The organism is Enterococcus sp. BWT-B8 (assembly GCF_020567625.1).
Taxonomy (GTDB): domain Bacteria; phylum Bacillota; class Bacilli; order Lactobacillales; family Enterococcaceae; genus Enterococcus_L.
Genome location: NZ_JAJDJV010000004.1, coordinates 1 through 57671, shown reverse-complemented (window position 1 = coordinate 57671; position 57671 = coordinate 1). Strand labels below are relative to the sequence as shown.

The window sequence follows — 57671 nt, the reverse complement described above, 5'->3', positions numbered from 1 at the left end:
CTTGGTGAAAAATCTGTAGAAGAATTAATCGCTGCAATTGACAGTATTCCTGAAGATATCCGTACAGCTGTTAGAAACAACGGCGGCGGACATGCGAACCATTCATTCTTCTGGGAAATTATGAGTCCAAATGGCGGCGGTGAGCCGACTGGTGCGATTAAAGATGCAATTGATGAGGCTTTTGGAAGCTTTGATACGTTTAAAGAAGAATTCAAGGCAGCTGCTACAGGACGTTTTGGTTCTGGTTGGGCTTGGCTGGTTGTTAATAACGGCAAGCTTGAAATTATGTCTACACCAAATCAAGATTCTCCTTTAATGAAAGGCAAAACTCCTGTTTTAGGATTGGACGTTTGGGAACATGCATATTACTTGAAATATAAAAATGTACGCCCGGATTATATTGCGGCATTCTGGAATGTTATAAATTGGGACAAAATAAACAAATATTTTACAAAATAATTACAAATTTAAGACAAAAGTGTAATGATCATAAAAAAGAGAGAATCAGTAAAGAAATTACTGTTCTCCTCTTTTTTTTTATGGCATACTAGTAATTAGAGTGTAATTTTAAGAGGGAGGCTTCTTTAAATGGATGTTACTTTACAGAAAGTTCATGGTTCTGAAAATGATTTTTTTATCTTGGATGAAATAGATTTGCCGGAGCCATTTGTTCATACAGAAGTTGATCAGTTGAGGAAATCACTATGTGATCGGAATAACGGACTATTGGGCGGCGCAGATGGCATTCTGTTTGTTGGGAAAGTAAACAAAGGTACAAGTCTGGCGAAAATGCGGGTCATTAACAGTGATGGCAGTGAAGCGAGTATGTGCGGGAACGGTCTGAGAACGGTAGCAAGATATTTGACTGAAAAGTACAATCAGGAATATTTTACAGTTGAGACGATGTTTGCAGAATTAAAAGTCGGAAGAACAGATGACTTTTCAAAAGATGTTCCTGCTTATCAAGTGGAGATCTCTCCAGTCAGCTTTGAGAAAGAAGCTGTTCCCATGAATTATTCTCAGCAGACAGTAATTGATGAAATTATTCCGGAGCTGTCAAAAACAATCAAATTTTCTGTGGTATCAGTTCCAAATCCCCACATGATCGCATTTGTAGATCATGAGGAATTGGAAAACGGAGAGCTGGAAAGAATAGCTGCATATGTAAATGGAACAAATCCGATATTTCCCGATGGCATCAATGTCAGCTTCGTTGAAATTTTGAGAGAAAATGAATTGTTTGTGCGTACATTTGAACGAGGTGTCGGACTGACAAGTGCCTGCGGAACAGCGATGTGCGCCAGCAGTTTGATGTATACACTGCTTTATACGAAAATATTTTACCAGAGAATTACGGTGAGAAATGCAGGCGGGCTGGTTAAGACGGTTGTTCATGAAAACAGTGACGGCGGATACTGGATGGAATTAATAGGTAATGCAACGATTACGCATTATATTAAAGGTTCCATTGCTGATTTCATGTATGGGGATTTCGAGAAGCTTATGATTGAAGAAACCAGGGAGCAGGAAGCTTACAAAGAGTTTTTAGCGCAAAACTAATTTTTATTGGAACAACAAGGTATTTCGGCGAATAGTTTGTTGTTCATTTATTTATAAATATACTATTTTAATGTATCATCAGGAGGAAATAATGGAAGAGATAATAAGTTTACAAGATATCTTTAGAATTTTACAAAAACGACTGTTATTAATTATTTTTTGCATGGTTGTTGGTATCAGTGCCGCAGGTGTATTAACCTTTTTAGTGATTACGCCAAAATACAGTTCACAAGCACAGCTGATTGTACGGCTTCCACAAAGTGAAGCGACCAATGTCAATGATATTAATGCCAACCTGCAGATGATTAATACATATAAAGATCTGATTACCAGTGATACAGTCATAAATGTAGTTCAGCAAAAAATCAAAGAGGAATACAATCAGGATGTTTCGATTTCAGAATTGAAAAATAGTCTGTCGGTAAAACAATCTCAGAACTCTCAGATGTTTTCCATCAGTTCGACCACAGATAATCCTATTTTATCCGAACGTATTGCAAATCAGATCACTGCTGTTTTTCAGGAAACTGCGCACAATACACTAAGTGTTGACAAGATATCGGTGATTTCAAATGCATCGGCAAATACAACTCCTGTTTCTCCGAATAATAAGTTGAACTTGGTCATCGGTTTAGTTGGCGGTTTGATGCTGGGGATATTGTTCGCATTTATTATGGAATTCTTTGATAGAACATTGAAGGATGAAGCGTTTATCACAGAAGACCTGGGGCTGCCTCTTTTAGGTGCCGTACAAAATATGACGTCGAAAGAATTGAATGTAAGAATTGCAAGAGCCGCTGTTAATTCCGACTATCAGAATGCAGAATACAGGGAGTTCAGTGAAAATGTCCAACCATCTGATAATCAGCCTTTGCGCAGAAAACGGAAAAGAGTATAGGAGAGAAGACATGACAAGAAACTATAAAAATTCAGTCAGTGAACAAGGTGTAAGTTTGATTACTTTGGCAGATAAGGCTTCACCTGTATCAGAACAATATCGGACGATCCGTACAAATATTCAGTATTCCATGATGGATCAAGAGATGCGTACCCTCGTTATTACTTCGTCAGGTCCCGGGGAGGGGAAATCCACGACAGCAGCGAATTTGGCTGTGGTTTTTGCGAGCTCGGGGAAGCGGGTATTGCTGGCAGATGCAGATATGAGAAAACCAACAGTAGCGAAAACATTTAACCTTTCAAATTCAGATGGGCTGAGCAATATTCTTGGGAGACCACAGGTGAACCTGGATCAAATTATCCAAAATTCCGGCGTACCTAATCTGTCTGTTCTGCCAAGCGGTCCAAAGCCGCCAAATCCCTCAGAGCTTTTAGGCTCTGTCAGAATGGGCAAACTGCTGGAGCTTTTGGAAAGAAATTATGATTTAGTCATATTTGACATGCCTCCGATTGTTACAGTTACGGATGCGCAGGTTTTGGCTTCAAAAGTAGATGGCACAGTGCTTGTTGCAAGAGAGAATGTAACTAACAGAGACTTGTTGAAAAAGGCGAAGAATTTACTGAACTATGTGGATGCCAACCTTTTGGGCGTTGTTTATAATGGTTCAAGAAAATCGTCAGATCAGGGCTATTATTACGGCTAACATGTTTTAATTAACAGGAGGGGTTCAGATGATTGATTTACATTGTCATATCTTACCGGGAATCGACGATGGAGCTCAAACAGTGGAAGATGCTGTCGCAATGGCTGAGTCAGCCGCAGCACAGGGAATAGAGCATCTTCTATGTACTCCCCATCACAATAATGGAAAGTATGACAATCCTGCAGAAAATGTTATTTTACGGGTACATCAGTTGCAAAATCTGCTGGATATGAGACAGATTCCCATTACGCTGTATGAAGGTCAGGAAGTCCGTATCAGCGGCGATCTGCCAGAACAGATCAAAGCAGGAAAAATTTTATTTGTTGATTTAAATAACAAATATTTGTTAATAGAATTTCCTGCAAATGAAATTCCGGTGTATGCCGAACGTCTTTTCCTTGATTTGATTGCCATGGGACATCGTCCGATTATTGTCCATCCAGAGCGGAATCAGAGGTTTATTGAAGACCCGAACCGTTTGATCCCATTTATTGAACTGGGTGCATTGACACAAATGACTGCCCCCAGTTATATCGGTATCTTTGGAAGAGAAGTTGAGAATACGGCAAAACAAATGGTGGAGAATAATTTAGTTCATATGATGGCCTCAGATGCACATAATGTGCGAAGAAGGAACTTTTTTATGAAACGGGCATTTGAAGAGATAGCAAATGATTTTGGGAAAAGAAAAGTAACTGCGATGGAATTCTGTGCACGAGATGTGCTCAATGGTGATGAAGTAGATATTCTATCGTTTAAAGAAATCAGGCGGAAGAAATTCCGATTGTTTTAGAAAGAGTGGCTAAAAGGGATGAGTAGAAAACAAAAATTAGTTTTGTTGTTGTTGATAGATTCTCTGATCATTGTTGGGGCAAATATTTTTTCTTATTTTTATATGGCGCCCTATATTGAGATTACTGTCAACATCTTGATTTTAAGCGCAGTACTACAGTTAGCTTTTTACATAGCGCTAGGATTTATTTTTAATATATTCACACGGATAAATCGGTTTACTAATTTAAAAGAGATGATTGCGATTTTTTCTGCAACGACTATTGCCTGGTTGGCTGAAGTAATCATTCTCTTTTCAAAAAGTCGAAGAACATTATTCCTAGCGTATCTGATTACAACCTTTTTGATTATTTCCAGTCGGTTGGTATGGCGTCTAATTGTTGAATGGAAGAGGAATGGAAAGCATATCTCCGATTCGAAGGCAAGGAAGACTTTGATTATCGGTGCAGGAGAAGGCGGCCGAATTTTACTGACAAGTTTGAGCAATTCATCAACTAGTAAAGATATTAAAGTGGTGGGTTTCATTGATGATGCATCAGATAAATACCGTATGTATTTAGGCGGAATCAGAGTGTTGGGAAATACAGAATCTATTCCTACACTAGTAAAAGAATATGGGATAGAAATGCTGACAGTGGCGATTCCTTCCTTGAAGAGAGAAGAGCTGCAGCGGATTTTGGATATTGTTACTCCTTTGGGATTGCCGGTGAATGCCATGCCAGCGCTGGAAGAGCTTGCTTCGGGAAATATCACTATTTCCGGTTTGAAAAAGATCAATGTTGTTGATCTGCTTGGAAGGGAAGAAGTTCAACTGGATGTAGATCAGCTGGAAGGGCAGATAACAGATAAAGTGATTTTGGTTACTGGAGCAGGCGGGTCCATCGGTTCGGAAATTTGTCGACAGATAATGAAATTTAAACCTAAGCAATTACTGCTGCTGGGACATGGTGAAAATTCAATTTATCTGATTCACAGAGAATTATTTTGCAAGTATGAAAAGCAGCCAATAGAAATTATTCCGATTATTGCAGATATCCAGGACAAGCAAAGACTTGTGGATGTAATGCAGCAGTATCGTCCGGATATTGTGTATCATGCAGCTGCGCATAAGCATGTTCCTCTGATGGAAGAAAATCCTGTGGAAGCATTGAAGAATAATGTATTTGGTACGAAGAACATAGCTGAAGCAGCTAAAGAGCAGCAGGTTAAAACATTCGTTATGATTTCTACGGATAAGGCTGTTAATCCGCCAAACGTAATGGGTGCGACGAAACGAATCGCTGAAATGATTGTGACAGGAATGAACGAAGAAGGTAATACGAAATTTTGTGCTGTACGATTTGGCAATGTTCTTGGAAGCAGAGGAAGTGTTATCCCTGTGTTTGAAGAGCAGATTCAGCAAGGTGGACCGGTAACTGTTACAGATTTCCGAATGACTCGTTACTTTATGACCATTCCTGAAGCCAGCCGTCTGGTAATTCAAGCCGGAGCGTTAGCAAGAGGCGGGGAACTCTTTATTTTAGATATGGGTGAGCCGGTTAAAATCTATGATCTGGCAAAAAAAATGATTCAATTGTCAGGCTATCAACAAGATGAAATTAAAATTGTTGAGACAGGTATTCGTCCGGGAGAAAAGCTGTATGAAGAACTGCTGGTAAGCAAAGAAAAGAATGCTGAACAGGTCTATGATAAAATATTTATTGGCAGTGTAAACGGTTTTTCAATTGATACTGTGATGTCTTTTGTTGGCCAGTTGCCGGAAGACAAAGTAGAAATAAGCAGGAAATTAGTAGAGTTTGCAAATGAATCGAGTAGGTGAGGAATTTGAAAATGAAACAATTGGTCATTATCGGAGCTGGCGGACACGGTAAAGAGGTCGCTTTTTTAACCGAAAGACTCCCTGAATATGAATTGCTCGGTTTTTTAGATGATAATAAAGTCGGTGAAACAGTTTGCGGAATATCCGTACTTGGAAAAATTAAAGATATTCAAAATATGCCTGCTGAAACATGTATTGCATTTGGAATAGCGAATCCTAATTTCAAATTTGAGGTGTATAAAAAAATCATTGAGAAGTATTGTGGAAGCTATGAGTTTCCAAATTTGATTGATCCAACAGCTCTTATTGGAATAAATGTAGAGTTTGGTGAAGGAAATATCGTTATGCCGTACACAACATTTACAGCAGATATTGCTATTGGAGGTTTTAATATGATTAATATAGGCTGTACGATTGGCCACGATGTTAAAATGAAAGATTTTAATGCACTATATCCATCCGTAAATGTATCAGGGAACGTTCATATAAAAAGTAAATCTGAAATTGGTGTAGGTAGTCAGATTATACAGAACATTCATATTGGAGAAGCAACAATCATTGGGGCAGGCTCCGTTGTATTAAAAGATGTAAAAGATAGTGAAAAAGTTGTCGGGGTTCCCGGCAGAGTAATTAGTGGGAGGTGATGAAATTTGTCAGATAGAATATTATTGTCTTCTCCTCATATGAGTGATGAAGGATTTGAAAAAAAATTTGTACAGAAAGCTTTTGATACAAACTGGATCGCACCGCTTGGAGAAAATGTTGATAAATTTGAAACAGAATTAGCTGAAATGGTCGGTATAGATCATGCAGCGGCATTGTCATCAGGGACTGCTGCCATTCATTTAGCTTTGAAGGCAGCTGGAGTAGAAAAAGATGATATTGTGATATGCCAGTCATTGACTTTTTCCGCCACAGCAAATCCAATTATCTATCAAGGTGCAATTCCAGTATTTATTGATAGTGATGAAAAGACCTGGAATATGAGTCCAGTCTATTTAAGAAAAGCATTGGAGAAATATCCTCAAACAAAAGCTGTAATTGTTGTTCACCTATATGGTTTATCTGCGGATATTGATAAGATAAAAGCGATCTGTGATGAGTATGGCGTTACGCTGATTGAAGATGCAGCCGAGTCTTTAGGGACAACATACAAAGGACAAATGACAGGAACATTTGGGAAATATGGTGTGTATTCCTTCAATGGGAATAAGATTATCACAACATCAGGTGGTGGAATGCTTGTTTCTAAATCTAAAGAAAAGGTTGAGAAGGTTCGATTTTGGGCAACACAATCCAGAGATCAGGCAAAACACTATCAGCATAGTGAGCTAGGTTTTAATTACCGCATGAGTAATATTGTAGCAGGGATAGGTAGAGGGCAGTTAAAAGTACTTGATGAGCGAGTAAAGAAAAAGAATGAAATCTATAATTTTTATAAACAGCAGCTTAAGTCATTTGAGCAAGTCTCATTCATGCCCGAAAATGACTGGAATGAACCTAATTTTTGGTTGAGTTGTATTATGTTGAAGGGAATTTCACCAGAAGTTATTATGAATGCTTTAGATGAAGCGAATATTGAGGCTCGACCAATCTGGAAGCCTATGCATTTACAGCCATATTATGAAAAATATGATTACATTGGCGGAGATATAGGACAAAAATTATTCGAAAACGGGTTATGCTTACCTTCGGACACGAAGATGACTATGGAAGAACTTTACCGTGTAACAAATGTGATTAGGCAGGTATTGGAATGTGAATAAAAACGGATTCTATGAAAAGTGGTTGAAGCGCCCGGTGGATTTTATTTTATCTTTAATTGCATTGATTTTATTAAGTCCGATTTTTCTGATTGTCGCTATACTGGTAAGAGTAAAATTAGGTAGTCCGATTATTTTTAAACAAGAAAGACCGGGATTAAATGAAACTATTTTTTCCATGTATAAGTTTAGAACCATGGCAGATGAAAAAGATGAGGATGGACAGCTGCTTCCAGATGATATACGATTAACTAAATTTGGCAAACTTCTTCGTTCGACAAGTCTGGATGAATTGCCTGAGCTATGGAATATCCTCAAAGGAGATATGTCTATTGTAGGTCCGCGTCCTTTGTTAGTAGCGTATCTTAAACTTTATAATGAGGAACAGAAAAGAAGACACAATGTTCGACCAGGCTTAACTGGTTTGGCTCAGGTAAATGGAAGAAATACGATTAGCTGGGAAGATAAGTTTGAATATGATTTGATGTATGTAGACAATATTACTTTGAAAATGGATGCAGTTACTATTATCAAAACTATTCAAAAAGTTTTTATTAGAGACGGTATTAGTGATAATTTGACAGAAACTATGGAAAAGTTTCAAGGAAATAAAGAGTAGTATAAAAAGTTAGTTGACAAGGAGAATTGTGTGATTATTTTATTGTTTTTATTAGGGTGTTTAATTGTTTATACAATGGTTGGGTATCCGCTTTTATTATTGATTCTGGATAAGATCATTCCCCATAAAAGTATTAATTTTAACAATTCCTATTTTCCAAGTGTCAGTATTATTATTCCAGCGCACAACGAAGAAAAGGTCGTTGAAAAAAAAATTAGAAATTTGCTGTGTTTGGAATATCCAAAAGAAAAATTAGAAATTATTGTTGCTTCAGATAATAGTACGGATACTACGGAAAACATTGTTGAAAGTTTGATAAATGAATTTCCCGATAGAATCATATTGTATCGGGTAAAAGAAAGAAAAGGGAAAACAAATGCCCAAGATGAAGCAGTTAATATTGCTAAAGGAGAAGTATTAGTGATGACAGATGCTAACTCGATGTTAAAGAGAAATGCTGTTAAAGAACTTGTTCTTTATCTCTCTGATATTTCTGTAGGTTACGTTGCCGGTCAATTGATTTATGCTAACGATGAGACGTCTGCTACCAGCCAATCCGAGTCGGCATATTGGAACTTGGATATGAAGATGCGACAAGTAGAATCAGATATTGGTTCAATCACTGCTGGTAATGGGAGTATATATGCTATTAGAAAAAAAGAATATATTAGGATTAATCCAATTTATAGCCATGACAGTATTTTTCCACCAAAGTTTGTTCTAATGCATAAGCGGGCAGTGTATAATCCAGATGCTATTGCTTATGAAAAGGCCGGAGAAAACGATTCAGATGAATTCCAAAGAAAAGTAAGAATGTCTAGGAAAATTATTGCTATTAACTTTGTAGACTTTAATAAGTATAATATCTTTAAATATGGTTGGTTTTCATTTTTCTATTTTTCTCATCGAGCATGTAGAAATAATCTATATCTATTTCATATTTTATTCTATATTATTAGCTGGATGGCCTGTATACAAACTCAATCTACTTGGATTCTGTTATTAATAGTTGCTCAAACTGTATTTTATCTGTCGGCATATGTATTGAGAAAATCTAGAAAAAATTTTTTACGACTACCTTATTACTATTGCTTGACTATTGTAGCACAATTTCTTGGCGCATTTAAAGAACTTACAGGCAAGTCGAAACCATTTTGGGAAAAAGCGGAGAGTACGAGATAATGATTTTTTAGCTAGGAATACATTAATAATTAATCATATTTGTATTATACTTGAAGCTAAAAAATCTTAGATAGTATCTTTACTATGAAATAATTATAATGAAGTGAGGCTTGCTAATTATGGGAATTAAAAGAACAGGAAAGTATTTATATCATGAATTGCTTGGTTTGACATCAAACTTCTTGTCTGTGAAATTACTTTCTCAAATTATATATAGAATTAAAACAGGTAAAAAACTTAATTTAGATAATCCAACTACATTTAATGAAAAAATTCACTGGCTAAAATTAAATAGTGAAAATGAATTAGTATATATATCTACTGATAAATTTTTAGTTAGAGATTATATACAGAAAAAAGGATTAGAAGGTATACTGAATCCCTTATATGGGGTTTTTGAAAAGGGAGAAGAAATTGAATTTGAAAGATTTCCTCAAAAATTTGTGTTAAAAACAACTCATGGAGCATCTCAAAATATCATAATAAGAGATAAGGGCACTATCAATCAAAATGAGATTATTAAACAAATGAACAAATGGTTAAATTATGATTATGGAAAAAAATATCTAGAACCTCAATACTCAAAACATTCACCAAAAATAATTTGTGAATCCTTTATTGAAACAGTAGAAGGAACTTTACCAAATGATTATAAATTTTTCTGTTTTAATGGACGACCTAAATTAATAATGGTAACTTTTGAAAGAGATGATGATAATACCAAACATAGTAGAGTTTTTTATGATACACAGTGGAGAAAGAAAAAAATAACAAAGGAAGATATAACAGAAGAGATAGAAAAACCTGTTAAATTAGAAGAGATGTTGAAAATAGCTTCTGTTTTATCTAGTGATTTCCCTTTTGCAAGAATTGATCTCTTTAATATAGCGGGAAAAGTTTTATTTGGTGAAATTACTTTAACTCCTTATGGAGGAAATGCTTCTTATTTTACAGATGAGGCAGCATTAGAATTAGGTAGCTGGATTGAATTGCCAGTTAAAGAATGAAGGTGGTATTAATTTGAACTTAGAAACGTTGATTATAACAATGAATCAGACAGATATATCTAAATATCATGAAATGAATGTGGAAGGGAATGCTATTATTTCTAATCAATCTAAGAAGATAAATGGTTTATTCACTGAAAAATATGGAAATGCTTCTATAAAATTTCTTAGTTTAGATACATTAGGTGTTGGTCGTAATAGAAATCAAGCCTTGCTTCTTTCTTCAGCAGATATAATAATTTTTGCAGATGATGATTTAGTTTTTTCAAAAGGATATGCAAAAAAAATTATTGAAGATTTTAAAAATGAAAATATAGATATGATGATATACAGCATGATATTTACAAAGAAGGGGAGTGAAGTCAAGAGGAGAGTAAATAAAGATATAAGAATTAGGAAGTGGAATAGCCTGAAATTTGGGGCAACATCCATTGCTGTGCGACGTAATAGTTTACTTAAAAATAACATCTGGTTTTCTCTTCTGTTTGGTGGAGGAACAAGTTACGGGAGTGGTGAAGACTCTATATTTATCATCGATTGCTTAAGAAAAGGATTGAAAATATATAGTAGTAGCTATATACTTGGAAGCTGCTCACAAGATACATCGTCATGGTTTACTGGATATAATGAAAAGTTCTTTTTTGATAAAGGAGTTCTATTTAAACAGGTATTTCCAAAATTCTATTTAGCAGTTATTATTAGATTTGTAATTAAACATAGAAAGTTATATTGTAAAAATATTTCAAGTTATAAAGCTTTCCGAGTTATGTTAGATGGTGTGAGGGAGTTTAAAAATTAACTCTTTATTTTATTAAGTTCAAGTAAGACTGGGAATGGAGAAAAGGTATGTTACAAGTTTTATTCTTATTAATGAGTTTAGGAACTATGGTGCTAATTCCGTTAGGAGGTAGTTACTATCAAGTTAAATATTTAGAAATAGGCTTGCTGTGTTTTTTTATTTTAATCTTGTTAAAAGTATTGCTAATTAAGAAGAAACCTTTTCAATTGGGAAAAGCAAGTTTAGTATATTTATTTCTTTTTTTTGTTATGTCTTTTTACTCTTTAATAACTAATACTTGGTCAACTTATGGAAGAACGTCATTAGTTGGAGTGTCATTTTTTCTTTACGGTTTGATAGTAGCTGCTATGAGTTGTTTTTATCAATTTAAATTACATGATTATATCAGAGCTAATAGAATCTTATTATTGAGTTTGACTGTACAATTATGTATTAGTTTTTACGATAATGGTATATTTTCAAATAATTTAACAGGTTACTATAATGTAAAGTATGTATCTTCAACATTATTGGGAAATTCAAATTATATATCAATGTTTGTGGTTTTTATTATGATTTTCGAGATTATAGCTAGGGTTAAATTTTGGCCATTATTTACTATTATTTCTGGAGTTGCTCTAATTTTTTCTATGTCAAAAGGAGCAATTATTTCATTAGTTATTGTCTTAGCTATATATATTTTTCTGGAGACATTTGGAAATAAATATAAAATGAAATTTAAAAATATATTTGTTATACTTTTTTTGATTGGGATATTCTTAATTGTTCTGTACTCAACAACTTTGGGTATGAAAACTATTGAAATGATAAGGTATTCTTTGGAAACAGGCTCCTCTTCTGGCAGAGATGCTCTATACAGTTATGCATTTGAAATAATTAAGAACAATCCATGGGGAATAGGTTATACTGATATAGATAATCCTCATAATTTTATTGTAGAGAGTATGCGTAGTTATGGAATTCTATTTGGTTTGATAGCAACTTTTATTTTTATCTATCCATTAAGGATGTTAAGACAAATGTTGAATAGTAGTCAAGATCCGATTAAAGTAGCTTTTTACTTAGCGTATATAAGTTTATTGATTCATTCTTTAGTTGAGATATTCTTTTATACTACACTAGGTATGATCTGGACGATAATAACTATTTTTGTTATTGAGGAGGTTTTTAGAAATGAATATCATGATAATATTGAACTATAATGATTTTTTCAATACTGACAAGCTTGTAAGAGAAGTTCAATCATTCTCGAATCTAGATAAAATAATTATTGTAGATAATTACTCTACAGATAACTCATATGAGAAAATAGAAAATTTAGCAAACGATGATACTGTAGTTTTGCGTGCGAAGGAAAATAGAGGCTATGCTGCTGGAAATAATATTGGGATTCGATATGCTGCAGATCATTTCTCTGTAAAAAATATTGTGATTAGTAATCCAGATATAATAGTGAAAGAATCAACGTTAAATAAACTTTTCTATAAGTTGGAAGAATTTCCTAAAGTTTCAGCTGTCTCAGGAATAGTATGTGATATTAATGGAAATATCGTAGATAATTTTGCATGGAAATTGCCAACATACTTCATGATGCTACAAAATACCTCAGTAATAATAACAAAGTTATTGATGTCTTTAGGAATTAGCCGCTTCTATGAAAAAAAGAATCTACATTCAACAAAAATAGTTGATGTCTTGTCGGGTTGTTTTTTTATAATAAAAGCAGAAGTGTTTTCTGAAGTTGGTTATTTTGATGAAGACAGTTTTCTATATAATGAAGAAAATATACTTTTTTATAAATTAAAAAATTTGGGTTATTCTCAACTAATTCTTTGTGAAGAAACTATTATACATATTCAAGGTACTTCAATTAATAAAAATATAAGAAGTTTTTTTCAAAAGCGTAATACAATAAAACATTCAGAACAAGTTTATTTAGAAAAATATTTAGATATAAACAAAGCTCAAATGCTTGTTTATAATATATGTTTCTTTATTGGTAGTTTAGAAAAGTACTTGATTGCTAAGTTAAAAAATGTTCGAAGAAGGAAAAACTAAAAAATGAGAAATGTATCAATTAAGAAAAATGCTGTTTTAAATACATTGAAAACTTTGCTAAACGTTTTATTTCCATTGGTTACTTATCCTTATATTGCTAGAATTCTACATGTGGATAACATAGGAAAATTTGATTTTAGTAAATCTATTGTTTCCTATTTTTTGCTTATAGCTGGATTTGGAATTTCACAATATGGTGTTAGAGAGGGTAGTGGATTAAGAGATGATCAGCAGAAATTAAATAAATTTTGTTCAGAGATTTTTAGTTTAAATGTAATCATATCCATACTCTCATATGTATTGCTATTTGCTTTATTATTAATAGGAGAATTTTTCGATGATTATTTTTCGCTTATATTGATTTTTAGTATTAATATTATGGGTACAACTCTATCTATTGAGTGGCTATATTCTTTAGAAGAAGATTTTAAATACATAACATTAAGAAGTCTATTTGTGCAAATAGTCTCGCTAATTTGTATGTTTATTTTTGTGCGAAAGCCGGAAGACTATATTAATTATGCGTTAATAACTGTTTTGTCATTTAGTGGATCAAGTATATTCAATTTCTATCATTCAAAGAAATATGTGAAATTGAGATTTACGATGCATGTGAATTGGAGAAAGCATTTCCCGAAATTAACGGTTTTTTTCTTTAATTCTTTGGCAAGTATGATTTACTTAAGTTCAGATATTACACTTATTGGTATTTTAAAAGGGGATTATTTTGTAGGAATATATAGTACAGCTACAAAAATATATACGATTTTTAAGCAGTTAGCAAATTCAGTTTTATTAGTATCTGTCCCTAGACTGTCGTATTATCTTATCAATAAAAATAAAGAAGCATATTTAAAATTATCTAATAAAATATTTAATCTAGTCATTTTGATTGTAATTCCCATGTCAGTTGGGATAATTTTTTTAAGCAATGAAATTGTTCTTATAATTGCAGGAAATGGCTATGAGCGTAGTGTATATTCGCTATCTATTTTGAGTGTTGCGAGTACTTTCAGTTTATTGTCAGCATTTTTTGTATATGGAGTTTTATTACCGTATAAGCTTGAGAGAAAGGTTTTACTCGTTACATTAATAAGCGCAATTGTAAGTATAATTTTAAATTTTATTTTGATTCCATTTATAGCTGAACTTGGTGCTGCAATTTCAACTTTAATAGCTGAACTTTTAACAATGATATTTGCTTGGAAGTATTCTAATCAGCTAGTTTTGCAGTTTAAATTCAAGTCAAGTTTACTCATTTCTTTAGCTAGTGGATTTCTAATTGCAGTAGTTTGTACCTTTGTAAATATTGGGGTGAATCATCCTTTGATTAAAATGGTAGTTTCAGTTTCGTTGTCAATTATTTGCTACATAATTTTGTTGTTAATAACTAAAAATGATTATTTTCTATCATTCCTTCCGTCAAAATGGAATAAAAAATCTTAAGGAGAAGAATATGTTCGTAAAGTATGTACTATTGAAAATACAATTGGTGATTTTTAAAAAGAAATGGAGAAAATTAAATAGACATAATCGTACGATTGCTGGTAATATATTTAATCCCAACTTGGTTTCTGTAGGTAATTTTACTTATGGAACTTTATCAGTTGTTGATTTTAAAGAAGAAAATACTGGATTAAAAATTGGGAATTTTTGTTCAATTGCTAAGGGAGTAGAATTTTTGTTGGGTGGAGAACATGATTATAAAAATATTTCTACATATCCATTTAAAAGATTTTTAGTTGATGACTTTACTACTGTAGAATCATTCTCTAGGGGACCTATTATTATTGAGGATGATGTATGGCTTGGTAGAAATGTTCTTGTACTATCTGGAGTAACAATAGGACAAGGAGCAATTGTAGGAGCTGGTAGCATAGTCAGAAAGTCTATACCTCCTTACTCGATATATATTGGTGATAGGGTTGTAAAAAAGAGGTTTACTGAAAATACATGTAAAAAATTAGAAAAGCTAAATTGGAATAGAGTTGAAAAAGGAGAAATACTGTCTAATCTAGATAGTATTTATAATTTCAAAGAAGATCATATAGAAAGGAATTTTTTTACTAAATACATTGAAGAATAGTTCCTAAGCGACAAAAAATCAGAATAAGTTAATCTAAGAATTTGATTGTGAGTTTTAGTGAAGGAGTAAATCAAATGAACATCTCAATTTTCGGCTTAGGCTACGTAGGCCTGGCTAACGCATTGCTCTTGTCACAGAGTGAAAAAGTGATGGCTTACGATATCGTTGATGAAAAAATTGATCTGCTGAATCGTAAGCAGTCACCATTGGAAGATAAAGAAATATATGAGTTTATGAAGCGTAATGATTTAAATGTAGAGTTTACAAAGGATTTTGAAGCGGCAGTTATGTTTGGTGACTATTTGATTATAGCAACGCCAACAGATTATGATGAGAAGAAAAATTATTTCAACACATCGACTGTAGAAAGTGTCATCGAACAAGCACTTGCAATTAAACCAGAAGCGGTATTTATCATTAAATCAACTGTTCCAGTGGGCTATACTCAAACCCTAAAAGAGAAGTATCAAACTGAAAATATTATTTTTTCACCAGAATTTTTACGTGAAGGAAAAGCTCTATATGATAATCTTTATCCTTCTCGAATTGTTGTGGGCGAGTGTTCTGATAGAGCCCAAAAAATCGCAAGTATGCTTTTAAGAAATACTGTAGAAAAGAATGCTCAGATCCTTTTAACACATTCTACCGAAGCAGAGGCAATCAAGCTGTTTTCGAATACCTATTTGGCACTTCGGGTGGCTTATTTCAACGAACTTGACACGTATGCTGAATCAAGAGGGCTTGATGCGAAGCAAATTATTGAAGGGGTAGGTTTGGACCCTAGAATAGGATCACATTATAATAATCCATCATTTGGGTATGGGGGTTATTGTCTGCCGAAAGATACAAAACAGTTGAGAGCAAACTATGATCAGGTGCCGAATAATATTATCAGTGCTATTGTAGATTCCAATCGAACCAGAAAAGATTTTATTGCTGAACAAATACTGGTGAAAAATCCGTCTGTTGTAGGAATTTACCGCTTAACAATGAAAGCCAATTCTGATAATTTCCGTTATTCATCTATTCAGGGGGTCATGAAACGCTTGAAGGCAAAAGGGATTGAAGTAGTGGTTTATGAACCCACGTTGAATGAAGAAGAATTTTATCGCTCTAAAGTTATTCGTGATCTGGATGAGTTTAAAGAAATATCGGATGTTATTGTTTCCAATCGCTTTGAAAAAGAATTATCAGATGTAGAATCTAAAGTGTATACCAGAGACCTATTTAGAAGGGATTAACCACTGCCTCCTTTTTCATATATCCCCTATTTTACAATTGTGTTAAGAAATTATGCCAATTTTTCAAAAATATTGCTAGGTGGAGTAATTTGTGAGAAAATGATTTAGTGTAACGATTCTTGCGTAAATGAGGAAGTGTCTTATGAATTTATGGAAAAAACTAGTACTGTCGTTCTTGGGCTTGGTTTTTATAATGATCGCCGGAATCTGTGCCTATGGACTGAAAATCTATTCTGATGCCAGCGGTACGGTGACAGATGTATATGAATCAATCGAACGGGTGTCAACAAAAAGAGAGGTCGCCGTGAGTATTGATGCTCAGGAACCATTCTCTGTATTGCTGATGGGAATCGATAACGGGGACCTTGGCAGAACAGAAGAAGATGGCGGTCGATCAGATACAATGATGGTCGTAACAATTAATCCTAAAGAAAATAAGTCTACTATCCTTAGTTTAAGTCGGGATACTCTGACGGAACTGGTAGGAAATGATACGACAGACAAACTAAATCATGCGTATGCTTATGGCGGCGCAAAAATGACGATTGACACAGTTGAAAATCTTTTGGATATTCCAATCGATAACTATGTATCCATTAACATGAAAGGGTTAAAAGATTTGATTGATGCTGTTGGCGGAATCGATGTGGATAACCCTTATGATACAGAGCTTGATGGGATTAATTTACCTAAAGGTCCAATGACGTTAAATGGTGAAACTGGTTTGGCGTATGCCCGTTACCGTTACGATGATCCAGAAGGCGATATAGGCCGTCAAAAACGTCAGCGGGAAGTAGTTGAGAAAATCGTTAATAAAGTTCTGAGCTTTAGCGGTGTGACTCAATACAAGAGTATTTTAAATGCAGTTAAGGATAATGTGAAAACTGACTTGACTTGGGATGATATGATTGACATTCAAAAGAAATACATGAATTCATTTGGAACGATTGAATCTCTTCAGCTGGAAACACAAACAGAAGAAATTGATGGTGGTTCTTACCAAATTTTGAATGCTGACAATCTGTTTGATGTACAGACAAAATTACGTGCGCAGTTGGGCTTGGCTCCAAATGATGCGATGCTTGCCGAGTTGACTGAGAAGCTTTCTGTTTACGCCGTGAATTCAGGCACAGGCTATACTGGTGATGCTGATTATTATGATTCAGGTTATGCTGACCCGGGAACAACGGGCTATAGTCAGGACTATGGCTACACAGCTCAGGGAAATGTAGATCAGGGCTATGCGGAGTCAACACCGATTGAGGAACCGACAACGCCAAACTACGAAATCAATTCGGACTATGTACCGGAATCTGCAAGTTATTAACCTTTGGAGTAAGATACTGTCAGTTAAAGTGAAGTAATGAAGAAGCACTGATTCATCAGCTGCTTCTTTTTTATGTCATTGGATAGAGTGGAATGATTAATTCCTGATGTTTTAAAACTGCAAATGACGGCGAGGGGTGGCAACTGAGGTTGTGACAAAGTTTCTCCGTGCTCTCGCATAAACGGAACTGGCAACGCGGCATAGTTTAGGACCGACAAGTGCTAGTTCTACTTTGCCGCTTCTGCTTATATTAGTACTTTAGCAGAAGGGGATGTGTAGTTTCGATAAGGATTCCTTGAATAAAACCAGCTCACTTGATGTAGTAGAACTGTATGCACAGCGGAGAGTAGAAGAATTGCTGTCTCTACGAGTCTAACGATTCTCAAGACAAAATATTACACTGTATCCATTTTTCTACGCCTACAGTTCTCACTACATTACACTACACTTCGTTTCGATCTCATCAATTTCTAAATGACAGAGCCATTAAGAATTGAAGGACTTCGTTCCGATCCTCGAAGAATGGAGATACGCTTCTTCGAATATTCGTCGCATGTCTGGGGTTCATGTAAGAACTTGCTTCTACGCGTCTTCGAATACTCGAATCATACAAAGAAGGAACACTGTTTATTCAGTTTTAAGGGTCTGAGGTATACTAATGTCGCAGATCTGAATCACTGTTTTTATAGGATGTGACATTTTCTATAGTCTTCAAATAGCACCTTAAAAGCTCAGTGAATCTCTTCACTTTAATCATTTTTTTATTTTCTTCTAGTGGTAATTAGAAAGGAAACATGCTATAATTGGACTATACCAAAATTCGGAATGTTAAAGGGGACAATCGATCATGAAAATTATTCGTGTGGCAAATGCAGAAGAAGGCGGAAAAAAAGCGTTTGAATTGATCAAAGAAGGTATGGATGCTGGAGCAAAAGTGTTAGGATTGGCAACTGGAAGTACACCAGAAACTTTATATAAAGAAATGGTGGAAAGCAATTTGGATTTTTCTGAAATGACTTCTATTAATTTGGATGAGTATGTTGGACTTGGTGAAAGCGATGATCAAAGCTACCGTCATTTTATGAATGAAAAACTGTTTAATAAAAAACCATTTAAAGCAACCTATGTTCCTAATGGAAAAGCAGAAGATTTAACTGCTGAATGCGAGCATTATGAAGGGATTATCGACAGCCATCCTGTTGATATTCAAATTTTAGGGATTGGTCAAAATGGGCATATCGGCTTTAACGAACCTGGAACTCCTTTGGATAGCTTGACTCATGTTGTTCAGCTGACAGAATCTACAATCAATGCGAACAAACGCTATTTTGATAAAGTAGAGGATGTACCGACAACTGCAGTTTCAATGGGGATCGGTTCAATCATGAAAGGGAAGAAAATGATTTTAATGGCTTATGGTGAAGCAAAAGCAGATGCTGTTAAAGGAATGATTGATGGACCCGTAACTATTGATATGCCGGCAAGTGCTTTGCAAAATCATTCAGATGTAGTTGTAATTATTGACGAAGCTGCTGCATCAAAATTATAATTAATTTCAATGACTGCTGTAAAATTTTACAGTGGTCTTTTTTCATCTCATTTTCTCGAAAAATTAGTGTTATAATGAACATATAGGTTAAAGTATTTCTGAAAAATTGAATAAATAGAAATTTTTCTATTAAAATATCACTAAATCATCGTTTAGTCAGTATCTAAGGAGGTTCTATGAATTTAGCAAATTTTAGGCAGTTAGGCGGTATTCAAACAAATACCGGTAAAATGGTAAAAAAAAATCGTTTATTAAGATCTGGAGAAGTGTATCAGCTGAATAAAAAAAGTTTGGATGCCCTTCATGAACATGAGCTGGTAAAGATCATTGATTTGAGAGGCGAGAAAGAAATCACTACTCGACCGGATGATCAGCTGAACAATGTTTCTTATCAGTGGATTGATATCATGAAAGACGTTCACCATGATGCGAGCATGGAGGACCTTTTTGATGTTGCTGATATCGGAGCGGTTGACAGACATATGATTAAGATCTATGAGAACTTGATTTTGAATGATGGAGCACAGGAAGGATACAGAAAATATTTTTCTGAGCTGCTTTCTATAGAAAAAGGCAGCGTTCTTTTCCATTGTTTTGCAGGTAAGGATCGTACAGGTGTTGCTGCAGCATTAACGCTGGAGCTGTTGGATGTGCCGAGAGAGTCGATTTATGTTGATTACTTAGAAACAAATGTACAGCGGCAAAAGCCCAATGAACTGTTTTTGGCAGAGGCAGCCGCAAAAGGGTTGTCTCCTGAGCAACTGGCAGGAATGAAAGTTGCCATGGAAGTGAAAAAAGAATATCTGGATCGTGCCTACCAGCTGATTGATCAGCACTTTGGCGACATTCAGAGCTATACAAAAGATGTGCTGAAATTAAGCAAAAATGATATTCAGTTATTAAATCATCTGTATGCTGAATAGCTGGAATATTTAGTTTGTCAGGGAAACGTAGAAGAAGTAAGGTGTGAGGAATACGCTTATTTTTTCTACGTTTATCTATCTGTTTAAACAGATGAAACATAATGAATAGTTCAGAAAGGATGCTGGGAAAATAGTATTGGGTGTATTTTCTCCGGCAGGTTTAAAATAAAGTAAACGGATTATTAGATTATTTGGTTTGGAGGATTGGTTATTTGACCTTCAGGGAGAGCTGGCACAATCCAACATTACTATTACGAATGTATTAGAAGTTGCTATTGTCGGTGTAGCGAGCAGTCTTTCTAAAATAATCAGTGTACTGCTGCAGGAAGTATTGGTGGAATTATCAGACTGCTGATCTGCATTTCAGCTTATGCTGTTATTAAGACACTATTTTGAATATTCATAAGATTTATTTATTAAGAAAAAGCAGTACAATTACTGAGCCTGAGTTGCAGAAAGATGATGATATTTAAAGATTGCTGTTACTGCTGATTGTAGGAGCTTAATTGAATAAGGTTATATGACCAATTCAGGCTGTATCAATTTTTTAGAAATAAGAGGGGAGAAGCGAATGATTAAGGGAATAATTTTTGATATGGACGGTGTTCTGGTTGATTCAGAATATACATTTTTGGAGTCAAAAACAGAGCTTTTGAAAGATGAAGGATTTCCAATGGACATCAGTTACCAGTACCAGTTTATGGGCACTACATTTGAATTTATGTGGCAGAAAATGAAAACAGAGCTGTCTTTGCCTCGTTCTGTGGCTGAATATATTCAGGATATGGATGATCGCAGAGCTGCGATGATTAAAAGAGATGGGATTCGTCCGATTAAGGATACAGTTTCTTTTGTCAGGCATTTAGCTGAAAGCAACTTAAAAATGGCTGTTGCTTCGTCTTCTCCAAAAAGGGAAATTATTTATAATCTAAATGAGCTGGGGATTACTACCTGTTTTGATGCATTGGTAAGCGGGGAGGAAGTAGCTCATTCCAAACCAGAACCGGATGTCTTTTTAGAGGCTGCCAGACAAATAGGGATTGCCCCGAAAAACTGTCTGGCTTTTGAAGATACAAGGAATGGCAGTCTGTCTGTGAAAAATGCGGGAATGTTTTGCGTCGGGTTTGAAAATCCAGATTATCCTGCGCAAGACTTAAGTAAGGCAGATCAGATTATCCGCAGCTTTTCAGACATTCAGCTATCAGATTTGCAGGAATGGTTTTCAGCAAAGTAAAACTCAAAAAATAAGTGAAAAGAGGGGTACTTCAGGTACCATGTCTTTTCACTCACTTTTTTATTGTTTTTATTTAATCGTTCGATATACAATATTTATTTGAAAGATTTATTCCATGCCAATCAGATAATCATCGTCTTTCATTGCTTCAACCTGTCCAAGCAGGTAACCATTCCCTACTTGAGAGAAGAAGTCATGGTTGCTTGTACCGGTGGACAAACCATTCATAACAATTGGGTTTACGTCGTTAGCAGTGTCTGCAAACATTGGGTCCATTCCCAAGTTCATTAAGGCTTTGTTGGCATTATAGCGAAGGAAGGTTTTTACTTCTTCAGTCCAGCCTAATCCATCATAAAGCTCTTCTGTATACCTTTCTTCATTTTCATATAATTCATAAAGCAAGTCATACATCCAGACTTTTATTGCTTCCTGTTCTTCTTCAGAAAGCTCATTAAATCCAAGCTGAAATTTATAGCCGATATAGGTACCATGAACTGATTCATCACGAATGATCAGTTTGATGATTTCTGCAACGTTTGGCAGTTTATTGTTTCCCAGATAGTAAAGAGGTGTATAAAAGCCTGAATAGAAAAGGAATGTCTCCAGAAATACACTGGCAATTTTTTTCTCTAAAGGAGTACCATGTTTATAAATTTCATTGATTCGTTCTGCTTTTTTCTGCAGGTAGACATTTGTATTGGTCCATTCAAAGATATCATCTATTTCTTTTTTTGTATTAAGTGTACTGAAAATAGAAGAATAGCTTTTCGCGTGAACGGATTCCATAAACTGAATATTGTTCAGTACAGCTTCTTCATGGGGAGTCCGTACGTCTTTTCTTAGCTGATCCATCCCGCTTTCTGATTGAACTGTATCAAGCAGGGTCAATCCGCCAAACACGTATCCTACAGTTTGTTTTTCCATATCAGACAGTGTCCGCCAGTCATCCAGATCGTTTGACAGTGGAATACGGGTATCCAGCCAAAATTGTTCTGTCAGTTTCTCCCAAGTTGATTTATCAATGATATCTTCGATTGCATTCCAGTTAATCGCTTCATAATAAGTTGCCATGATTTCTTCTTCCTTTCTGCCTGTTCGTTCACCAAAAATTAACTGAAAGACAAGATGATGCTATGTCCTTAGTATGTCCTAGCCTTCTGAAATCGAATAAACGGTATTCCAGTCTTTGTGTGATTTGAGAATTGCAGTAACATGAGAGCTGTAGACACAAAAGCAACTCTTCTGCGTTTCGTTGCATATACAGCTCTATTACATCAAGTGAGCTAGTTTCATTCAAGGGATATTTATCGAAACTACGTATACCATTCTAATCTGCTAAAGTACGGATATAAGTAAAACTGGCAACTCAAGATAAGAAAGGTCTGTCACGGCCTTGAGCTTCTCTCAGTTAATGTTTTAAATTTAATGGTAATATTAATACTTGATTATTTATCATTCAAAGAACTGATTTTACCGGAAGCTTGAAGTTGTTAGATGACACAGCTTTCGCACTGATTGCTTCCGATTTCTTCTGAATCTTCTGTGAATGTCCGTACGTAATAGATGGACTTGATTCCTTTATGGAATGCATAGTGACGCAGGATATTTAAATCTCTCGTCGTTTGTTTCGTTCCTTCTTTCCAGTCGTACAAGCCTTCAGGAATTTCAGAACGCATGAACAGTGTCAGACTCATTCCCTGATCCACGTGCTGCTGTGCAGTCGCATAAACGTCAATTACTTTGCGCATATCCATATCGTATGCAGAAGTGTAGTAAGGAATCGTATCGTTTGCAAGGTAAGGTGCAGGATAATAAATTTTCCCAATTTTCTTTTCCTGACGTTCTTCAATTATTCGTGTAATTGGATGGATGCTGGCACTTGTATCATTAATATAAGAAATAGATCCGTTAGGTGCAACAGCTAAACGGTTTTGGTGGTACAAGCCGTCTTGTTTCACCGCGTCACGAAGCTCTTTCCAGTCTTCTGTAGTGGGAACAAAAATATCACCAAACAATTCTTTTACTTTATCAAATTTAGGCGCTATTTTGTTATCGATATATTTTTCGAAATAAGTACCGTCTGCATAAGCAGATTTTTCAAAGTTATGGAATGTCTTCTTGTATTCTTTGGCAATTTGATTACTTTCCACTAAGGTCCAGTAGTTCAACAGCATGAAGTAGACATTTGTAAAGTCCAGTGATTCTTCTGAACCGTATTCCATATGATTTTTGGCAAAGAAGGTATGAAGACCCATTGCCCCTAAGCCGATGGTGTGGCTTAGTTTGTTTCCGTTTTGAATTGTTGGTACAACGTCAATATCAGAAGAGTCTGTGACAAATGTCAGTGCACGGGTCATTGCTCGAACGGATTTACCAAAGTCAGGGCTTTCCATCAAATTAACAATATTTGTTGAACCAAGGTTACAGCTGATATCTGTTCCCAGTACTTCATATTCCTGTTTGCCGTTGATTACAGACGGTGTCTGAACCTGCATGATTTCTGAACACAAGTTGCTCATAATGATTTTTCCGTCAATCGGATTTTGTTTGTTCGCTGTATCAATGTTCACAACATAAGGGTAACCGGATTCCTGCTGAAGCTTGGAAATTTCATTTTCAAGATCACGGGCTCTGATTTTCTTTTTGCGAATATTTGGGTTGGCAACCAGTTTGTCATATTCTTCGGTAATATCAATATAAGAGAAAGGTACGCCATATTCTTTTTCTACACTATAAGGGCTGAATAAATACATATCCTCATTTTTACGAGCCAGTTCATAAAATTTATCAGGAACAAGAACGCCTAAAGATAAAGTTTTTACACGTATTTTTTCATCCGCATTTTCTTTTTTAGTAGATAAAAACATTTCAATGTCCGGATGGAACACATTTAGATAGACAACACCGGCACCTTGACGCTGTCCCAGCTGATTAGAATAGCTGAAGCTGTCCTCGAATAATTTCATGACCGGAACGACGCCGCTGGCAGCCCCTTCATACCCCTTGATTGGTGCACCTGCTTCACGCAGATTAGAAAGGGTAATCCCAACGCCGCCGCCGATCCGTGACAACTGCAGCGCTGAGTTGATGGAGCGGCCAATGCTGTTCATGTCATCTGTAACTTGAATCAGGAAACACGATACAAGTTCGCCGCGGCGCTGTCTTCCTGCATTTAAGAAAGAAGGAGTAGCAGGCTGATATCTTTGATGAATCATTTCGTCTGCCAGCGTCAGTGCCAGCTCTTCATCTCCATCAGCAAAATACAAGGCATTAAATGCTACACGATCTTCATAGCTTTCTAGGTATTCTGTACCTTCATTGTTTTTCAGTGCATACTGAGAGTAAAATTTATAAGCAGCCATAAATGACTTGAATTGAAAATTTTGTTCATCAAGAAACTGATACAGGCGCTCGATAAAGACCATTGAATACTTTTTGATAAAGGCCTGTTCAATATAGTCGTTTTCAAGTAAATAGTTGATTTTTTCTGCGGTATTCGCAAATTTTTTTGTATTCGGTACAGCATTTTCTTTAAAAAAAGCTTCCAGTGCCTCATGATCTTTATTTAATGGAATCTGTCCGTTTACCGGGCGATTAATTTCATTATTTAATTTAAAATAGCTGACATCTTTAATTTCTTTTAGACTCAATTTCACTCACTACTTTCTTAAAGGATTCAACATCTTCGTTTGTACCGCTAAATTCAAAAGAAAAAAGCAGTGGTACGTCGTAATCTCGTGCAATATCTTTTGCAGTATAAACAAATAATTCAGCAAAATTTCGATTACCACCGCCAGCTACTCCCTGTAAATTGTCCTTGTTGGTTTTATAATCCAAAAAATCATTTACAACTTCTGTGATTTCTATGTCATAGGTAGGAACAACTAAAATAAATGGCTCATTTATCTCAAAAAAAGGATTCGCAGGCTCAATTTCATAAGCTGGCAAATCCAATTTTTTTATGAAGCGTCTTGTCTGTCCTGTAACACTAAAATAGGCTATCTTCATGATTAAGACAATTGTTTCAATTGATCTGGACGGAAGCCGACTACTGTAGCTGCATCAGAAGTGATGACAGGAACACTTTGATACCCCTGATCTTTTAACCAATCAATCATTTCAGGTTGATTATCAATATTAACTTCCTCAAAAGGGATATTATTTTCGTTTAAAAAGCGTTTTGCCATGTTGCATTGAATACAATTATTTTTAGAAAAGATTTTTACGTTCATAATTTTTTCCTCCTCAATTAATCTACATTCCCTAGTATAATTCTCTTAAAAAAAAAGTCAACACTTAGGCACTATATATTGTGGTTGTTTTTTTATCGAACACAAAGTTTTGTGTTTTTTAAATATTTATGAAACTCAGTAACTATGAGAGTTCTGGTGTGGAGTATGGTCTTTTTTTGTTTATAAATTGGCGAAATAAAAAATTTTCAGCCAAAAAATTACCACCTAAAATACAAGATATAGTGTCTGTTTCTTTCTGGACACAAGATTAGGCTCTGTCTGAAAACTCTAGTGGTGAATATTTTCGTGGAAGTCATTGTCATAAAGCCTCGTTTATGCACTATACTGCCAACACTTTTCCAAGTAGACGCGTTTGTATCGAGAATCGAACAAGGTGAGACTCGTAGATACAAGGATTTTCCACTGATACAGGAACAGCTAGTGGAATGGTATGCGAACCGACAATCTGATGAATTAACAATAATTCATTCCTGTATTAAAAGTTTGCTTCTGCGCTTCTACGAATGCTCGTCGCATGTCTTAAGGTCGTGCAAGAACTTGCTCCTACGCTTCTTCCAATGCTCGTCGCATGTCTTAAGGTCGTGCAAGAACTTGCTCCTACGCTTCTTCAAATGCTCATCGCATGTCTTAAGGTCGTGCAAGAACTTGCTCCTACGCTTCTTCCAATGCTCGTCGCATGTCTTAAGGTCGTGCAAGAACTTGCTCCTACGCTTCTTCCAATGCTCGTCGCATGTCTTAAGATCGTGCAAGAACTTGCTCCTACGCTTCTACGAATGCTCGTTGCATGTCTTAAGGTCGTGCAAGAACTTGCTCCTACGCTTCTTCAAATGCTCATCGCATGTCTTATGCTCATACAAGACATGCCAACGGTTTTCCAAGTAGACATGTTTGTTCAATTCTCGATACAAATGTGTTTGTTGAGAAATGTGTTGGTAATTCTGATTGCTCTATAGTTTTTAGACATACCTTAGAACGATTTTTTCAACGAAGCAGAGAATAATTGTTCAATTCCTTACAAGCAGCATTGACATCGCTTTGTGAAAGCGTTATTCTATTGATAATGATTCTCAATTTCATTCATAAAGAGTTGAAACTTTTTCACAAAAAGGAGGCAGAATGATGCTGACACTAATAGAAGCAGAATTAAATAAGGTATATACAGTGAAGGAAATTAACACTGAAGAATCTTCAAAAAAGCATTTAAGTGATTTGGGATTGATTTCTGGAGGGAAAGTGGCTTTGGTGAGCTACTCAAAAGGAAATGGGATTATCGTTCTTCATAACAGTCGTATTGCATTGAATGACTCTGTTTTGAGGCAGGTTGTCATTGGTGAGGAACGGGAACAGGAAGAGACCTGGTTGTCTCTGGATCAGCTGGAGGTTGGTGAGAAAGTTAAGGTGGTCAGTATTTACGGGAAAGGTGCTGTCCGTCGCCGCTTGATGGATATGGGCTTGACGAGGAATGTCAATGTTTTGATACGAAAGCGGGCGCCATTGGGAGATCCGATTGAAATTAATTTGCGGGGCTATGAATTAACCCTTAGAAAAAATGAAGCAGAGCTTGTTTTGGTAAGGAAAGAGGTGGGCTAAATGAGCTATCATATTGCACTGGCAGGAAATCCCAATAGCGGGAAGACAACAGCTTTTAATGGGTTGACCGGAGCAAATCAATATGTAGGGAACTGGCCGGGAGTAACCGTGGAGCGTAAAGAAGGAAAATGGAAAAAGGATAAAGAAGTGATTCTTCATGATTTACCGGGGATCTACTCATTGTCTCCTTATACACCAGAAGAAGTAATTGCCAGAGATTACCTGCTGGAACAAAATCCGGATGTAATTATAAATATTATTGATGCAACGAATCTGGAAAGAAACTTATATTTGACCACACAATTAATTGAAACAGGAATTCCGATTGTTTTGAGCCTGAACATGATGGATATTGTTGAAAAAAATGGCAAGAAAATTAATTTTGAGAAACTGGCTTATAGTTTAGATGCTGAAGTGCTTGGTATCAGTGCGGTGAAGAAGCGTAATTTGGATAAATCGGTTGAAGAAGCACTGCATCATGTTAGGAAAGCTTCCGGAGACCTTAGTTACCCTCAATATGATAAAAGACTGGAAGCAGCTTTAAATGAAATCATTGCAGTGTTGGGACAAAGTGTACCGGAAAAACAAGCCAGGTTTTATGGGATCAAGTTATTTGAACGTGATCCAAAAGCTGCGGCTAAGCTGAGATTGTCTGAAACACAAAGAAATGAGATCGAAGAAATTATCAAAATTACTGAGAAGTTATTTGGTGATGACAGTGAAACGATTGTCATTAATGAACGTTATGAATTTATCTCTAAACTGATTGCACTCTGTGCGATTGAAGAAGATGAAATTAATTTGAAGCTAAGTGATAAGATTGACCGTATCGTTACAAACCGCTGGCTGGCCTTACCGATTTTTGCTTTTGTGATGTGGCTGGTTTATTATCTGTCCATTCAAACCATTGGTGTTATGGCGACCGATTGGGTGAATGAGGAACTGTTTGGTGCCATTATTCCTGAGACGGTTGAATCTTTACTAGAGAGCTGGCAGGTGGCCGGCTGGATGCAAAGCCTTATTTTAGAGGGTATTATTGCCGGAGTTGGAGCAGTACTTGGTTTCCTTCCGCAACTGGCAGTTTTATTCCTCTGCCTTGGTTTTCTGGAAGACTGCGGATACATGGCACGGATTGCATTTGTCATGGATCGGATGTTTAGAAAATTCGGATTATCCGGAAAATCTTTTATTCCCATGCTGATTGCCACAGGATGCGGAGTACCGGGGATTATGGCAAGTCGAACGATTGAAAATGAAAAAGACCGCCATATGACGATTATGGTTACAACGTTTATGCCATGCTCAGCAAAATTGCCGATTATTGCATTAATTGCCGGCGCATTCTTCCCGAACAGCAGCTGGGTTTCTCCTTCTGCCTATTTTCTGGGGATCGGTGCAATAGTACTTTCAGGAATTGCATTAAAGAAAACAAAGATTTTTTCTGGTGATCCGGCACCCTTTATTATGGAACTGCCGACGTACCATATGCCTCATCTGAAAAATATTCTTCGTTATTCTTATGATAGAAGTAAAGCATTTGTTAAAAAAGCAGGAACAATCATTTTCGTTTCCAGTATTATTATCTGGTTCACGTCAACGCACTCTTTCAGTATGCAGGAAGTGGAAGGCGGAGAAAGTATTCTGGCGGGGCTTGGCAGACTGATTGCACCGATTTTTGCACCATTAGGCTGGGGCAATTGGCAGGGAGCTGTAGCGACGATTACCGGATTGGTTGCTAAGGAAAATGTAATTGGAACGTTTGGTATTTTGTTTGGTCACTTGGAAGAAGTATCTGAAAACGGTGTGGAATTCTGGAGCGTGCTTCAGGGAGCTTTTACACCGATCTCTGCTTATTCATTCCTGGTCTTTAATTTATTGTGTGCACCATGCTTTGCTGCAATCGGAGCAATTCGTCGTGAGCTGCCTGATTTGAAATGGTTGGCAGGAGCAATCGGTTATCAATGCGGCTTGGCTTATGTGGCAAGCTTCATCATCTATCAATTTGGGCATATTATTTTTGAACAGGGAACTGTAGGAATTGGAACGGTTATTGCAGCAGGATTGGTCACTGCAATTGTTTACCTGCTAGTAAGAAAGCCAAAATCTGCAGAACCAGTGCTGACTGTTCTACCGGCTATTGAAAGGGGATAGAAAATGGCAACAATTATTTTATCTGTTCTTATATTTGGCAGTGCAGGATACGTTGTGTACGCTAAATTGAAAAAAGGTCAGGACTGTTCGGACTGTCACACGACCTGTCCGGTGAAAAAGGAACAGGATCAGACATAAGAATATTATTATAAAAGGAAGATAAAAAAACAACTGAACAGCAGCTGGAATTTGCTGCCAGTCAGTTGTTTTCATACAGAATCAGAGACCATTAATGCTGGAAAATGTGGAACTGCAGCACTGAAAACGGTTGTTTCCAATAGATTTAAAATCCTTTGAATTTTAATTGATATTTTTCTTGAATAACTAAGTTTCAGGTGCTACAATAAGTAAGTGTCATTTGGGACGTTAGCTCAGTTGGTAGAGCAGCTGACTCTTAATCAGCGGGTCGCGGGTTCGAGCCCCTCACGTCCCATTGGGTGCCAAACCCACGAGAATGGTATTCTGTCGGCGTTTTCGGACGTTTAGAAGATGGAATACGCATTCTCTTTTTTGTTTTTTTAAAGTGGTGAGTGCCTAAAAATGCCTATTACAAATGGGTACATTCTTTCGGGTTCTGGCAAAGTGAAATTTAAAGCTAGCGGACTAGAGGAAGTCGCAACTAATGCAAAAGATATATCTAATTATGATGACATATCTCAATTTATCGCAGAAGGGATAAATCGAAAATATAAGGAAGGTTGGATATATAAGTATGAAGTTAAGTTAGAAAAAACAATGTATAGACAGTTTGATAATGAAACGGATTCGGATAGTTCGTGGTATACTACAAGTTCAACTGATGGTACTTTAGTCGGGGTATATACTGTAAAAGAGTATAATAGTTCTGGTGACAAGTTAAATAGAACATTCACATCAATTTATGGATATACGGATTTAATTCTTGATGAAGAGAAAAAAGTAAATTTGGCTGATATAAAAGAGTATGAGAATACTTACGATGATACTTATTCGTTAGATTCAGTTATAAAATTGATGCAAGGATATGGATATGAAGAAGTAAAATAGAAAATGTGAGCTAGTGAAGATGAAAATTTTTGCTAGCTTTTTTGTTAATGACTTTAGTCGGTTTCAATCACTAAAGTGATTGGAACAAAAAAACACGTGTAGTGCGCGTGGAAGAAGTAGCTTTAGCGATAAAACTCCTTTCAATATACTAGATAAAGGCTATCAACCGTTATCAAATCGAAAGGAGTTTTTTATGTCGAACGACGATAAAAGTTGGATTTAAGTAGGGAGTCTCCAAGATCAGTACAATCCTGGAGACTTGACTTGTATAATCAAAATGCTACTTCTCGAAAACGAGGGTTTTAGGGAAGGATAAAATAAAAAAGTAGAGAACTATATATGGAAAATTCACAATGTTTCCCTACCGTACAAAAATATCAAATTCCGGCAGGTACCCCTAGATACTTGATTTTCCTGTGATATTTTTTAAAAAAGCAATTAATCGACTTTCTTTAAAGGAAAATAACTTATACAGAAATGTTTACAGCGTTATTTACTCAGTATTATTATTTTTAGAAAATAATAAATCTAGTAGAGCACCTAAAATCGTCGCTATTACAGCTATTATAAATGATTTTATAAAATCTCCATTTTCAACAAATATATAAACTCCTGCTAATATAATAATAAAATATAATAAATAACGTATTCCTTTTTTCTGCATAATAATTAATCAACTCCCGACGATAAAAATTTAAAGTATAGTTAATTTTACTATATTTGCTTTAAAATGCATAGACTTGGGTTGTTTTCATAGTATAAGTCTTTGAACCTAACTTAGATTTACTCTTTCCTTTAACTCTGTAAGTAGTTACAACTTTCTTATTTTCATAATTTCCAAGTCGCAATCCTGTATTTTTATCTACGCGACTGGGTCCTAGTTCTCTAAAAGAGTATTTTACTTCAATCAAGATATCTTCAGTATCCGTATTTACATAAAATTGACCAAGTACGGCTGTAATTGTCCATTTTGCAATATCTTTCGCAGTGGAACCGCCTCCTGTAATAATAGAGGCGAATGCCGCAACCATAGCAGTTTTAACAGCTTTTTTCATTTTTTTACTTTTAGTATAACTATCTCTATTATTTGCAGTCCAACCAGTAGGATATTTTGCCGCAGCATTCGCTTCTGTTTTGATCAATTCAGCATGGTTAAAAGATAACGAAATTGTATAGGGAGAAATACAAATGCCTACCACCATTGTTAACGAAATAAATAATTTTACTATTCTCATTTTCATAAATAAACCCTTCTTTCTTTTTAATATGTCATTAGAATCACATAAAGAAGTTATTTTGGTAAGAAGCTATTAGTTTACATCGTGACAACTGGTGGTTGCGACTATCTGAGCAACCATAAGTTGTCACAATGTAAACTACCAACTGGTGGTTTTTCAATTTAAGATATCGTATGATGAAGTATAATAGTTGAGAGGAGAATACAAATGGCTTTAGCCGAAAGATTACGTTTACATAGAGAAAATAAAGGCCTTTCACAAGCGACAGTTGCAGCTCAATTAAATGTTTCTCGCCAATCTGTTTCTAAATGGGAGACTGGAAAAGGTTACCCAGATATTGATAATTTAATTTTACTCAGCCAAATTTACGAAGTTTCAATAGATGAACTGCTTCAGGAAAATGAAGTATTGAAACAAAAAATTGAAGAAAATAATGAAACGATAGAAGAATATCGTAGAAAATTGGACTGGATGCATGATCCAGGAAGAGGAGAAAAAGATGAAGGATTACTTTTGTTAATTGCTGTCATCGGTTTGTCTGTAGCAGCACCATTAGGATTATTACTTGCGCCAATTATTATGAAACGAAATAAAAAAAGCAACACATTTTACAGACTAATTAACGTTGTAAGTGTATGCTGCTTTCTGATTAATTTATATTTCACATTTATTATGATTGGTGACTATCTTTTGTGGGATCAAAAAATTGAAGTAAATTATATGCCGGAGTCCTAAGTGAGAACCGAAACATTCAAGTTAGAGCTATTGATTGTTGCACGAAATTTGATATTTGTTGTAGATGTTCCTACCTTTCTTTTTAAATAGTAGGTTGCTTGTTTTGAATGATCAATTCGCAAAGATTTACGAGTAAATGAACCGGAGATAGCAGTAGCGCTTGCGTTTTTTGTTGAAGTAATTGAGTTATTTTTTACAATCACCTGATAACTGGCTTTCCAGGAGCCCTTCCTTGCTGTTGAAACGGTATACGTACTATTTCCCAACGCTCGAAAAAGAGTGGGCTCTTTTTCTATAGTAATAATTAGCGTTTCTCCTTTTTCCGTGACAATGCTGGAAATCTGCTTTTGTGTGTTGTATAGCGAATAGGTAACTGATTCTTGCTCTTTTCCAGCATGAGTAACTGAGCTGTTACCAACAATGCAAAAAAATACTGAAACTCCTAAAATTAACACTTTTTTCATTATTATCACTCCTCGTTCTTTATAATTTAACAGTACAAAAGAAGGGATATAAAGGAAAGCACCGTTCTGTTTACAGTGTGTCAACGCATAGTTGCTTAACAGTATTGGCAAGAATATTAGGGGAGATGTAGATTCTTAAAAACGAAGGTCTGAAAGAAAATCGAACTTGTAATAACTATATTTTTTGACTACTAATTAATAGTATAATCAGCTTATTTTTTTTAGTATCATATTCACATTCCTTTGAATTTTTGTTTATAATTTCTAGAAATTGAATGTGCACTTTCAAAAAAAAGTGAGCAGCCTTTACGGTTACTCACTTTTTTTAATGTTAACGACTATTTAAGTTAGGTTACTAGTGATGGTGCTGCTATTAGTTTACTTTAGTGTAAAAACTAGGTTTAGAATCTCCTGTATAACCATCTTTAGTAGTTGATAATGAAAAAGAAATTGTTGATGTATCAACTTGATAAATGGAAATACGTAAATCATCTACATTGAAGATATATTCTTCGTTTAAAATTTCTTTAAACGGGGCTTGAATCTCATTATCACCGATAGTAGCAGTAAGATCAGAGTTAGAAGAGCTTATCACTATGATGTTGTTGTCTTCTGTAGAAGCCCATTTTCCATCCAATGTACTCAATTTATTCGAATTGTTACCAGAATAAACAGAAAAAACTATTAACAAAGCTAGTGCGAATACAACTAGAAATATTGGAATAATGATTTTTTTTTTCTTCATTTTTTCTACCAATTAGTCATGGTTTGAAACCATTTATAAGTTCTTCCTGGTACTGAATAACTTATGCTGTTAGGATTATTTGCATCTACCATTTCAGTGTAATTATACCAAGGATTCCATACTAAATAGCCAACATTTTCACCTGAGTCAAACATTATAGGTTGTCTGATTATACCAATTATATCAATAGCATGGTAACCGCGTATTCCATCACCAACATCTCTGTACCATCTAGCATATATGGCATTGCTTCTTAAAATTTGAGTGTTAATATCTTGTCTAGAAAGAATACCGTTTACAGAATAAGGATATACACCTCTGGAATTTGCATATTGAATCATTTGGGCTTCAGTAAAACCTCTACTATAATCAATTTTTGAATTAGTCGCCCATGCTGTTATGTCAGAAACGGCGGTTGGTCGCTTATCATTTTTGTTGTTAAGAATCATTGCTACTGCATAAGCAGCACATAGAGGCTCGCTACCTTGTGTTTGAGTGATTGACCAATCAATCATTGTTAAGGCACTGTTGTTAGTAACACTTCTACTAGTTCGACTTACTGTAGGATTGATTGGCGTAAGATTTTCATCTAGTTTAATAGTTTCTAAAACTGTCTCGTCTTTTACATCAAGAATTTCTTGTTCTACTTTTTCAGCAGGTAGAGATTCGGATTGTGGATCTGGATTTTCATAGATCATATCTACTATTCCTGAGGTTTCAGAATAAATACTTCCAGATTTTTCGAAAAATATAAAGGTGCAGTTTTCTGTGTTTTGCATTAAATCATTTAGTTCATTAACTAAAAGTTTAGTTAGCTTACTTGAAAATTGTCCATCCTCTGTATAATTAACAAAGAAAGTATATTCAATACCATTGGAACCGATTACAGGGTGAATAGAAGTAGTCTCTTCATTATCAACGCTTACCAAGGAAAACGGCTCAGATAATTTGTATTCCCCTGATTTTATCAACCTGTTTTCTGTAACTTGAACATAAGATTGCAAAGAGAATTGAAGAGTATTTGAAGCGTACGCTCTAACATCATCATCTATTGATGGTGATTGTACCTCTAGTTCGGTCTCACTGTTGGCAGCATAAGCCCTGTTTTCAAAAATAAAAGCGGAAACAAAAATCCCTGAAACGATAATCATAATTGTTGCCAATTTTTTCTTAATACACATTAATGGAATACCTCTCCATTTTATTTTTTTAGGATAGCTTAAATATATTAATTATTACTCCCTTTTCCTCCTATTTTTTTATTTTCAGAAAATTCAAGCTATTATATAAATAAATACTATCATAATGTCATTAATAGTTCAATAATGCGTTAGTTTGAATTTACCCAAATATGAAAGGAATAAAGAGAAAAGTTGTTATTAAAAGTTACTACCCCTTCTAAGAAGCAATCGAATGAAAAAATCTATTCTTAAGCATGGGAAAACAAGCCCCTTCTAAAACGGACTTTTTTCTATTCGGTTGCTTCATTCACGGAAAGAGTTCTAACTGTTTTACATTAGAAGACTTTCTTCGACTAGTAAAGTAGCGGAGGATGCAATGATCATCTGCCAACAGTCGTGCCATTCCTCGAATGAATCGATACAAATGAAATGCCACTGTTCTTGCTTCTCGATGCGCTTTGGCTTGCGCTAGAATACAGGTAATCATTTCTTCTCTTTCTTCTGAAACATGGGTGTTTCTTATTTTGTGTCTAAAGAAAAGTTGTTAATCAAAGCTTTTTTAGGTTTGCTTCTGATCATTGCAGGTATGTTTGGCGTCATTTGAGGCTAAACAAATAGATCATGCTGACAACATTAGCAATTAATTTATTTAAACCACTTAATTAAGCTCTTTTTGAATGGAAAGGGTTTTTTTGTTGTACAGCTGAATCATATTTCTGACAAAAATAGAAAAAGTTTTGTGATTTAAAATAAAAATACCTCTGATTTGAGTATCTTAATTAAGAGACGGCAGTTTACCAAAAGTAAAGGAGATTGCCTCCAGTCGCTTTAAAGATTATTCAAAAAAATGAGTTAAGCCAGTAATGAACAGGAAAGGTAAGGATTGGTTAATATTGTATCGTTAAATTTCAGAAGGAAGAGGAGTAGAAAGAGTGATGAAAAGCAGAGTGTTTCATATGTTTACAGGGAGTTTACTTATACTGCTGTGTTTGTTAACCGGAGTAAAGTCTGCAGTAGCAGCTTCCATTTTTGATGCCCCAAATGTGTCCATTCCAAAAGCTGGAGAAACAGTGACCAGTAAATACAGTTTTATTGCGAAATATAATCAAGGAGTGACAAAAGTTAAAACATTCGGTGAAGGCTGGACAACAACCAAATTTGCTTGGACTGATACTGAAGATGAGTCTTATTTTTCGCTAAGACCACTGGAAACAAATAAGGGAACAAGCGGGGTTGTTTATTCAAATGTAGGAAGCTTCAATGGAAAGGAACTGGATTTAAAAATTACTATTAAAGATTGGCAGCAGTTTTCTCGCTACCAGGGATATATTTCTTATTCAAAACAGGATATCAGCCATTTTGCTCAAGGATATGATTTTGTTGATCAGGAATGGACATTTGTAGAGCATAATACGGACAAACCGGTAAAGGTTTCAGGATTTATGACGATTAATGATATTGATGGTGGTCAGGGAGTTCAATTTTCCAAAGAAACATCAGCTGCGATTGAAAAGATTTATGTTGCAGATGCGGATAACTGGATAAACTATATGAATTTAGCCGAGGAATATAAGTTTTTTGATGTTACAGGAAACAGCTCTGAAAACAGTGATTTATTTGCGACCTTTACTTTTTTGTACAGTAATCAAAGTGCTCTAAGATTTAAATGGTGTGTGGATAAAGCATTGATTGGCTGGGATTATAAGAATCTGAACTTTGAAAAAGACTATGCAGGAGATCCGGGATATCAGGGAGCTTATTTCGGATACATAGCTAAAAAGCCTTTGAGAACAGAAACACTGCAGCCGATTAAGAAAAATAGTGATTCAGATGAACAGCTGGTAGATCAAAATACACTGGTCAATCGTAAAGAAGAACAGACATATACGATTACTCATCAGGTTCCTGATGAATATGAGGAATTCTATTATAAAAGTTATGAATTTAAAGATATATTGGATACTGTTTTTAAAATTAACAGTGCGGAAGTGTTTGATGAAACCGGAAAAAATTGCAGTGATTTGTTTGATTTCACCATTGAAGAAAATAAATTGACTTACTCAGCAAAAAAAGCTGTATTGCTAAAATCTGAATTTTATAATCATTATTATACAACGGTGATTAAAGCGGTTATTTTACCGGAAGCAGAACTAACTTTTGTAAATGGAACAGCTCAGCTGACAAATGTCGCCGAAATTTCTATAGATGGAGTAAAGAAGGAAACGAATGAAACTGTTACGCAAGTCCCTGAAACAAAACTGCAGATTAAAAAGCCTGTTAAACGTGTTGTTAATAAAGAAGGAACGAACATTAATGGGAAAGAAACTGCTATGGGAGATACTTTGATTTATGAAATTGATCAGCAGGTGAATGAATTATATCAGGATATTTTTTCAAAGTATGAGCATTTTTCAATCAGCGACCAGCTTCCGCCTCAGGTATCCTTTCAATCTGCCAAGGTATTGAAGAATAATAAAGAAATTGAAGCAAAAGACGTTACCTATGATAAAAATACGCATACTGTTCTTTTTAACGGAAATGCAGATTTTTTAAGCGGGATGTCAATGAAAAATGAAGTCTACACACTTCAAATTACTACTAAAGTTATTGAAGAGCTTGGGGAATCAGAAGAAATTGTAAACAACGGAGTTGCAACTATTAACAATCAGAACCAGTCCACAAATAAAGTAGTGAACCGAACGAAACTTCAAAAAGGAAGTATTACTATCTATAAGAGTGCCGATCAGCTTTCGGGTGTGGAAACAAATCCGGCTAGTCTTAAGTCTTCAGGAGGATTGCCTGTTGAAGCTGAATTGGAAAATTCCAATCATTTGATTTGGACAAAACAGCCGCAAAAAGATGTTGTTTATCGGGTAACTGCAAATAAAGATATTCTTTTGCCAAATGGAGAAATAGTTGAAAAACGAGGTCATGACTATGGGTTAATTACAACGAATCAAGAAGGTAAAGCAAGCATTGAGAATCTATACGCTGGTGAGTATGCATTTACAGAAATTGAAGCTCCCTTCGGTATCCAGCTCTCTTCAGAACCAGTCATTGTTATGTTGAAAGCAGTAAGCAATAATCAGAAAATGACTGCAGCTGGTAAGCAGGAGAATAAACTGCAGGAAGTGAAGCTGACAGTAAATAAAGTTTTTGAACAGAAAGAAGGCAGCTTTACTCCGGCAGAAGGCGCTGTATTTGGCTTGTACCACACAGAAGCATTTGAAATAGACAAAGACAATAAAATTGAAGCAGATACATTGATTTCCAAAATTGAGATCCACAATGGTTCAGGGAGTTGCTTGGAAAAGTTAGTGTCCGGTCAACGCTATTATGTAAAAGAAATTTCAACTAAGACAGGTTATCAGTTGAATCAAAATAAATATCATTTTGTGTATACTCCTGAAACAAATGATGCTGTTCATGAAGTTGAATTATTTGAAAATGGTTTGATTATTAATGGCAGTAAGAAAAGCTATTTATTGGATGAAGCAGAGAGTTTAGTTGAAGCGGTTACCGAAGAATCAGAAATGATGCCAATTAAGAATTTCATAATTAAAGAGAATGCCATTTTTAAATCCATTATCAATAAAAATGGAACTGAAATTAATCACTATGATTTATTAACAAATGGAGAGCAGGTGACGTTTAAGGGGCAGATTTATTTGGGAGATAACCAGACAGATACCTCAATTAAAATCACAGACGAACTGCCGGAAGGATTTTCTTACAAGGACTCAAAAATCTATGATGAATTAGGAAAGGATGTGACAGAAAAGACTTCAGTTGAAGTGAAGGGGCAGACAGTAGTTTTGTCCGTCAATCAAAAGTATGCAGATGAACTCCAAAGGACGGCATTGTCATGGATACTTGACACGGTATATCAACAGAGCCCAGAGCATGAAGGAAAGCTGTTTAAAAATCAGATGAGTCTGATGCTCAATGAAGAAATGATTCCATCTAATATTGTTACATTGTCACCACCCAAAAATGAAATTAAACCACAAGGAAGTTTCCCGGATACAGGAGATGCAGCAAGAAATATCAGTGCTATTGGAATATGTCTGATTTTAGGAAGTCTGTTCTTGGGGTATAAGAAGAAAAATATGAAAAATGAGAGAGTGTGAAAGAAATGATAGACAGACTTTATATTGAGCGTTTGGTTAAGACAAATCTAAAAAAATCAGATGTTTCTATCTCTCTAGTTAAACAGATAGCATGAGACAGTTTTTTATTTGTGGGAGGAATGTGGGGAAATGATCGTAGATACACAATGGCTGTTGGCAGGTGGCCTTGTCTTCCTGCTGGTCTTATATATAAGTACTGTTTTCTTTTTTAAAAGAAAAGAGGAAACAATATATAGGCTGCAACAAAGGGAGAATATGGAGAGTACTACAGAAGAACCGGCAGATTTCTCCGTTGCTATAAATGATTGGACAGAAGAGCTGTTTACAGAAAAGGGAGACAGAACTTACTGGTATAGAATTTCTATTTTTTTGGAGAATGGTGAAAGTAGTGAATATGATTTTTATTCGTACAATAATAGCTTAACGAAGGAATATATTTTGAAAGATCGCTTCTATGTCAATGACCATGAGCTGTTAATTGTAGATGAAGCAGGAGAGCACTATATTAATCGTAAAAAGATCGAGCAAATAGATTTTCTGAGAAGAAAAATTTTAGAGAATCAGCAGGCAGCAGATGCGAATGAAGAAAAAAAACTGGAAAGAACAACAAGTGATGCTTCTTCAGATTTTATGCTTGAAACTGAAGGGATTCCTGCTGATCTGCTGAAAGAATTGGCAGCTGATTATACTGAAAAAGGAGTGTGGAAAAATCATAAAAAAAGTTCTGAGAAGCCTAGACTGTTCTCGAAAAATAAAAAAATAAAAAGACCCTCTATCAGAAAAGTGGAAGCAAAAAAAGTTGATCGTATTTTTATATCAATTGTAATGGTGATTTTATGCAGCGGATTATTTGCTTTAATGAGAACCTTTGGAATAGGAGCAAAGGTTGAAAAAGTTTCAGCAACACAAAATAGAATGACTGAACAGTTGGATTTACAAGCAACCGCGATGAATACTGACGGATATCCTTTTGAAATGAACCGATTTATGCAAAGCTTTATTGATCAGTATATCCCCCTCTCAAATGATAGTTCAGCTATGGTCGAGCGGGCTGAACAATTAAAAAATTTTTGTATTGAGGAAGTTTCTTTTAATCAGGAGGTTTCCTCAGTAAAGAGGGTTCTGGTTTCCAGCGAATTAAGCGAAGTTAAGAAACAGGATACTTTTTCCACTGCATGTTATAAAGTAACTTATTCATTGGAAATACCCGAAGAACAAGTGAGACAAGTATCCGGACAAAATGAAAATGAGTGGGAGACATATCTCGAATATAGCTGGGAAGAACAAACGGTTTATCTTGCGATTGATTTTATTGGAGAAGACGGCCTGTTTTCAATTATTTCCTATCCTTATTTTAAGGACTTGGAGCAGAGAAAAATTGAAACGAATGAGCTAGTTAGAAATGAACTGCATGATATAGCAGTTAACGATGAACAAATAGAAGAAATCAAACAGTTTCTTGCTATTTTCTATGCAAAGTATGCAGGCGGTTCAAGAGAAGAGTTGTCCTATTTGATGGACGAAGCAGAATCTCTAGGTGGGAACTTTCAGCTGAAAGATTTTGAGATGATGGAAGCATTTGATCAGGGAACCCATTTTACTGTGTATTCCAAAGCAAATTTTACTGAAGAAAAATCAGGATTCGCACATAAAGAAAATTTCTCAATGCAGCTGATTAAAGAAAATGGACAGTTGAAAATCAAAGAGCTGACACATAATCTAGGAGGTTTCTAATTCATGCGAGTAACATTTGTACAAATTCAGCAAACAGGAGTCAGTTATTTGCTGGGAGCATTACCCAGTCTTTCAGGATTAAGTAATTATTTTACAGCAGAAGTTCAGATAGGTGTTGGTTTGGTTGCGTTAATATTGTGTATTATTTTGGCAGCTAAACAACAGATTGGTCCTCTGGTTGGTGTTATTGTAGTAGCTGCGTTTATCTTTTTTATGGCTAATGACCCGGCAGCAATTTTCAATGGGATTGGTGAGCTGTTTAAGAAGATATTCGGAGGCTGACCGATGAAAACAAAAGAATTGTATAACTATAAAAAAGCTTTGACAGTTCCCTTTATGATTCAAAAGCTGTGGCGCGGATTTACTTTAGAGAACCCGGTTGAATTAACAAAAATTATGGTTTTTGGCGTAACCCTTCTTTTATTATTAACAGTTTTTCGTCCGGTTATGTGGCTTTTCAGTTTAATCAAGGGGCTGAGCTTTGCTGCGTATATACTTATTCCTGTTGGTGCAGTTTTTCTTTGGGGAAAAATTAAACCTGATGGGTTAAAAATTTCTGTTTACATGATAGATGCTCTATTTTATTTTATTGATTTTAAGTTGGGAAAGAAAGTCATTAATCAAAATGAAGCTGTAAAAGAACTAAAAGAGTTAATTGTCTTTGAAAAAATTTAGAGTGGTTTCATCAAATCAGGATTCTGAATCTGGTTACTAAGGAGTGTGAGTGATTGAAGCTGAATTTTCCATTAAGGTATATAAAAAATAATATGATGTATACGTGCGACAATGAAATATGGGCGTATTATCGGCTGCGTTCGATAAGTATACCTCCGACGGCAGAAAATAAAAAGAAAGAATTAAAAAAGAAGTTCCAGCATTTAATTAGTGAACTCAAGGATTGCGGCGAAGTCGATATTTTTATGATTCCACGTGATATGACACTGGAAGAGCGTTTTAAAGAGCTGGAAAAATCTTTTAGTGAGGACTGTTTTGCTACAGCAAACTATTATGCCAAAAATACAATTGAGATTCTTCAAAATGAGATGGGAATGATTTATACATACGACTGGATAATCGGTGTCCCTTTAAAATCACAACTTGAAACTGGTTCAGTTAAAGACGGAATTAGGTATTCGTATGAACGAATTCGAAAAACAGTAATGGACAAATTAAACTATCAAATGGATATTTCAGATAGTGATTTTGATTCCTGCAGAGAATTACAGGAATTAATGTTAAGAAAAATGTCGCTGTTTCAAGGTATGTCTTTAAGCAAAAGCGAAATGTATTATCTAAACCGTTTAAATTTTATTCGCAACATGCCGCATACTTTTGAACAACAGTCAGAACATATCACTTTGGAAAACATGACTGACAGCATTATTGATCCGAGTTCCCGGGCAGGTATGCTCTCTTTAAGAAGCATCGAAGGCGAAAGTACAGTCGCGTTTCTTCCGATCTCTGATACACCTTTAAATATAAGTCGGATGCATGTAGCTGAAGTGCTGCAGACAGTCCCTTTTCCAGTGGAGCTAAGGTATAAAGTGAAATTTCAGGAGTTGAAAGGCAGTTTTGGAGTAGAAGGAAAGGCAAAGCGTTCTGCACTTCGTCTGAAAAATGTTGTAAAAGAAAGTAGATCAATAGGCAATAACGAAAGTGATGAAGTTGCTAAAAGCAGGGTGGTTGTAGAAGATTTAAAGAGACAGGTAGATGCCGACAAAGAAATTGTAAACTGGTTGGGCTGTATTGCAATATATGCAAGGAATGAAAAAGAGTGCCGACAAAGAATTAATGCTGTTGTTTCGGTATTTAAAGCACGGGGGATTGAACTTTCCAAAGCACAATTTCAACAAGTTTATCTTTACTACAAAAATCTTTTAGGTGTGGGGCTTGAAGCTACTGATACCAAATGGATACAGACAACCAGTGTGGAGGGGTTCTGCGAAAATCTTTTAGCTGTCAACCAGCGAGTCGGTTTTAGGAGCGGATGGTACATCGGTCGGGTAGACCCGCATTTATCCAGTGCCAAAAGTTTGAGGAGCGCAATATACTCTAGTCGGAATATCATACTCTCAAATCCATTCACTGCCAATAAATGGAATGAGGAGATGGGAACAGCCAGTCCGCATATAGCTGTGACAGGAGAAACAGGGATGGGGAAAACATTTCTTGTAAGTCTCTTATTTACATTTATTTCGATGTTGGATGTTAAAGGTCTGTTCGTTGATCCAAAGACAGAAAAGATCAAGCAGTATCAAAAGTTTCTTTCGAATGCTGCTAATAAACAAAAATATCCTTATTACTATGATTTAGTGTCAAAATTCCATTTGGTTACATTTGATCCTGAAAACTCTGATAATTGGGGTGTTCTTGACCCGATTACTTTTCTAAAAGGAGCAGATGCGAAAGATACGGCAGAAGCAATGATTCATCAAATTATTAATATCGAAGATACACGTTTAGGACAATCAGAAGTTTCCAAAGCAATTAGAGAAATTGTTGAGCGGCGGACAGAAGGAGAAGATGTAGGGATGCTTCATGTGATTGACCGTCTAAAAATGCATAAGGAAAAAGAAGTCAGCGAGATCGGCAATCTTCTGGATGAAAAAATAAAAGGCAGTGTATTACGTTTGGGATTTAGTGATGGGAAAAGTGCTGGCTTAAGCTTCGAAAAACGAATTACGATTATTGGAGTCTTGGGTTTATCTATTCCAAAAGAAAATGATAATCCAGATTATTACTCGCAAAGTGAAAGGAAAAGTCTGGCTTTAATGATTCCATTGGGAAAATTTTGCGAAAAGTTTGGTTCGATGAATGATGAACAGGAGACCTTCGAAGTATTCGAAGAAGCTTGGATTTTTAATACTTCATCAGTAGGCAAAAAAATACTGAATTCAATCAAGAGAGTTGGAAGGAGTCAAAACAACATGCTGATCTATTCCACTCAATCAGTAACTGATGTGACAAGTGAAGACGACCATGGAAATTTTGGAACCATTTTTGCTTTCAACGAACCCAAGGAAGAAGATAAAATATTGAAACATGTTGGAGTAGATGTCATTGAACAGAATCGTGAGTGGCTTTCGGGTATGAAAAAAGGTCAGTGCCTTATGCTTGATCCTTATAAAGATGTTCAAAAAATCAGTGTTCATTGCCTGTTTCCAGAAATCAAAGCAACATTTGATACAGTAAAAGAAACAAGTGGAAGCAAAGCTGAGACTATGTTTGTCTAAGGAGTATTGATTATGGAGAAATTTTCAATTTATTCCTATCTCTCTCTTATAAATACAAAAGGTGATTGGTGGGTTTCCGGCAGCGAAGAAATGTATCAGCTAGTTAATTTTCTGATTAATACAGGATTGGTTCTAAATCGTTGGATTTATCAAATGGTGGATCTCAGTCTCCAAATTTTTATGGGCAACAGAGTATTTGAAAATACAATAGACAGTGTCTTTAACATTGCAACGGCACTTTATCAGTCATTATTCAGTACAGTGGGTGTAGTAATATTTATCATTGCTTTGGGGATGATTTTCTTAATATATGCATTCAAAAGCCCTCAGGACTCTTTCAGAAAGCTGCTTACGCTTTTCCTGGTAATAGGAGTAAACTTTGTCATTTATTCAAATGGAGACGAATACCTGAAAGATATTGCAGGTATTTTTGGTGAAGTTGAACAGGTTATGACAAAGGCAGTTGAGCTTCCTTTTTGGGAAAATGATGGTTCACAGACAAAAATAGAAGCAGGAACAGACGCATCTGTTAAAAAAATTAGAGAAGCTTATTTTAAGATGACTATTCAACAATCCTTTTCTATGGTGAATTTTGGAACTTCAATTCATGAAGAGCGATTTGATGAGTTTCTTTATACAGATGATCAGGCAAGTGATCAAGCTATCAAGGAAGGGTTAAAATTGCTGGTTGAAGCAGAAAGTAAAATAAACCGTTATATGACACCTGACGGTTCATTGGACAAATGGTTTATTTCGGTTTATGCATGGGTCAGCAACTTATTTATTGGCCTGCCGTTAATGTTGATGGCGGGTTTAAATTTTTTTCTTAAGATTATTGTACTTTGTCTTGTACTGGCGCTGCCCCTACTCAGTATTATCAGTCTGATTCCAGCCCTTTCCAGTTCACTATTTAATCTTTTAGGAAAGGTTATCCTGATATTTTTCGTCGGTATGTTTATGTCACTGGCTATGTATTTGTTTTTCTTCATGATGATGCTTATCGATCATTCAATTATTGCAATGGCAGGAGGTAGTTCTCTGGTAAGCAGTGTTCTGGGATCGTTTAGTAAAGCTGTTGTAATAATTATTGTCGTGAAATATAGAAATCAACTAATAAGTTTTATCACAGGCAGACGGATTACTTATATCGAACAGATGGACAAAAAAATGTTAAAATCTTTAAAGATCAATCAGAAAAATGTTGAAGTACTGGTCGATAGACCAAGGGAATTGCCGCATTATTCGGCTGAAATGATTCAATCGGAACATGTGGGTATGCATTTTAGAGAAATTTCTGAAATGGAATTACACTTGCATGCTGAAGATATACAGAAAGAATATTTCAACGAAGTCAGCTTAAACAATAAGGCAGAATTTATTGATCAAGCTCCTGTCCGACATGAACAGATAGTGGAAATTCAAAAGGGTGATAAAAGTTCTGATTTTATGAAGGAAATAAACCGAACAAATGAATTTCATGCAGGAGACAAATATATGGAAAAAGCTGAAAAAAATGATGTTAGTCCTAACTTAGTTGAAGCTGATTACGGACAATATTCAGAGGGAGGATTGAAACGCCTGAAGAATTCTAATTATATAGTAGAGGAAGAGGCAGCCCTGAGAGGGGATAAACAGAGAGACACTATCGTGAAGTCATCAGAAAAAGAGAGACAGATGTTTTACCAGGAACTTGAAGAATTGAGGCTTGAATGAAAGTCATTCCAAAATTAGGAGCTATTGTTGTTTTCTCCATTTTCATATTTGTTTTTGTGTTATTGTTTTTCGGTGGAAGTTTAGCTCGTGGGAAAAGCAAACCGGTGATGCCAGTTCTAAGTTCTCAAGCAGAAGAAAATGCATGGCTGATCTGGTGTCTTTTAGGAGAAAAAGGATATTCAGAGGCTGCCCGTGCAGGAATACTTGGAAATATTGATCAGGAAACCGGACATACTTTTAACGCAGACATAGATGAACATGGAGCTGGAAATGGATATGGCTTAATTCAATGGACGCCTAAATCAGTGCTGTTAAATCAGCTTGAACAAAGTGGGATTAGAGGGGATTATAAAACAATTCCAGTACAGGTAGAAGTGATTGACTGGGAACTGAGCGGTCCGGGAAGAGGATATATTCCAACAAAAAGCCATCCGTATTCCTTTGCAGAATTTAAACAGCTGGATGATGTAAGAACAGCTGCTCAAACTTATGAGAAAAATAGAGAGCGTCCCAGAGAAGATCATCCTGAAAGACAGGAGTTGGCGTTACACTGGTATAAAGCGTTTCATGGAATGGAGGAACAGTCCCCCATGCATAATGATCAATCAGATTTAGTAAAAATTGCATTGAAAGAGCTGGGCAATAAAGGCGGGCAGAAATTCTGGTCATGGTATGGTTACCCTTTTAGGGTAGAATGGTGTGCTGTTTTCGTTTCGTGGTGTGCGGATCAGGCAGGGGGAGGTGACTTAAGATTTTCATATTGTCCTTCAGAGGTCAACCGATTTAAAGCAGACAATAAATGGAAACCAGGCGGAGTCGAACCAGGTGAAGGCGACATTATATTTTTTGATTGGGAATCAGATGGCATCAGTGATCATGTGGGGCTGGTAGTGAAATGTGAAGAGGGGACTGTTTATACGGTGGAAGGAAACAGCAATGATGAAGTTAGGGAACAGAAATATCCGATTCATTCCTCTGTTATCTTTGGCTATGGAATCAGATGAATAAAGCAGTAACTGCAAAACCTCTACCTTTACCTTGGAGATAGCTGCTCAGGAGAATTATATGAAAAAACAGCCGATTTTGTTATTAATTTTATATCCGGAAGCTCTTTGAAATGTATTGTCTGGATTTTGACAATTTTGATTATAATAGGAATACTGGATTGTGTAACCTATTATGTGTCTGATAAAACGGCATTTTGAATGAACACAGTTGCTGATTATTTGGGTTAGTAATAGGTTTCATCTTTATTGGACTTGTTTTTTGGGGGATTAATAAAATGAGAGTAAGTACCTCGAATATTATTAGTAATTTATGGAATGGCTGTACCCTTTTTTTACACTGGGTTCCATTAGAGCTATTTTCCGATCTAGATTCAAAAATGAAAGAAGCTTCTGTAAAAGATTTTCTGTTCAAACAAAATAGAAAAAGAGAAGAAAGAATGTTTGACTGTTTCTGTGACCAGATTAAAACAGCAAGAAGGAACCAGAAGAAATATGTTAGAAACCAAAAGCTTAAACTAAAAATGATTCTTGAAGATATTTTATCCTAAAACTGTAAAGGAAAATAAATGTCTTCTTTTTTATCCAAAAATCTTTAATATAGAACAACTGGTTTAGAAGTGAAATGGATTACGGAGTATTAACAGCATTTTACGTTTAGAAACAGTGTTCTTTTTTTTGTTTTTTTAATTAAATTTTAAAAAACTTAATTATTATTTTGTTTTAATAGAGATGTTTTCTTACCTTTTGGTTCGTAATTATTTTTTATAAGTCGGTTTTTATTGGTAGCGATAAAAAATCCAGATTATCTTTCAATTTGGTCTAGGTTATTTAATTTAGTTATATTATACTAAAGAATACTATTATTTGATTAAAATAAATAATAGAATAGCCGATTCAATAATAAATACCGAATTGATTCTATATAGTATTTGAGAAAAGATAAACTTTTTTGTATGGTGAAAGGATTTAAAATGGAAAAAAAGCACACCAAAGTACATAAACATAAGAAAAAAGCTGATCAGAAGACAGAAATGAAGAAAAGGGAAAAACGAGAGTTATGGCTGACATATGGTTCAGCACTGTTGATCATTGTTTCAGTCAGTGTGATTTTTGGCTACTGGTCTTATTATCGATTAGATTATCAAAATAGAAAGACAGCTTCCTCTTATGAAGGATATGAATTATCTAAACCGGATTTTATATATCCGCAAAGATATCTAACTGATTCTAATGAGAATTTATATGCTCAGACTGGTGAAATTCGTGTAAATCCACTATTTTCGGAAAAGCTGCTTACCAGTGTTGTGCAGAAGGGGAGCCTGGAAACGTCGCTTATTCTGCCTGCAACTAAACCTGTTTTTGAACTGGTTGATAGTGATAAAAAACAGTCAAATTATCGAATTATTGCTGATCTTTCCAGCATGTATCATATTGAGCGAGTCGAATTTCTAACTTGGGGCTTAAAAAATGGACCTGATGATATCCAGCGCTATGAGGGAACGTATGACCCGTATACTAATACATGGCAAAGCGATATTCTGGTAAAAAATCATCAGGAAACAGGTAATTACCAAACAGATATCATAATTACCAAAAAGAGCGGAAAAGTAGAACAAGCTCTGCTGGCAGAATTTACTGTTTACGAGCCAAGTATCCAGGCGACAATAGATGGAACGTTGGCGGCACGTGGACAGTTTGATGTAAATATTTCTGTTGATAGTCGTGCGGATGTAGAAAAACTCTCAGTTCCTGTCTGGACAAAAGAGGATCAAAGTGATGTGAGGTGGTATGAAGCCAAACGACAAGCGGATGATTCATATAAAGTTCAGCTGGATTATGAAGATTTTAATTTTACCAATGGCATGTATACTGCTTCAGCCTATCTGACTACGGTGAGCGGTTTGAGTGCACAAAGTGCTGCAGGTACAACAGAGATAAATATGACTCATCCGGTTCGTATAAGAGTTTTGCAGGAAACAACACTGTTTAAAGACAGAAAACTGACTCAGAAAATTAGTGAATTAGGATCCAATAGTATGGCGTACGTTACTGCAGTTGTCTTTAACTCAGATCAAAAAGTTTATAAAACAGAGGATGGCTATATTTCCTCTCAGGACATTGAAGTGAATGAAATGATGGATGATATACGATACGTTGCTCACAGAGGGAATCATCAGGTTGCTCCGGAGAACTCACTACCTTCTTTCCAGCAGTCAAGTTCCTGGGGAATTGAAACAGATGTATGGCTGACCAAAGATAAAAAATGGGTGATTATGCATGATGATACTGTTGACCGGATGACAAACGGTAAAGGAAAAATCAGTGATATGACTCTGGCTCAGATTAGAGAACTTCGAATTGATACAGGAGCGAACCTGTCATCTTACGATCAAAGCCAGTTGATTGTTCCAACTTTGGAAGAATATCTGACAATAATGGGCAGCAAACAGAGTGTCCCGTTTATAGAAATGAAGGCTAAGAATTTATCTGGGGCTGAATATGACAGTCTGGTAAGCTTGATTAATCAGTATGGCTTTGCCAATACGGCAGTAGTTATTTCCTTTGATTTTAACAACTTACAGGAAATTAAGAAACGCGCTCCTCAAATGCAGGTACAGCTTTTAGGCGATACTATTGATACTGAAATGATTAACAAAGTGAGTGGCTTAGGTGTAAATACTGGTCTGGATATTCAGTATAGCGGAGTTGTTTCCAAAGTTGATATGATTGCCAAAGCACAGGCTAAAGGGTTGTCTGTTCATTTGTGGGGAGTTCCCCAAAGTGAGTTTCGCAGAATGGAAGCATTAGGTATTGATAACCTGACAACAGATTATGATTAAAATATCGATCAGAGATATTTTGACACTGAGAAACTTACTGTAACAAAAGTAGATAAAATAATAGATTTTCAGTAAAAATTTTTTGAGGAAACTGATTTGCAATACACTAAGAGAAGCAGCTTATCCCTGTTTGATAGGGAGGAAGAGCCTGCTTCTTTTTTTGCAGTCAAATTATATGATGTATTTTCCTAGAAACCAATTTTTTTAATAAATCACTTAAGAAAATGAGGATTTATTATCAATTTTCAAAGAATAACTGATAGAAGCTTCCCGGATTTGACGAAATAGTAAAGATGATTTGAGAATAGATAGCTAAAAATTTTCCTTTTTTACTTTTGGAGGAGGAATCATTATATTATTTATGAAAACAAAATAAGCCTTTCTTTTTTCATAAAAATTGATGTGTGATATGCTTCAATTGAGTCCTCAAAAACTATAGACGCTGCAGAATGGTAATTCAGAAGAATCTATGACAAACTGACCGATTAAATAATCGGTGTAGTTTATACGAAAGCTTATCAATAGCTTTCATTATTAAGGATGAACGAATAGTATGAGCTTATGAATGTTTGACAGAGAGCTGCTATCATTGAGCATTTCGACGATAAAAAGTGCAGCAAAGAAATGTGCCAGAATAATCATTGTAACTCAATGATTCTCACTGTAAAGAGCTCGATTCGCCACCTAAAATAACATAATTAAGTTGTTACAAGGGGAGGAGGAGAACAAAAACAGGTTATAAATCCTTTCATATTTAAAGAGTTGGAGGTTCTAGGTGAATATATTTTGAATTGTCTGCAAATACGAGGAGGAGATCATATGAAAAAGAAATATTATTTATCAGCACTGACATTGTTAATAGTTGGTGGAGTGATCGCAGGCTGCAGAAATAGATCCGATAATACGGATAGCTCTACAAAAACCAGTGTCAGCACAACAAGTATGTCAGATAGTACTGATAAGAATCAAAGCGAGTCAGGTGAAACATCGGAAACTTCGAAGTCATCGTCAAGTTCTAGCGTATCTACATCAGAAATGACTACTGAATCACCTGAAGAACAGGCAAAGCAGGTACTTGACCAACTGGCTGCAAGTTTTCCAGCAGACAATCTGCCTACATTCATTTTGACAGCCAATACAAAAAAATATATCAGTGCAGCAACAACACCGATAACAGAGAAAACGAATTTTCGTATTTTATATTATGCAGAAGACCAACCGATTAATGTAAATAGTTCAGAGTTAAATTCCTTAAAACCAATCGCTTCTTTTGAAAAAGTGAGCTTTAATTCAGCTGATGAAGCAAAAAATGCTATTGGAAAGCTGGAAGATTACAGCGGACAGGAAGTTGATTTGGGCTTTGGTTTGACAGGTTACCAACAGGGAGCAGCTGGTTCCAGCTATCTGACCTGGCCGGAGGGAAACTGGAATCTGACAATTAAAGCCTCCAATATTGAGGGTGAAAATCCTGTATCTTTAGGAAAAGAAGTTGTAAATTATTTGGAAGAGAATACTCTTCCTGCGCCAAATACAGATGGAACCATTCGACTGGAAGTAGGAGAAAATGGCGAGTATCAAACAAACTCTGTTGTATGGCAGGAACAAACGATTGTTTATAAAATACATCACTTCAATGCAATTCAAGCCGTAAAAATGGCTGTATCAGCAAATTAAGTTATAAAATGATTAAAACAAGAGTAGAAAATGAATCATTGAAGATTCAGTCTCTACTCTTGTTTTGTTGAAGCTGCTCTAATCCACAAAAGAGCGCAAATAGCTCTCTTAACTAATCGTAGGAAAAAGGACCTGTAAAGAATCTTTCCGCTCGATTTTCGGTCGCCATACAGTTAATTGTTTGCATATATTTTTTTAAATTAGGGTTGTCTTATGAATTTATTGTGTAATTCTGCTTTTATTTGGCTGAGAATGTGCCAAACGGCTTGCGGCAGATGCAGCAATTGCGCCGACAATATCATCCAGGAAAGTATGAACAGATTTACCATCGTGAGAGTTCAGATTAGCCAGAATACCTGGTTTAACTTTATCGATATAACCGTAGTTAGTGAAGCCGATTGAACCATAGACATTTACAATAGACAGAGCGAGTATCTCGTCAATTCCGTATAATCCCTCATCATCTGTCAAAATTTGTTGAAGAGGCTGCAGCAGTTTATTTTCTTCAGCAAGGATATCCAGCTGAATACCTGTGATAATAGTATTATGAACTTCTCTCTTGGTGAGAACCGCCTCTACATTTTCTATACAAATATCTAAATCAAGCTTATCAATATAAGATTCCTGAAGAAACATGACCAGCTCAGCAATATCTTTCACTTCAACCCCTCTTTGTTTCAACAATGCACGTGCGGTTTGCTCTAACTCATTTCCCTCTATAACCATATTATTTCCTCCAAGACTATTTTTTTACTATAATACATCAATGGTATAATAATTGTATTAAAAAAAGCAAGGAAAGAAGAACATGAATCCTTTAATTGAATGTTGTGAGCAAAATCTGGCTAAAGGAGCAGCAGCTCTCTTAGAAGATTCATTCATCCAGCAAAATGCTGATGTAGTGACGTATTCCTGTATGAATGAATGTGTATTGTGTGCGCAAACTTATTATGTACTGTTTGAAGGTGAGCGCATAAGTGATCAGTCAACAGAGCATCTGACTGAAAAAGTGAAACAGGCGATTATCGACTGGCATAAAGAGATGAATTAAAAATAAAATATGCCGCGTTCATCCAGGGGTTATCTGCAATTAACCTGAATGGCGGGGCATATTTTAATGGACAGCTTTCCTAGTGCTCTAACCAAATTATAAATTATACTAAAAGATCGTCTATAAATGATGTTCAATGATAGAAAATGTTAACTTGTATGCTTCAATAACAAGAAGGAGCAGCTTTAAACCTGTATTAAAAGCTTGCTTCTACCCTTCTTCGGATGTTCATCGTTGATCCAGCAGTCTCATATGTAATACTACTGGATCGGCTGTACATTTCTTGGATGAGAAGCATAGCTTAGGTTCAAATTGGTCAATACACTAGTTTTGCAAAATTTCTTTATGAGGTTCAAGCTTTTCAAAAAGGCTGGTACTGTGCATAGGTTGAGTGCGCGCATCAGGTTTAATGAAATGCAAAGCATTGTTGACTGCAGTCGGTGCTTCACCAAATCCTGTTGCAATCAGTTTAACTTTTCCCATATACGTTGAAATATCTCCAACTGCATAAACTCCGGGAAGTGTTGTGGACATATCAGAATCCACAGTAATTGAATTTCGGGATATATCTAATCCCCAGTCCTTTAAATGGCCAAGGGAAGATGTGAAGCCATAATTAACAATCAGCGAATCAACAGGCAGGTGAAACCCGCCATCCTCTTTTGTATGCTTTAGTTGGATACCTTTAAAAGAATTATCTTCCAAACAAAGCTGATCAATAGTGTATGGGGTATAAATTTGAACAGTTGAATTTTTTAATTTTTCTACACTATGTTCATGTCCCCGAAACTCCGGTCTCCGGTGGATAATTGAGACCTGCTCAGCAACCGACTCCAGCATTAAGGCCCAATCGATAGCAGAATCTCCTCCACCGGCAATTGCTACTTTTTTTCCGGCAAATTCGTTTATATCTTTTACGTAGTAATGAATGTTTTTGCCTTCCAATGTTTCAGAACCGTCAACTGTTAATCGCCTAGGCTGAAAAGAGCCATTGCCGACAGCTAAAATAATTGCTTTGGAATAATGTGTTCCTTTGGTAGTTTCTATTTCAAGATAGTCTTCCTTTCTTGTAAGATTTGTGACTTCTTCTTCCAAGAGAATATCGTGATCAAATACAGAAAGCTGTTTTTCCAAATTTGCAACCAGATCAATCGCTTTAATTGCTGGATATCCGGGTACATCATAAATATATTTCTCAGGATATAGAGTGGCCAGTTGACCACCTAACTGCGGTAAGCTGTCTATTAACTTAGTTTTGGCTTTTCTCAAGCCGGCATAAAATGCGGCAAAAAGACCAATCGGTCCGCCACCAATAATTGTAATATCATAAATTTCCGGTGTTTCAGACATTTTGTTTCCTCCAAATCAGTAAATCATCATTCAATAAAATAAAATGGAATTGTACCCATTTTTCACAAAGTAGCATTTGTAATCAAAAAAAGCAAGTGATTATTTGTGAAGGAGATAAAGCTTTACTTAATCTAAGGAAATAAAATGGTAATTCTTCTGAATATTCGGTATGATAAAACTAGTAATATTACTTAAGGAGGAACTATTGTGAGTGAATTTCCACAGTTAGACTTAGAAAATGTAAAAGGACCAAAAGCGATAATCAAAACCAACAGAGGGGATATAACTGTTCAATTGTTCTCTGAACAAGCACCCAAAACAGTAGAAAACTTTGTTGAGCTTGCGAAAAAAGGCTATTATGATGGTGTTATTTTCCATCGTGTTATTCCTGATTTTATGATTCAGGGGGGAGATCCAACTGGAACCGGAATGGGCGGCGAAAGCATATACGGAGAAAAGTTTGAAGATGAATTTTCAAAAAATGTTTTCAATCTGCGTGGGGCTTTGTCCATGGCAAATGCAGGACCTAACACAAACGGCAGTCAGTTTTTCATCGTGAACAAGCAGGATGTTCCTGCAAATATGTTGGGACAATTGGAAGGTGCGGGCTTTCCGGCTGAAATCATTGAAGCTTATAAAAATGGAGGAACACCATGGCTTGATTTCCGCCACACTGTTTTCGGTCACGTAACAGAAGGCATGAATATCGTGGATGAAATCGCTGGAGTACAGCGCGATGGACAGGATCGGCCAACATTTGATGTTGTTATTGATACAGTTGAAATTACAGAATAATTAAGGATAAAAAAGAAGAGGATAGGACAGGCTTTGCTCATCTTGAACTACCAGAGCTGCTAATGCTGGAATTTTTTGTAGATTTATAGAATAGTATATAAAAGGATAGCTAACCGAAGAAACATATAAAGACTGTACTGCTGTTTATTCAATTTTAGGGGGTTAAGACATAACACTAATGTCACACCCCCTTTTTTTAATTTATTTATTTCAGTCTTTAAGCAGTGCAAACCCTCAATCAGCTTGAAATGACGTCTTCATTCTCTCAAGACCTTCCAGCAAAGTAGCATTCGGACAAGCAATATTCAGCCTCATATGCTGACTGCCTTTTGGACCGAATGATATCCCTGAGTTAAGCACAACCTTGCCTTTTTTGATTAGCTTATTTTCAAGCTCTTTATCAGAGAGAGCGTAAGCAGAAAAGTCCAACCAGATTAGGTAGGTTCCCTCGGGCTTCATTATTTTAACAAGAGGCATTTCTGATTGTAAAAACTTTTCTACAGTTGATATGTTTTTTTGCAGGTAAATCAAAAGATCATCCAGCCATTCTTCTCCACAGCGATAGGCAGCTTCTGTACCGATTAGACCTATCGTGTTAATTTCAGTCTGCTGATTTATTTCCTGAATGTTGCTAAATTTTGCTCTTAATTCAGTATTATGAATAAAAGCCATTGAGTTTTTGATACCTGCTAAATTAAATGTTTTTGTAGCAGCAGTTAATGTAATTGAAAAATCCTTGAATGATGGATCAGCATTATTGAATGTTGTGAATTCTGCCGGTGTAAAAATCAAGTCTTGATGAATTTCATCACTGATAATCAAGACATTATGAGAGGCACAAAGCTCTCCAATTTTTTTCAGCTCCTCAATGCTCCAAACACGTCCGCCTGGATTGTGCGGATTACAGAGAATAAATAACTTCACATCATTTGTTTGAATTGCTTCTTTCATTTTTTCAAAATCTATTTGAAATTTACCATCTACTTCTATTAGAGAATGTCGGATCACTCTCCGCTTATTTTTCTTGATGACTTTAGCAAAAGGATGGTAAACAGGATCATGAATCAGGACTGCATCACCAACTTCAGTATATGCTTGTATAGCTATAGCTACACTTGGAACCACACCACTGCTAAATAAAATTGCTTCTTTTTCTACTATATAATTGTGCTTTTTTTTCTGCCATGTCTGAACTGCTTCATATAAAGAGTCAGAGGAAGTTGTATAACCAAGGATTCCCTGATTAATATAACTGATCATCGCATCCAAGATAGGCTGATGAACTTTAAAATCCATGTCAGCTACCCATAAAGGAAGCAAATCATCTTCTTTGTACATTTTATTAACAGCATCCCATTTAACAGAATTTGTTCCTTTTCTTTCATATACATGATCAAAATTTACCATTGCTCTACTCCTTTACATATAAGATTGTTAAGATGTTCTTATTGAAAGTATAAAGTAGATTTGCTAAAAGATAAATGAAAAAGCTGGATTCGAAATAAAATTCTATTCAGAAACTTTGGAACATGATATGATTTAAAAGAACTGATTGGGATGGAAACATCTATTATATAGGAGAAATGAGGGAGACATGTGCAATACAAAATTGGAATGACTATAGATGGAACTGTTACAGGGATACAACCGTATGGAGCTTTCGTTTCATTGGATCGAAAAACACAGGGATTGATACATGTTTCTGAAATTCAGGTAGGCTATACTAAAAATATCCATGGAGTATTGGATGTGGGAGATAAAATACAAGTACAGGTTATTGATATTGATGAGTATTCCCAAAAAATCAGTCTTTCTCTCCGGACTCTAAAGAATGAGATGTTGCAAGCTGGCTATCGCCGAAAAAAATACTTTACCAATAAAAATAAAAAAATAGGTTTTACAACATTGGAAAAGAAACTGCCTAAATGGATTGATGAAGCAATGGATGAGCTGCTTATAAAATAATTCTGTTTTTTTCCAGAAAATATGATACAATTCCCTATATTTATGAAAACTATAATCAGTTGAGGTGAACGTTTTGTCTAATAAAAGAGTGGCTGGAACAATCATGCTGAACCTGCATGATGGAACGAAAAAATTTCTTATTCACCCTGTAGGAAAAACATCTGAGTTTGTTACTACTGAAGTTTTGGAAGATATGACAGGATTAGCGAGTATTTTACAGCATTTCAAAAAGAACATTCAATTGGATGTAACTTCAATCAGCTTAGTTGAATTAACAAATGCACACAGTGAAACAGAAGATTTGCCCCTATTTGTTTTTGAAATGGAAGAGAGTAAAGCAGACCTGATAAAAAATGATACATATAGATGGGAAAGTCCTTCTAAACTTAAAGCCCTGCTGTCTGTCTATGATATGGCAGGCATGCCGATGTTTTAATACTTAAATAGTATGTGATTAAAGAGAAGCAGCGGTTAACCTGCTTCTCTTTTCTCATAATAAAATGAAGAAGAAAGGAATACACAGAATGGAAATGCACAGAGTATTAAAAGAAGAAGCTGATATAGCGATAAACATAATGAAGGATACTGCTCTATGGTTGCAGAGTAAAGGGAGTCAACAATGGTCTGATGTTCTTGAAGGAACAGATAAACATGATTTGAAAGGTGCTGTACAGCGTGGGGATGTTTATTTCTTTACTGTAAATCAAAAAATAGTAGGGATGGCAGCAGTTTGGAATACTCCTACATTATGGGATCAGAAGTTGTGGAAGGTAAGTAGACAAGCGGAAAAAATATTTTATATCCATCGGTTGATTGTTCATCCTGATTACAGAGGATTGAATTATGGTACTGAAATGCTGAAAAAAATCAAAGTTTATTTTGAATCAATTGCTGTTGAATTAAGATTAGACTGCATTTCTTCCAATAAAAAGCTGATTTATTTCTATAGGAATAATGGTTTTACAAATAAAGGAAGCATAAAGATAAGTGAAACAGATGAATTTGAGCTTTTTTCGCAGCTTTTAAATGAATAGAATACAGAAAAGAATCGTGTATTCTGAAAATGCAAAATAAAGAAGAGGAAATAAAGATGTATATCTATAAAATCGTTGGAAAAACGAATGAAAAGTCAATTGTATTGGGAATTGATCGGAATTGAAAAAAAGTTGTAAAAAATGACATATTTTGATTGACCTGAGCGAAGAAACTTGATATATTATTACTTGTCGCAAGACA

The 57671-nt window shown here is 35.5% G+C and carries 53 protein-coding genes, 1 tRNA gene and 1 pseudogene (1 of these 55 running past the window's edge); 43 read left to right on the top strand and 12 right to left on the bottom strand.

Translation table 11 applies throughout. The features are described from left to right. The 23 genes and pseudogenes from LI951_RS05655 to LI951_RS05545 form a co-directional block, all read left to right on the top strand. Positions 1–459 carry the 3' portion of a superoxide dismutase gene (locus LI951_RS05655; RefSeq protein WP_202066794.1) on the top strand. It extends 144 nt beyond the left edge of the window, so 459 of the gene's 603 nt are visible here — the last part of the coding sequence; its start codon lies beyond the left edge, outside the window; its stop codon occupies positions 457–459. 129 nt (positions 460–588) lie between these two features. Next, on the top strand, positions 589–1560 hold the full coding sequence (gene dapF, locus LI951_RS05650) for a diaminopimelate epimerase (RefSeq protein ID WP_229441558.1): 972 nt from the start codon (positions 589–591) through the stop codon (positions 1558–1560). A gap of 91 nt (positions 1561–1651) precedes the next feature. Further along, the gene (locus tag LI951_RS05645) at positions 1652–2458 is read left to right on the top strand and encodes a YveK family protein (RefSeq protein WP_229441557.1); all 807 of its coding nucleotides are present in this window, start codon (positions 1652–1654) and stop codon (positions 2456–2458) included. Between the two features lie 10 nt (positions 2459–2468). Continuing rightward, positions 2469–3161, top strand: coding sequence for a CpsD/CapB family tyrosine-protein kinase (locus LI951_RS05640; protein ID WP_202066797.1), 693 nt, complete (start codon positions 2469–2471; stop codon positions 3159–3161). A 28-nt stretch (positions 3162–3189) separates the two neighbouring features. Continuing rightward, entirely contained in the window at positions 3190–3954 is a 765-nt protein-coding gene (locus tag LI951_RS05635; RefSeq protein WP_229441556.1) for a tyrosine-protein phosphatase, read from the top strand. Positions 3955–3972: 18 nt separating this feature from the next. Beyond that, a complete protein-coding gene (locus LI951_RS05630) occupies positions 3973–5772 on the top strand; it encodes a polysaccharide biosynthesis protein (protein WP_229441555.1) in 1800 nt (599 codons plus the stop codon). 11 nt (positions 5773–5783) lie between these two features. Next, the gene (locus LI951_RS05625; protein ID WP_229441625.1) at positions 5784–6416 is read left to right on the top strand and encodes an acetyltransferase; all 633 of its coding nucleotides are present in this window, start codon (positions 5784–5786) and stop codon (positions 6414–6416) included. Between the two features lie 39 nt (positions 6417–6455). Next, positions 6456–7538, top strand: a complete 1083-nt coding sequence (locus LI951_RS05620) for a DegT/DnrJ/EryC1/StrS family aminotransferase (protein WP_324254779.1) — start codon at positions 6456–6458, stop codon at positions 7536–7538. Further along, positions 7531–8154, top strand: coding sequence for a sugar transferase (locus tag LI951_RS05615; RefSeq protein ID WP_229441553.1), 624 nt, complete (start codon positions 7531–7533; stop codon positions 8152–8154). Before LI951_RS05620 ends, LI951_RS05615 begins: the two co-directional genes overlap by 8 nt. A gap of 30 nt (positions 8155–8184) precedes the next feature. Continuing rightward, the gene (locus tag LI951_RS05610; RefSeq protein WP_229441552.1) at positions 8185–9336 is read left to right on the top strand and encodes a glycosyltransferase family 2 protein; all 1152 of its coding nucleotides are present in this window, start codon (positions 8185–8187) and stop codon (positions 9334–9336) included. 119 nt (positions 9337–9455) lie between these two features. Then, positions 9456–10343 (top strand): ATP-grasp fold amidoligase family protein, encoded by an 888-nt coding sequence (locus LI951_RS05605; protein ID WP_229441551.1) that lies wholly within the window; start codon positions 9456–9458, stop codon positions 10341–10343. 13 nt (positions 10344–10356) lie between these two features. Next, entirely contained in the window at positions 10357–11142 is a 786-nt protein-coding gene (locus tag LI951_RS05600) for a glycosyltransferase (RefSeq protein WP_229441550.1), read from the top strand. Positions 11143–11189: 47 nt separating this feature from the next. Continuing rightward, positions 11190–12344, top strand: coding sequence for an O-antigen ligase family protein (locus LI951_RS05595; RefSeq protein ID WP_229441549.1), 1155 nt, complete (start codon positions 11190–11192; stop codon positions 12342–12344). Next, a complete protein-coding gene (locus LI951_RS05590) occupies positions 12316–13200 on the top strand; it encodes a glycosyltransferase (protein ID WP_229441548.1) in 885 nt (294 codons plus the stop codon). Before LI951_RS05595 ends, LI951_RS05590 begins: the two co-directional genes overlap by 29 nt. Before the next feature lie 3 nt (positions 13201–13203). Next, the gene (locus LI951_RS05585) at positions 13204–14646 is read left to right on the top strand and encodes a flippase (RefSeq protein WP_229441547.1); all 1443 of its coding nucleotides are present in this window, start codon (positions 13204–13206) and stop codon (positions 14644–14646) included. Positions 14647–14656: 10 nt separating this feature from the next. Beyond that, complete coding sequence (locus LI951_RS05580) at positions 14657–15286, top strand: CatB-related O-acetyltransferase (RefSeq protein WP_229441546.1); 630 nt, start codon at positions 14657–14659, stop codon at positions 15284–15286. Positions 15287–15360: 74 nt separating this feature from the next. Continuing rightward, a complete protein-coding gene (locus LI951_RS05575; protein ID WP_202066806.1) occupies positions 15361–16527 on the top strand; it encodes a nucleotide sugar dehydrogenase in 1167 nt (388 codons plus the stop codon). A 142-nt stretch (positions 16528–16669) separates the two neighbouring features. Continuing rightward, entirely contained in the window at positions 16670–17854 is a 1185-nt protein-coding gene (locus LI951_RS05570) for an LCP family protein (protein WP_229441545.1), read from the top strand. A gap of 847 nt (positions 17855–18701) precedes the next feature. Next, positions 18702–19403, top strand: a complete 702-nt coding sequence (gene nagB, locus LI951_RS05565; RefSeq protein WP_229441544.1) for a glucosamine-6-phosphate deaminase — start codon at positions 18702–18704, stop codon at positions 19401–19403. Between the two features lie 176 nt (positions 19404–19579). Then, positions 19580–20326 (top strand): tyrosine-protein phosphatase, encoded by a 747-nt coding sequence (locus LI951_RS05560; RefSeq protein ID WP_229441543.1) that lies wholly within the window; start codon positions 19580–19582, stop codon positions 20324–20326. A gap of 196 nt (positions 20327–20522) precedes the next feature. Then, entirely contained in the window at positions 20523–20681 is a 159-nt protein-coding gene (locus LI951_RS05555; RefSeq protein WP_229441542.1) for a hypothetical protein, read from the top strand. Then, positions 20648–20799, top strand: a pseudogene (locus tag LI951_RS05550) (AI-2E family transporter); the annotation flags it as partial. The gene LI951_RS05555 and the pseudogene LI951_RS05550, both read left to right, overlap by 34 nt. Positions 20800–20897: 98 nt before the next feature. After that, positions 20898–21560: an HAD family hydrolase gene (locus tag LI951_RS05545; RefSeq protein WP_229441541.1), complete on the top strand. Its 663-nt coding sequence runs from the start codon at positions 20898–20900 to the stop codon at positions 21558–21560. 108 nt (positions 21561–21668) lie between these two features. On the opposite strand, the gene nrdF is transcribed toward LI951_RS05545, so the two are convergent. From nrdF to nrdH, 4 genes are all read right to left on the bottom strand, one after another. Continuing rightward, entirely contained in the window at positions 21669–22631 is a 963-nt protein-coding gene (gene nrdF, locus LI951_RS05540) for a class 1b ribonucleoside-diphosphate reductase subunit beta (RefSeq protein ID WP_202066812.1), read from the bottom strand. Positions 22632–23050: 419 nt separating this feature from the next. After that, entirely contained in the window at positions 23051–25210 is a 2160-nt protein-coding gene (gene nrdE / locus LI951_RS05535) for a class 1b ribonucleoside-diphosphate reductase subunit alpha (protein ID WP_229441540.1), read from the bottom strand. Continuing rightward, positions 25191–25568 (bottom strand): class Ib ribonucleoside-diphosphate reductase assembly flavoprotein NrdI, encoded by a 378-nt coding sequence (gene nrdI, locus LI951_RS05530; RefSeq protein ID WP_229441539.1) that lies wholly within the window; start codon positions 25566–25568, stop codon positions 25191–25193. The genes nrdE and nrdI overlap by 20 nt, the downstream gene beginning before the upstream one ends. A gap of 2 nt (positions 25569–25570) precedes the next feature. Continuing rightward, a complete protein-coding gene (gene nrdH / locus LI951_RS05525; protein ID WP_202066815.1) occupies positions 25571–25792 on the bottom strand; it encodes a glutaredoxin-like protein NrdH in 222 nt (73 codons plus the stop codon). A gap of 1140 nt (positions 25793–26932) precedes the next feature. Between nrdH and LI951_RS05520 the strand changes: the two genes are divergently transcribed. From LI951_RS05520 to LI951_RS05500, 5 genes are all read left to right on the top strand, one after another. Further along, positions 26933–27403 (top strand): ferrous iron transport protein A, encoded by a 471-nt coding sequence (locus tag LI951_RS05520; protein ID WP_229441538.1) that lies wholly within the window; start codon positions 26933–26935, stop codon positions 27401–27403. Then, complete coding sequence (gene feoB / locus LI951_RS05515) at positions 27404–29554, top strand: ferrous iron transport protein B (RefSeq protein WP_229441537.1); 2151 nt, start codon at positions 27404–27406, stop codon at positions 29552–29554. 3 nt (positions 29555–29557) lie between these two features. Then, a complete protein-coding gene (locus LI951_RS05510; RefSeq protein ID WP_202066818.1) occupies positions 29558–29692 on the top strand; it encodes a FeoB-associated Cys-rich membrane protein in 135 nt (44 codons plus the stop codon). Between the two features lie 222 nt (positions 29693–29914). Then, positions 29915–29987: transfer RNA gene (locus LI951_RS05505), tRNA-Lys, on the top strand. A gap of 107 nt (positions 29988–30094) precedes the next feature. Continuing rightward, complete coding sequence (locus LI951_RS05500) at positions 30095–30580, top strand: hypothetical protein (protein ID WP_229441536.1); 486 nt, start codon at positions 30095–30097, stop codon at positions 30578–30580. Between the two features lie 493 nt (positions 30581–31073). Here LI951_RS05500 and LI951_RS05495 read toward each other — a convergent pair whose 3' ends face one another. Further along, positions 31074–31244, bottom strand: a complete 171-nt coding sequence (locus LI951_RS05495; RefSeq protein WP_229441535.1) for a hypothetical protein — start codon at positions 31242–31244, stop codon at positions 31074–31076. A 61-nt stretch (positions 31245–31305) separates the two neighbouring features. Then, on the bottom strand, positions 31306–31821 hold the full coding sequence (locus tag LI951_RS05490; RefSeq protein ID WP_202066821.1) for a hypothetical protein: 516 nt from the start codon (positions 31819–31821) through the stop codon (positions 31306–31308). A 204-nt stretch (positions 31822–32025) separates the two neighbouring features. Between LI951_RS05490 and LI951_RS05485 the strand changes: the two genes are divergently transcribed. Next, a complete protein-coding gene (locus tag LI951_RS05485; protein WP_202066822.1) occupies positions 32026–32553 on the top strand; it encodes a helix-turn-helix domain-containing protein in 528 nt (175 codons plus the stop codon). Here the strand turns inward: LI951_RS05485 and LI951_RS05480 are convergent. The 3 genes from LI951_RS05480 to LI951_RS05470 all read right to left on the bottom strand — a co-directional run bounded on the left by LI951_RS05480 (position 32550) and on the right by LI951_RS05470 (position 34943). Beyond that, positions 32550–33017 (bottom strand): DUF5626 family protein, encoded by a 468-nt coding sequence (locus tag LI951_RS05480; RefSeq protein ID WP_229441534.1) that lies wholly within the window; start codon positions 33015–33017, stop codon positions 32550–32552. The genes LI951_RS05485 and LI951_RS05480 overlap by 4 nt on opposite strands. A gap of 373 nt (positions 33018–33390) precedes the next feature. Continuing rightward, entirely contained in the window at positions 33391–33762 is a 372-nt protein-coding gene (locus LI951_RS05475) for a hypothetical protein (protein ID WP_229441533.1), read from the bottom strand. Positions 33763–33767: 5 nt separating this feature from the next. Next, positions 33768–34943, bottom strand: a complete 1176-nt coding sequence (locus LI951_RS05470) for a C47 family peptidase (RefSeq protein ID WP_229441532.1) — start codon at positions 34941–34943, stop codon at positions 33768–33770. A gap of 935 nt (positions 34944–35878) precedes the next feature. Here LI951_RS05470 and LI951_RS05465 point away from each other — a divergent pair. The 9 genes from LI951_RS05465 to LI951_RS05425 all read left to right on the top strand — a co-directional run bounded on the left by LI951_RS05465 (position 35879) and on the right by LI951_RS05425 (position 51274). Then, complete coding sequence (locus LI951_RS05465; RefSeq protein WP_229441624.1) at positions 35879–39073, top strand: isopeptide-forming domain-containing fimbrial protein; 3195 nt, start codon at positions 35879–35881, stop codon at positions 39071–39073. Between the two features lie 129 nt (positions 39074–39202). After that, positions 39203–40807, top strand: coding sequence for a conjugal transfer protein (locus tag LI951_RS05460; protein ID WP_229441531.1), 1605 nt, complete (start codon positions 39203–39205; stop codon positions 40805–40807). A 3-nt stretch (positions 40808–40810) separates the two neighbouring features. Then, positions 40811–41089 (top strand): TcpD family membrane protein, encoded by a 279-nt coding sequence (locus tag LI951_RS05455; RefSeq protein ID WP_202066828.1) that lies wholly within the window; start codon positions 40811–40813, stop codon positions 41087–41089. A gap of 3 nt (positions 41090–41092) precedes the next feature. Beyond that, on the top strand, positions 41093–41482 hold the full coding sequence (locus tag LI951_RS05450) for a TcpE family conjugal transfer membrane protein (RefSeq protein WP_229441530.1): 390 nt from the start codon (positions 41093–41095) through the stop codon (positions 41480–41482). A 53-nt stretch (positions 41483–41535) separates the two neighbouring features. Then, positions 41536–44040, top strand: a complete 2505-nt coding sequence (locus LI951_RS05445) for an ATP-binding protein (protein ID WP_202066830.1) — start codon at positions 41536–41538, stop codon at positions 44038–44040. A gap of 12 nt (positions 44041–44052) precedes the next feature. Next, positions 44053–45753: a hypothetical protein gene (locus tag LI951_RS05440; RefSeq protein ID WP_229441529.1), complete on the top strand. Its 1701-nt coding sequence runs from the start codon at positions 44053–44055 to the stop codon at positions 45751–45753. After that, positions 45750–46757: a phage tail tip lysozyme gene (locus LI951_RS05435; RefSeq protein ID WP_229441528.1), complete on the top strand. Its 1008-nt coding sequence runs from the start codon at positions 45750–45752 to the stop codon at positions 46755–46757. The genes LI951_RS05440 and LI951_RS05435 overlap by 4 nt, the downstream gene beginning before the upstream one ends. A gap of 974 nt (positions 46758–47731) precedes the next feature. Further along, on the top strand, positions 47732–49600 hold the full coding sequence (locus LI951_RS05430; RefSeq protein WP_229441527.1) for a glycerophosphodiester phosphodiesterase family protein: 1869 nt from the start codon (positions 47732–47734) through the stop codon (positions 49598–49600). 819 nt (positions 49601–50419) lie between these two features. Further along, a complete protein-coding gene (locus LI951_RS05425) occupies positions 50420–51274 on the top strand; it encodes a hypothetical protein (RefSeq protein WP_229441526.1) in 855 nt (284 codons plus the stop codon). Between the two features lie 219 nt (positions 51275–51493). Here the strand turns inward: LI951_RS05425 and LI951_RS05420 are convergent, their stop codons facing one another. Continuing rightward, positions 51494–52000: a phosphatidylglycerophosphatase A gene (locus LI951_RS05420; protein ID WP_202066835.1), complete on the bottom strand. Its 507-nt coding sequence runs from the start codon at positions 51998–52000 to the stop codon at positions 51494–51496. Positions 52001–52082: 82 nt separating this feature from the next. On the opposite strand from LI951_RS05420, the gene LI951_RS05415 reads away from it, so the two are divergent. Continuing rightward, positions 52083–52325 (top strand): DUF1450 domain-containing protein, encoded by a 243-nt coding sequence (locus LI951_RS05415; protein WP_202066836.1) that lies wholly within the window; start codon positions 52083–52085, stop codon positions 52323–52325. Positions 52326–52649: 324 nt separating this feature from the next. Here LI951_RS05415 and LI951_RS05410 read toward each other — a convergent pair whose 3' ends face one another. After that, entirely contained in the window at positions 52650–53675 is a 1026-nt protein-coding gene (locus tag LI951_RS05410; protein ID WP_229441525.1) for an NAD(P)/FAD-dependent oxidoreductase, read from the bottom strand. Positions 53676–53882: 207 nt separating this feature from the next. Here LI951_RS05410 and LI951_RS05405 point away from each other — a divergent pair, with 207 nt between their 5' ends. Continuing rightward, on the top strand, positions 53883–54470 hold the full coding sequence (locus tag LI951_RS05405; protein ID WP_229441524.1) for a peptidylprolyl isomerase: 588 nt from the start codon (positions 53883–53885) through the stop codon (positions 54468–54470). A 234-nt stretch (positions 54471–54704) separates the two neighbouring features. On the opposite strand, the gene LI951_RS05400 is transcribed toward LI951_RS05405, so the two are convergent. Further along, complete coding sequence (locus tag LI951_RS05400; RefSeq protein ID WP_229441523.1) at positions 54705–55877, bottom strand: MalY/PatB family protein; 1173 nt, start codon at positions 55875–55877, stop codon at positions 54705–54707. Positions 55878–56066: 189 nt separating this feature from the next. Here LI951_RS05400 and LI951_RS05395 point away from each other — a divergent pair, with 189 nt between their 5' ends. The 3 genes from LI951_RS05395 to LI951_RS05385 all read left to right on the top strand — a co-directional run bounded on the left by LI951_RS05395 (position 56067) and on the right by LI951_RS05385 (position 57469). Beyond that, entirely contained in the window at positions 56067–56435 is a 369-nt protein-coding gene (locus LI951_RS05395; protein ID WP_229441522.1) for a CvfD/Ygs/GSP13 family RNA-binding post-transcriptional regulator, read from the top strand. A gap of 64 nt (positions 56436–56499) precedes the next feature. Next, positions 56500–56871, top strand: a complete 372-nt coding sequence (locus tag LI951_RS05390; protein WP_229441521.1) for a hypothetical protein — start codon at positions 56500–56502, stop codon at positions 56869–56871. An 88-nt stretch (positions 56872–56959) separates the two neighbouring features. Next, complete coding sequence (locus tag LI951_RS05385) at positions 56960–57469, top strand: GNAT family N-acetyltransferase (protein WP_229441520.1); 510 nt, start codon at positions 56960–56962, stop codon at positions 57467–57469. Positions 57470–57671 lie beyond the last annotated feature (202 nt).

What these genes read in the sequence shown, in the direction of transcription:
- dapF (WP_229441558.1), top strand. Translation starts at nt 589, where the DNA reads ATGGATGTTACTTTACAGAAAGTTCATGGTTCTGAAAATGATTTTTTT.
- LI951_RS05645 (WP_229441557.1), top strand. Translation starts at nt 1,652, where the DNA reads ATGGAAGAGATAATAAGTTTACAAGATATCTTTAGAATTTTACAAAAA.
- LI951_RS05640 (WP_202066797.1), top strand. Translation starts at nt 2,469, where the DNA reads ATGACAAGAAACTATAAAAATTCAGTCAGTGAACAAGGTGTAAGTTTG.
- LI951_RS05635 (WP_229441556.1), top strand. Translation starts at nt 3,190, where the DNA reads ATGATTGATTTACATTGTCATATCTTACCGGGAATCGACGATGGAGCT.
- LI951_RS05630 (WP_229441555.1), top strand. Translation starts at nt 3,973, where the DNA reads ATGAGTAGAAAACAAAAATTAGTTTTGTTGTTGTTGATAGATTCTCTG.
- LI951_RS05625 (WP_229441625.1), top strand. Translation starts at nt 5,784, where the DNA reads ATGAAACAATTGGTCATTATCGGAGCTGGCGGACACGGTAAAGAGGTC.
- LI951_RS05620 (WP_324254779.1), top strand. Translation starts at nt 6,456, where the DNA reads ATGAGTGATGAAGGATTTGAAAAAAAATTTGTACAGAAAGCTTTTGAT.
- LI951_RS05605 (WP_229441551.1), top strand. Translation starts at nt 9,456, where the DNA reads ATGGGAATTAAAAGAACAGGAAAGTATTTATATCATGAATTGCTTGGT.
- LI951_RS05595 (WP_229441549.1), top strand. Translation starts at nt 11,190, where the DNA reads ATGTTACAAGTTTTATTCTTATTAATGAGTTTAGGAACTATGGTGCTA.
- LI951_RS05590 (WP_229441548.1), top strand. Translation starts at nt 12,316, where the DNA reads ATGAATATCATGATAATATTGAACTATAATGATTTTTTCAATACTGAC.
- LI951_RS05585 (WP_229441547.1), top strand. Translation starts at nt 13,204, where the DNA reads ATGAGAAATGTATCAATTAAGAAAAATGCTGTTTTAAATACATTGAAA.
- LI951_RS05580 (WP_229441546.1), top strand. Translation starts at nt 14,657, where the DNA reads ATGTTCGTAAAGTATGTACTATTGAAAATACAATTGGTGATTTTTAAA.
- LI951_RS05575 (WP_202066806.1), top strand. Translation starts at nt 15,361, where the DNA reads ATGAACATCTCAATTTTCGGCTTAGGCTACGTAGGCCTGGCTAACGCA.
- LI951_RS05570 (WP_229441545.1), top strand. Translation starts at nt 16,670, where the DNA reads ATGAATTTATGGAAAAAACTAGTACTGTCGTTCTTGGGCTTGGTTTTT.
- nagB (WP_229441544.1), top strand. Translation starts at nt 18,702, where the DNA reads ATGAAAATTATTCGTGTGGCAAATGCAGAAGAAGGCGGAAAAAAAGCG.
- LI951_RS05560 (WP_229441543.1), top strand. Translation starts at nt 19,580, where the DNA reads ATGAATTTAGCAAATTTTAGGCAGTTAGGCGGTATTCAAACAAATACC.
- LI951_RS05545 (WP_229441541.1), top strand. Translation starts at nt 20,898, where the DNA reads ATGATTAAGGGAATAATTTTTGATATGGACGGTGTTCTGGTTGATTCA.
- nrdF (WP_202066812.1), bottom strand. Translation starts at nt 22,631, where the DNA reads ATGGCAACTTATTATGAAGCGATTAACTGGAATGCAATCGAAGATATC.
- nrdI (WP_229441539.1), bottom strand. Translation starts at nt 25,568, where the DNA reads ATGAAGATAGCCTATTTTAGTGTTACAGGACAGACAAGACGCTTCATA.
- nrdH (WP_202066815.1), bottom strand. Translation starts at nt 25,792, where the DNA reads ATGAACGTAAAAATCTTTTCTAAAAATAATTGTATTCAATGCAACATG.
- LI951_RS05520 (WP_229441538.1), top strand. Translation starts at nt 26,933, where the DNA reads ATGCTGACACTAATAGAAGCAGAATTAAATAAGGTATATACAGTGAAG.
- feoB (WP_229441537.1), top strand. Translation starts at nt 27,404, where the DNA reads ATGAGCTATCATATTGCACTGGCAGGAAATCCCAATAGCGGGAAGACA.
- LI951_RS05510 (WP_202066818.1), top strand. Translation starts at nt 29,558, where the DNA reads ATGGCAACAATTATTTTATCTGTTCTTATATTTGGCAGTGCAGGATAC.
- LI951_RS05500 (WP_229441536.1), top strand. Translation starts at nt 30,095, where the DNA reads ATGCCTATTACAAATGGGTACATTCTTTCGGGTTCTGGCAAAGTGAAA.
- LI951_RS05495 (WP_229441535.1), bottom strand. Translation starts at nt 31,244, where the DNA reads ATGCAGAAAAAAGGAATACGTTATTTATTATATTTTATTATTATATTA.
- LI951_RS05490 (WP_202066821.1), bottom strand. Translation starts at nt 31,821, where the DNA reads ATGAAAATGAGAATAGTAAAATTATTTATTTCGTTAACAATGGTGGTA.
- LI951_RS05485 (WP_202066822.1), top strand. Translation starts at nt 32,026, where the DNA reads ATGGCTTTAGCCGAAAGATTACGTTTACATAGAGAAAATAAAGGCCTT.
- LI951_RS05480 (WP_229441534.1), bottom strand. Translation starts at nt 33,017, where the DNA reads ATGAAAAAAGTGTTAATTTTAGGAGTTTCAGTATTTTTTTGCATTGTT.
- LI951_RS05475 (WP_229441533.1), bottom strand. Translation starts at nt 33,762, where the DNA reads ATGAAGAAAAAAAAAATCATTATTCCAATATTTCTAGTTGTATTCGCA.
- LI951_RS05470 (WP_229441532.1), bottom strand. Translation starts at nt 34,943, where the DNA reads ATGTGTATTAAGAAAAAATTGGCAACAATTATGATTATCGTTTCAGGG.
- LI951_RS05465 (WP_229441624.1), top strand. Translation starts at nt 35,879, where the DNA reads ATGAAAAGCAGAGTGTTTCATATGTTTACAGGGAGTTTACTTATACTG.
- LI951_RS05460 (WP_229441531.1), top strand. Translation starts at nt 39,203, where the DNA reads ATGATCGTAGATACACAATGGCTGTTGGCAGGTGGCCTTGTCTTCCTG.
- LI951_RS05455 (WP_202066828.1), top strand. Translation starts at nt 40,811, where the DNA reads ATGCGAGTAACATTTGTACAAATTCAGCAAACAGGAGTCAGTTATTTG.
- LI951_RS05450 (WP_229441530.1), top strand. Translation starts at nt 41,093, where the DNA reads ATGAAAACAAAAGAATTGTATAACTATAAAAAAGCTTTGACAGTTCCC.
- LI951_RS05440 (WP_229441529.1), top strand. Translation starts at nt 44,053, where the DNA reads ATGGAGAAATTTTCAATTTATTCCTATCTCTCTCTTATAAATACAAAA.
- LI951_RS05435 (WP_229441528.1), top strand. Translation starts at nt 45,750, where the DNA reads ATGAAAGTCATTCCAAAATTAGGAGCTATTGTTGTTTTCTCCATTTTC.
- LI951_RS05430 (WP_229441527.1), top strand. Translation starts at nt 47,732, where the DNA reads ATGGAAAAAAAGCACACCAAAGTACATAAACATAAGAAAAAAGCTGAT.
- LI951_RS05425 (WP_229441526.1), top strand. Translation starts at nt 50,420, where the DNA reads ATGAAAAAGAAATATTATTTATCAGCACTGACATTGTTAATAGTTGGT.
- LI951_RS05420 (WP_202066835.1), bottom strand. Translation starts at nt 52,000, where the DNA reads ATGGTTATAGAGGGAAATGAGTTAGAGCAAACCGCACGTGCATTGTTG.
- LI951_RS05415 (WP_202066836.1), top strand. Translation starts at nt 52,083, where the DNA reads ATGAATCCTTTAATTGAATGTTGTGAGCAAAATCTGGCTAAAGGAGCA.
- LI951_RS05410 (WP_229441525.1), bottom strand. Translation starts at nt 53,675, where the DNA reads ATGTCTGAAACACCGGAAATTTATGATATTACAATTATTGGTGGCGGA.
- LI951_RS05400 (WP_229441523.1), bottom strand. Translation starts at nt 55,877, where the DNA reads ATGGTAAATTTTGATCATGTATATGAAAGAAAAGGAACAAATTCTGTT.
- LI951_RS05385 (WP_229441520.1), top strand. Translation starts at nt 56,960, where the DNA reads ATGGAAATGCACAGAGTATTAAAAGAAGAAGCTGATATAGCGATAAAC.